Source organism: Rhodospirillaceae bacterium, from assembly GCA_028819475.1.
In the GTDB taxonomy this organism is placed as follows: Bacteria; Pseudomonadota; Alphaproteobacteria; order Bin65; family Bin65; genus Bin65.
This window is the reverse complement of record JAPPLJ010000030.1, coordinates 281,679-338,202: the sequence shown is the minus strand read 5'-3', so window position 1 is coordinate 338,202 and position 56,524 is coordinate 281,679. Positions and strand designations below refer to the sequence as shown.

Sequence of the window (56,524 nt, the reverse complement as noted above, 5' to 3'; positions counted from 1 at the left end):
CGGGCGTGCCGGTGACGATGACGTCGCCCGGTTCGAGGGTCGTGAAGCCGGAAATGTATTCGATCAGCACCGGCACGGTGAAGATCAGCAGGTCGGTCGTGGAGTTCTGCACTTCCTGGCCGTTCACCCGGGTCCGGAGATGCAGGGCCGAGGGATCGGGAATCTCGTCCGCCGTCACCAGCCACGGCCCGAAGCCGCCGGTGCCTTCGAAATTCTTGCCCGGCGTGAACTGGTGGGTGTGGCGCTGCCAGTCGCGGATCGAGCCGTCGTTGTAGCAGCTGTAGCCGGCGACATGGCCGAGCGCGTCAGCCTCGCTGACATGGCGCGCCGCCGAACCGATGACGACGGCCAGCTCGCCCTCATAGTCGAATTTGGTCGAGTTGACCGGCCGGATCATCGGCGCGCCGTGGCCGACCTGGGTGTTGGCCCAGCGGGTGAACAGCACGGGATAGTCGCTGTCGGAGCGGCCGGTTTCCTCGATGTGGGATTTGTAGTTGAGGCCGACACAGATGACCTTGTCCGGGTCGGGAATGACCGGCAGCAGATCGACATCCGCCAGCGCCGCCGAGGGCGCCTGCCCGGCCGCCCGTTGGGCCGCCGCGCCCAGCAGGCCGCCGGCCAGCGCCGCCTTGAGGGTCGGGGCGAGGCCGCCCAGGTCGATCACCGAGTCGCCGTCCACGGCGCCCCAGGTCGGCGTGTCGTTCAGGATGAAGGATGCGAGTTTCATGGGAAGTTCCTGTTTGGGGTCCTGTTCGGTGTTCTGTCGTGCGTCGGAAGGGTGACGCGCGGGGAAGCGATGCGGCGCGGAGGGACGTGAAGCAGGCCGGGCTAGCCGGCGCCGGGCGCCAGCACGAAGCGGCGGTCGCAATAGGGACACTCGACGAAATCGCCGTCGCCCATGTTGAGATAGACTTTCGGATGGCCGAGCGCCCCGCCGCCGCCGTCGCAGGACACGCTGCGCTCGCTCACCTCGATAATCTCGGGGGCGTCGGTGTCTGCCATCGGGCACGGGCCTGTCGGGTTGCGGAAGCCGGGAGCGTACCGCCGGCGAGGAAAGCGGCGACAGCGGAAGCGGGCCGGATATTACCCGACACCGGATGCCGCGCAAGCGGGCAGGAATGCCCTTTCACCCTACGCCTTGCCACTCCCCCGCCCCTTGCGGATGGCGATGACGCCGCCGGCGACGACGAGCGCGGTTCCGGCCGCCGTGAACCAGTCCACGCCCTCGCCCCAGATCAGCCAGCCGAGGGCGGCGGCGAAGAAGACCGAGGTGTAGTCGAGCGGGCTCACCCGGTCGGCCGGGGCAACCAGGCAGCCCCGGGCGAACAGGATGTGGGCGGCAGTCGAGAACAGGCCGAGCATGACGAGCGGCGGCCAGGCTTCGGCCGGCGGCAGCAGGGAAGGGTTGGTAACGAGCGCCGGCCCCGCGGTGATCGCGATGCCGATCAGCGCGAAGTAGACCGCGATGCGCACCGGGCTCTCCTCAGCCGGCATGCGCCAGACGGCGACCGCCGCCAGCCCGCCGAGGGCGCCGGAGGCGACGCCGATCAGCGCGTCGGGCCGGAAGAAATCCGTGCCCGGCTTGAGGATCAGGGCGACGCCGACGAAACCGACCGCGACGGCGAGCAGCACATTGCGGTCGAGGGCGAAGCGGAACAGCAGGAAGCCGAGCAGCGGGACGAAGATCGGCGAGCTGAAATTCAGCAGCACCGCCTCGGCGAGCGGCAGCGCCTTGACCGCGTAGTAGTAGCAGAGCAGCGAGGCCACCACCGCGACCCCGCGCAGCGCCATCAGCCCGCCATGTTCCGGGCGCAGCGACCGGGGCCAGTACCAGAGAATCCACGGTACCAGGATCGCCAGGCTCAGCACGTTGCGCCAGAACAGCACCTCGACACTGGAAAGATGCGCCCCGGCCATCTTGATCGCCATGCCGGCGAGCGCGAACATAAGCCCCGCCGCCGCGACCAGGGCCGCGCCAAGCAGCACGCGGTCCCGCCCTTTCGCGCCGTCCCCTGCACCGCCGGTGTGCATCATCGCCCGCCCGCGCCCCTGACGACATCCACGACGGCCGCTGCGTCGTCGAGGCGGTCGCCCCGCCAGGCCACCGTCTGGTCGGGGCGGATCAGGGCGTAGTCCGCTTCGTAGAGGTCGCGCAGGCCGGGTTCGTCGAGGGCGACGTGCGTGAGCGGCAGGCCGGCGTTGCGGGCCGCGTCCAGCATCGGCGCGGTGCGCGCCGGACCGCCGCCGAATTCGAGCAGGGTGAAGTCGAAGCCGAAGCGGTCGTAGAGCGAAATGCCATCGGCCAGCCAGGCGTGGGGCGGGCGGCCACCGGGGCAGGCGGTCGGGACGTATTCGTTCGGCCGGTCGGGCGGCGGGTTCGTGCCGTCCGGTACGATAACCGGCGAACCGTCGATGCGCGTGCCGAAGGTGATGCCGGGGATGTTGAACTCGCGCCGTCCGTGGTCTTCGAAATAGGCGCCGGCCTCGGCGCGCAGCCGCGCGCCCTCCCGCGATGCCTCCTCCAGCCGCGGGTCGGGCACGAAATTGCCCAGGGAATCGGCGAAGGCGCGGGCATATCCGGTGTTGCGCACCGCCGCCGGCTTGCGCTCCAGTTCGTAGGACTCGAGCAGGCTGGCGCCGCCCCAGCCGTGGATCACGGCGGCCAGCTTCCAGCCGAGGTTGACCGCGTCCTCGACCGCCGTGTTGTAGCCGAGGCCGCCCATCGGCGTGAACAGGTGGGCGGCGTCGCCGGCGAGGAACAGCCGGCCCTCCCGGAACCGCTCGGCGACCAGGGCGAAGCCGGCGGTCCAGGAGGCGCGGAACAGGATGTCGAAACCGATCTCCCTGCCCATGCACTCGGCGAACATGCGCCGGATGTCGCCGTCCGTGAGCGCCGCTTCGTCCTCGCCTGCCAGAAGCTGGGTGTGGAAGACGAACTCGGAAACGCCGTCGAGCGCGATCGTGAAGCTGCGCCGGGCGTGGTGGACGTTGACGTGCATCCAGCCGGGCGGCCCGGTCATCGCCGGCTTGACCGCGTCGCTGCGCAGATGCACGGCATGCATCCGGCCGCCGGCAAAGTTGCGCTGCACCCCGGCCTCGCCCTCGTAGCGCACGTCGAGATGCTTGCGCACGAGGCTGCCGGGGCCGTCGCAGCCGATGAGGTAGCGGGCGGAAGCCTCGAGAGTCTTGCCGTCATGCTCGACCGTCGCCGTGGCCCGTTCGCCGTCGTCATGCACGGCAATGACCTTGTGTTCGTAGTGCAGCGCGACCGGGGGCAGGGCGGCGGCGTGGCGCTGCAGCACCCGCTCGACATACATCTGCGAGACCCGGTGCGGCAGCTCGGCGGCGCTCCACGATCCGGAAAGCTGTTTCGGCAGTTCCGCGGCCTGGCGCGCGGTCGGCAGGCGGAAGCGCGCCAGTTCGTAGCCCCCATAGGTCGTGTAGTAGACGATATCGGTAGGATGGTCGGGCGGCAGGCCGAGCCGGCGGATCTCACCGGCGAAGCCGAGACGCCGGAAATGCTCCATGGTGCGCGCCTGGGTCGCGTTGGCCTGGGGGCTGAAAGAATCCGCCCGGTCGTCGTCGAACAGTGCCACGGAAACGCCGCGCCGCCCGAGCTCGATGGCCAGCATCAGCCCGGCCGGCCCGCCGCCGGCGATGATGACGTCCGTATCGGGCAGGCGCGGGGGCTGCGGCATGGGTCAGCCAGTCCGGTTCGGCCGCCGTTGCCGATTCCCGGAGATCCCGGCCAGAGCGCACCGGTGACGTCCGATACGGCGACTTGAATTCCGGTCGGGGTGAGGCGTTGGCAACCGCTTCATTTCAATACCGCCCGGATATTTCGTCAGGAAAGGCGTTGGCGGGCACACTTCTGAAAACTGCAGGACCAGTCGGGATTAATGCAAGGAACGTATTCTCTTCTGCCCCACATCCGACAATATTGTTAATTGGATTTAACGACCGGGTCGCCTGCGAGCCCGTTCCGGGGCGAACGCCGGAAGGTATTGGCCATGAAGAGCGCGACACGATTGACATCCATTTTCGTTCTCGGACCCGTGGCGGCCGCTCTCGCCGCCATCGCATCGCCGGCCGCCGGTAGCGCGACAGGCTGTGCCGGCTATGCCGATCCCTTGCATCGGGCAAAGTCCTTCTGGGCCCGCGCGGATGCCGAGCAGGTGCGCGCGTGCGTTGTGCAATTCGGCACGGGACCGGGCCGGGATCGCCGGCGCCTGACGCCCTTGCACCTGGCCGCCCTGTTCAGCGGCAACCCGGCGGCCCTCGCGCCTTTGCTGAAGAGCGGCGCCGCTCCCAACACCAGGGCCAAGGGCGGTTTCACCCCGCTCCATCTCGCCGCCCAGTCCAGCCGCAGCGCAGCAGTTGTTGCGACCCTGCTGGACGCGGGCGCCGACCCCGACGCTGCGAACGAGGAAGGCATCGTACCCCTGCACCTGGGCGCCCGGTACAATCGCACCCCGGAGGTTGTCGTCGCGCTGCTGCAGGGCGGCGCCGATCCCGACACAAGGAACAAACAGGGCGCCACACCGCTCATTCTGGCGGTACGATACGACCGCAATCCGGCAATTGTTGCAGCTCTGCTGCAAGGCGGCGCCGATCCCCATGCCAAGACCGAGAAGGGATTTTCCCCGCTGCATCTCGCAGCCCAGTACAGCCGCCAAACCGAGATTGTTGCCGCGCTTCTGAGGGGCGGCGCCGATCCCAACGGCGGGGTAAGAGGCGGGTTCACCCCGTTGCATATCGCCGCTCAGCACAACCGCAACCCGGCAATTTCTGCGGAACTCCTGAAGGGCGGCGCAAGACCCGATGCCAATACCGGGAAGGGTGCGTCGCCCTTGCATCTGGCCGCTATGTTCAGCCGCAATCCGGCCGTTGTCGCGGCACTGGTGAAGGGCGGCGCCGACCCAAACGCGAAAATCAAGGCCGGCGCCACGCCGCTGCATCTGGCGGCTTACCGGAACGGCAACCCTGCCATCGTCACGGCCCTGTTAGATGCCGGCGCCGATCCGACGATGACGTACAAGGGAAAGACGGCATTCGATCTCGGGAAGAACAACAAGAAGCTGGCCGGCAGCGCCGCCTATCGGCAACTCAAGAAAGCCCACGACGCGTCGAATGCGGACCGGCAGGCGGCGCGGCAGAAAGCGGACGCGAAATCGGAACCGACCCGCAAGGAAACGAAATTTTCAGCCGAGGGCGGGCGTTTCAAAACCGGCGCAAATTCAACGGAGATGAAATTTCGGCGCATCCGGATCGGCAACACCGAAATTCACAACATTGTTTGCAAGGTCCAGGCAACACTGAAGTGCGCCGGTACCGCAAACGGCAAGAAAGCGGCGTGCGAATCGTCGAAGCTGAGTCAATCCGAAGTCAAGAAAATGGGGCTCGCTGCGGCCCTGATGTTGCCGACCATGGGGCCGGGCCTTGTGGCGGCTTGCTTCGCCAAGTGAACCGGCAGCCACCGGGGCGCCTGCCGAACCGGGCCGAACGGCCGCGATAACGCAAGGCGAACGCGGCCGCAGTGACGGCCCGATAGTCCGGAGAGCTGCCCCTACCCCTCCGGCGCCATGCCCTTCTTCGCCAGTTCCTCGATCGCCTGGGATGTCTTCTTCAGATGTCCGAGGCCCATGCCGTTCAGGATATGGTCGGCCTTGGTGTACTGGATGTTGGTGTAGGTGGTGAGTTCGACCCGGTTGCCCCAGGGGTCGAGGAAATCGGTAAAGCGGGTGTCGAGCAGTTCGACGCCCATCTCCTTCAGCCGCTCGATGGCGAGCGGCTTGTCGTCCACGGCGATGCCGAAATGCCGGCCCTCGTCCGGCCCCTGGCGGCGGCCGGTCATGAAGTTGATGAACTGGTCGCCAAAATAGATGAAGGCCGCCTTCTCGTTCTGGAAGGTGACGTTCAGATCGAGGAAGCCGCCGTAGAAGTCCAGCGCTTCCTGGATGTTGCCGACCTCGAGCGCGATATGGTTGATGCCGACGGGCCTCGCCCTGGACATTGCGGTGTCTGTCATGCCGTTCTCCGGGTTTCGCAGCGCCGGTTGCCCGATGCCGGCAGGGTCTGGCCCGGAGATGGGGGCTGCCGGCCGCGGGACAAGGGGCGGCGGGGTCGTGCCGGCGGGGTGTGTCGGCAGGGCGGGCGCTAGACAGGCGCCGGTCGGTTCCCTATCGTCCGCCGCGGCATCTTCGGGCAGAGACCGCCATGGAATTCCTTGCCCTTATCATCGTCGGAGTCGTCGTCTATCTGGTCGTCAAGGGCCGGCGCAAACGGCCGCCTGCGGCCCGGCGCGCGCCTCCTGTCTCTGCGCGTGCCGCCCGCGAAACCGGGACGCCCGACACGCCGGGCGGCGGCGCGGACCGGACCGGCGAAAGAAAGCCCCGCACGATTGCCGGCAAAGCCTGGGTTGCGGATGGCGACGGTCTACGGGTGGCAGGAGAGGAAATCCGGCTCGCCGGGATAGACGCGCCGGAACACGAGCAGCCGGCGAAGGGGCCGGACGGCGGCTGGTTCGATCACGGAGCGCGCGTCAAATCGGCTCTCATCCGCAAGGTCGGCGGCAAGCCGGTCCGGGTCGAAGCCGTAGGCACCGACAAGTTCGGCCGCACCCTTGGCGTCGTGACCCATGACGGCCAGGACGTCAACGAATGGCTGGTCCGCTACGGCCACGCCATCGCCGCCTATGACAACCGCTACAGGGGCATCCAGCGCGAAGCCAGGGCGGCGCGGCGCGGCATGTGGGGCTGCGCCATCGCCTATGACCCGCGGGCATGGCGCCACGACGAAATCCGGCGGCTGTTCTGACTCCGCCCTTCCGCCCGGCGGCGGCCATTCCGGGAATTGCCGCCGGCGGCTGCGGCGCATAGAGTGCGCCCCGCTTCCGCCGCCGGACCTGCCGCATCCCATGACCAACCGCTCCCGCTACTGGGCCGACCACACGACCGAGGAATTCGCCGGCTTCGATCCGGCGGCGACGGTGGTTCTGCAGCCGGTCTCGGCGACGGAGCAGCACGGGCCGCACCTGCCGGTCTCGGTCGACCACGATATCTGCACAGCGCTGGTCGAGCGGCTGGTGGCGCGGCTGCCGGTGAAGGTGCCCCTGCTCGTGCTGCCGGCCCTGCCGGTCGGCGTCAGCATCGAGCACGGCGATTTTCCGGGCACACTCAGCCTGTCGGCGGAGACCATGATCGCGGTGCTGATGGAGCTGGCCGGCGGCGTCGCGGCGGCGGGCTTCCGCAAGCTGGCGCTGCTCAACTGCCACGGCGGCAATCCGGCGGTGCTCGACATCGTCGCCCACAAGCTGCGCCGCAAGCACGAATTGCTGGTCTTCCCGCTCAACGGCTACCGTTACTGGCAGGCCGAGAGCCATTTCGGCGTCCACGAGGCGGCCCACGGCATCCATGGCGGCGCGGCCGAGACCTCGATCATGCAGGCGGTCCGGCCCGGCGCGGTGCGGGAAGGCAAGGTGGCGCGCTTCGCCTCGCGCTCCGAGGAGCTGGCGCAGGCCTACGCCCATCTGCGGCCGTTCGGGCGCACCGTCGGCTTCGGCTGGCAGACCCAGGACCTGAACCCCGCCGGCGCCGTTGGCGACGCCACCCTCGCCAGCCCGGAAACCGGCGCCCGCCTGCTCGACGAAGCGACGGAGGTACTGGTCCAGGTCGTCACCGAGATCAGCAGCCTGCCGCCGGATGTGATCGACGGTTGGCGCGAGCCGGTGGGAGAGTAAATGCGGCGGGCACTCGTCTTGCGCGTTGAATTCGGCTTCAATCTGTTCGGCCTGCACTGTAGGGGAGGGTTTCAAACCCTCCCCTACGCCCTGTAGTCGGATTCGGATGGCAGACCGGAGCTGAGGCGCCGGGAGTCGGCAGCGGCATCCCGTTTGACCCTTCGACTGCCCGCAAGAGGAGCCGACGCGACATTCCCTTTGCCATCGCCCGGCAAAAGCCGCTATGCCCGCGGCCATGAGGCTGTCGACCGCGATCACCCGCCTGCTCGGCATCGACCATCCGGTCCTGCTCGCGCCGATGGGCGGGGTTTCGGGCGGCGCGCTGGCCGGGGCGGTTTCGGCGGCCGGCGGGCTCGGCCTGATCGGCGCCGGCTATGCCGATCCGTCGCTCGGCTGGGGCTCGGACGACTGGATTTCGGCCGAGTTCGACAAGGCCGGCAACCGGGCGGTCGGCATCGGCTTCATCACCTGGGCGCTCGACAAGCGGCCGGGCGCGCTCGACGCCGCGCTGGAGCGCCGGCCCGCGGCGGTCATGCTGTCCTTCGGCGACATCGCGCCCTACGCCGCGAAGGTGAAGGACACCGGCGCGGCGCTGATCTGCCAGGTTCAGACCCTGAAGGACGCAAAGGACGTCGCCGCCAAGGGTGCGGACATCGTCGTCGCCCAGGGCACGGAGGCCGGCGGCCACGGCGCGAACCGGGCGACCCTGCCGCTGGTCCCGGCGGTTGCCGACGCGGTCGCGCCCGTCCCGGTCGCGGCGGCGGGCGGCATCGCCGACGGGCGCGGGCTCGCCGCCGCCCTGATGCTGGGCGCCGAAGGCGTGCTGGTCGGCACCCGCTTCTGGGCGACGCAGGAGGCGCTGGGCCATCCGAACCAGAAGGCGTTGATCGAACGGACCGGCGGCGACGACACGCTGCGCACGAAGGCTTTCGACGCGGCGCGCGGCCTGACCTGGCCGGAGCCGTATACCGGGCGGGCCATTCGCAACGCCTTCAGCGACGCGTGGCATAACCGCGACGACGCCTTGCGTGCCGAGGGCGAGCCGATGCGCGAGCGCTTCTTCGCCGCCCAGCGCGGCGGCGACACCGACATGGCGGTTACCTTCGCCGGCGAGGGGCTGGACCTGATCGCCGACCGGCCGGCCGCCGGCGCGCTGGTCGAACGCATGGTGGCCGACGCCGTCGATGCCATCCTCGCCGCGCCGGAGCGGCATGTCCGCGTCGCCGACGAGGCGGAAAGCTGAAACCGCGCCGATGGCCGACGGTCCTGCCGGAACCCCGCCCGCCCGGACGCCGTTGCAGGAGTGGCGCGCCCGGGTCGCCGCCGGGCATCTGAGCCACGATCCGGCCCAGGCGCTGGCGGCGGAGAAACTGACCGGCCTGCACCAGGCAGTCCGCGGTTACGAGCCCGGCGGGGCCGGCTCCTGGTTGGCGCGCTTCGGGCTTGCCAGCAGGAAGGCGCCGGAGCCGCCGCGCGGTCTCTATCTCTACGGCGGTGTCGGGCGCGGCAAGTCCATGCTGATGGACCTGTTCTTCGACGCCGCGCCGGTCGCCCGCAAGCGCCGGGTCCACTTCCACGAATTCATGCTGGAAATCCAGGACCGGCTGCACAAGCGGCGCGGCGAGTCGCGAAAAGGCCGCCGGGTCGACGACCTGCTGCCCGCGGTCGCCGCCGACATCGCCGACGACGCCTGGCTGCTCTGCTTCGACGAGCTGCACGTCGTCAATATCGCCGACGCCATGATCCTCGGCCGCCTGTTCGAGGCACTGTTCGCGCGCGGCGCGATCATGGTCGCCACCTCCAACTGGCCGCCCGACCGGCTCTACGAGGGCGGCTTGCAGCGTCAGCTCTTCCTGCCCTTCATCGACCTGCTCAAGGCGAGGCTGGACGTGCTGCATCTGGAAGCGACGCGGGACTACCGGCTCGCCCGGCTGATGACCATGCAGGTCTGGCGCACGCCGCTCGGGCCGGCGGCGACCCGGGCGCTCGACAGGGATTTCGAAGCGCTGACCGACGGCGCCGAGGCCGCGCCGGCCCGGCTGACCGTCAAGGGGCGGGACGTGCCGGTGCCGCTGGCCGCCCACGGCGTCGCGCGCTTCCCGTTCGACGCGCTGTGCCGCGAGGCGCGCGCCGCCGCCGACTATATCGCCATCGCCGAGGCGTACCGGACCGTGCTGATCGACGGCATCCCGCGCTTCAGGCCCGACGAGAAGAACCCGGTCAAGCGCTTCGCCATCCTGATCGACACACTCTACGAGCGGAAGGTCAAGCTGCTGGCCTCGGCGGCCAGCGCTCCGCAGGACCTCTACCGCGGCACGCATATCGCGATGGAATTCCAGCGCACCGTCTCGCGCCTGATGGAAATGCAGTCGAAGGACTATCTCGAAGCGCGCCAGGATGCGGAGTGAGCGCGGGAAATGATGGCGGGGCCAGAGCGGGGACGGGTCGGGTGAGAGTGCTGATCTGCGGCGGCGGCGTGATCGGCGCCTGCATCGCGTATTTCCTCAGCCTGCGCGGTATCGAGGCGGTCGTGGTCGAGCGCGCGGGCGTCGCCAACGCCGCCTCGGGCAAATCCGGCGGCTTCCTGGCGCGCGACTGGTGCGACGGCACGCCCGCCGCGGCGCTCGCCCGCCGCGGATTCGACCTGCACGCCGAACTGGCGCGAAACGCCTGGCGCGATTGGGGCTACCGGCGCGTCGAAGCGCTGGGCGTCGTCGCCCGCGAAGGGCGGGACGTACGCCGGTTCGGCCGCCTGCCTTCGCCGGACTGGCTCGGCGCGGACAGCGCGGTCCACGGCCGGCTCAGCACCGCCGCGACGACGGCGCAGATCCATCCCGCGGCCTTCACTGAAGCGATGATGGCGGGCGCGGCCGAACGCGGCGCGCGGCTGGTCGAGGGCTGCGTCCAGGGCCTTGCCCTGTCGCCCGACGGCAGGCGGGTGACGGGCGCTATCGTCGACGATGCGGAACTGGCGGCGGACGCGGTGGTCGTCGCCCTGGGGCCCTGGTCGCTGCTGGCCTGCCGCTGGTTGCCGCTGCCCGCCGTCTTCGGCGTCAAGGCGCACAGCCTGATCTTCGACTACGAACCGTCGCCGGAATCGCTGTTCGCCGATGTCGAAACGGAAGGCGGGGATGACGCGCATCCCGAATTCTATCCGCGGCCGGACGGCACGACCTATGTCTGCGGCTCGTCCGGGGACGAAGGCCTGCCCGTCGACCCGGCCGATGTCGCGCCCGAGCCCCACGCGGTTGCGCAGTTGCGCCGCCTGACCGCCTGCGTCTCGCCGGACCTGGCGGGGTCGAAGGTCTTGGCGGAACAGGCCTGCTTCCGGCCGGTCACGGCGGACGGGCTGCCGCTGATCGGGCCGGTGCCGGGCGTCGCCGGCCCGTATGTGGCCACGGGCCACAGCGTCTGGGGCATGCTCAACGGCCCCTCTACCGGCGAGGCGATGGCGGAACTGATCGCGGACGGCGCGGCCACGACGGTCGACCTGCGGCCCTTCGATCCGGCCCGGCTGGAACCGTTCGATCCCGAAGCCCTGCGCGCCTGAACGGCCGCTCAATCCGGCCGCGGCATGGTCCAGACGTCGTCCACGGTGACATAGTCGAGATAGCCGAGCCGGCCGATCGGGCGGACCTTGTCCATGTCGACGAAGCCGCCGGTCAGCACCGCATCGTCGATATGGATGCCCACGACTTCGCCGAATATCACCACGTTCGGACCGTAGCCCTCCCACGCATTGAGCGGCACGCTCCGGAGAAAGCGGCATTCCAGGTGGATCGGCGATTCGGCGACCCGCGGCGGCGCGACGGTCTCGGACGGCGTCTTGGTCAGCCCGGCATGCTCGAACTCGTCGACGCCGGGCGGCACATGCTCGGCGGTGAGGTTCATGGCGTCGCGCAGGTCCCAGGTCGCCATGTTGCAGACGAACTCGCCGGTTGCCTCGGGGTTGGTCCGGGAATCCTTGGGATCGTAGGGCTCGCCCTTGCGGTGCGGCCGCGGGCCGGCGGAAAACATCACCTGCGGCGGCGAATAGCTGACCGCGTTGAAGAAGGAATAGGGCGCGAGGTTGGCCGTGCCGTCGGGCGCCAGGCTGGAGATCCAGCCGATCGGCCGCGGCACGACCAGCGCGTTGAACGGGTTGCGGGGCAGGCCGTGACGCTCGTGGCCGGGCCGGTAGAACATGGCGCCTCCGGGATATGCGTTGGATGCTCGGGCAGGGGTTCGCCGCTGTCCTACAGGAGCGTCGGCGCCTGTGCAAAGCCGGCGCGTCCGTCGGTCGGCCGGGGTGACAACCGACCAAGGAAGCGGCATGTTCTTCCCTCCCGCATGACGCGCCCGAACGGGGAAGGAAACCGCCATGAACGTCGCCACGCTGCCGGCCGGCCGGTCGGACCATCGCCCCGACGCCATCTCCGCCGAAGAGTGGGACGTGCGGGTCCAGCTCGCGGCCTGCTACCGGCTGATCGATCATTTCGGCATGACCGACCTGATCTACAACCACATCACCGCGCGGGTGCCGGGGCCGGAGCACCATTTCCTGATCAACCCGTTCGGCCCGCACTATTCCGAGATCACGGCGTCCAGCCTGGTCAAGGTCGATCTGGACGGCCGGCCGGTCGACGATCCCGCCGCGCGGATCAACCCGGCGGGCTACGTCATCCATGCCTGCATCCACCGGGCGCGGCCGGACCTCAACGCGGTGATCCACACCCACACCCGCGCCGGCATTGCGATCTCCTGCCTGGCGGACGGGCTGATCCCGATGGAGCAGAACGGCTTCCAGTTCCTCGACCGCATCGCCTACCACGACTATGAGGGCATCGCGCTCGACGCGGCCGAGCAGGACCGGCTGATCGCCGACCTGGGCGCGTGCAGCGTGATGATCCTGCGCAACCACGGCCTGCTCGCCTGCGGGGCGAATATCAGCCAAGCCTTCCGGCGCATCTACTATCTGGAGATGGCCTGCAAGATTCAACTCGACGTCATGGCCGGCGGCGCCCCAAATCTGCCCGCCCGGGCGGTGCAGGAACACACCGCCGCCCAGTGGGACAGCGGCGTCGCCGGCAACGGCGGCGCGGCCGACGAGACGCTGGAATGGCCCGCGCTCATGCGCCTGATGGACAGGAAGGATGCAGGGTATCGGACGTGACGAGCCGGTCTCCGGCCGAAGGTCCAGTCGGAGCTGAACGGAGATAACCCCATGACCGACCTCATCATCCGCGCCGCCGTACCGGGGGACCGGGCGGGGTGGGAGCCGCTGTTTCTTGGGTATGGCGACTTCTACAAGGTGCCCATGACCGCCGAGACCCTGGAGACGGTGTGGGGCTGGATCCACGATCCGGGCCATATCGTCGAGGCGCTGGTCGCGGAGCGGGGCGGCGCGCTGGTCGGCCTCGCCCATTACCGCGCCATGCCGAGCCCGCTGCGCGGCATCGAGATCGGCTTCCTCGACGACCTGTTCGTCGATCCGGCGGCGCGCGGCGCGAAGGTCGGCGAGGCGCTGCTGGCGCGGCTGAACGAAATCGCCGCCGCGCGCGGCTGGAGCCGCATCCGCTGGATCACCGGCGACGACAACTACCGCGCCCGCACCCTCTACGACCGAGTCGCCGTCAAGACCGCCTGGAACCTGTACGAGATGACGCCGTAGCGGCGCCCCACCGACCCATACAGCCGGCGGCGGCCCGCGCATTGTGCGCGGTTGCCTTGCTCGGCGCGTCGCGCTAATCCGGCCCGCGTCATCCGACGGCAGGGCGCTTTCAATTCCGGACGCCCGCCGGTCCATACAGCCCATTCGCACCGGGGGGAGTCCCATGGCCCGAAACAAGATCGCCCTGATCGGCGCCGGCCAGATCGGCGGCACGCTGGCCCTGCTCGCCGGCCTCAAGGAACTCGGCGACGTCGTGCTGTTCGACATCGTCGACGGCGTACCGCAGGGCAAGGCGCTGGACCTTGTTCAGGCCTCGCCGGTCGAAGGCTTCGACGCGAACTATTCCGGCGCGTCCGACTATGCGCCGATCGCCGGCGCCGATGTTGTCATCGTGACGGCCGGCGTGCCGCGCAAGCCGGGCATGAGCCGCGACGACCTGATCGGCACCAACGCCGGGGTCATGAAGGCGGTCGGCGCCGGCATCCGCGAGCATTGCCCCGACGCCTTCGTGATCTGCATCACCAACCCGCTCGACGCCATGGTCTGGGCCCTGCGCGAGCATTGCGGCCTGCCCCACAACCGGGTGGTCGGCATGGCCGGCGTGCTGGACAGCGCCCGCTTCCGCTATTTCCTCGCCGAGGCGATGAACGTCTCGGTCGAGGACGTGACGGCCTTCGTGCTCGGCGGCCACGGCGACACCATGGTGCCGCTGGCGCGCTACTCCACGGTCGCCGGCGTGCCGCTGCCCGACCTGGTGAAAGCAGGCTGGATCAGCCAGGCGCAGGTCGACGCAATCATCCAGCGCACCCGCGACGGCGGCGCCGAGATCGTCGGCCTGCTCAAGACGAGTTCGGCCTTCTACGCGCCGGCATCTTCGGCGATCTCGATGGCCGAGAGCTACCTCCGGGACAAGAAGCGGGTGCTGCCCTGCGCCGCCTGGCTTGATGGCGAATACGGCCATTCCGGCCTCTATGTCGGCGTGCCGGTGGTGATCGGCGCCGGCGGCGTCGAGCGCATCCTGGAGATCGAGCTCGACGACGGGGAAAGGGCCATGTTCGAAAAATCGGTCAGCGCCGTGAAGGCCCTGATCGAAGCGACCCGGCCCTTGATGTAACGGCGGCCCCGGCTCGGAACCGCGCACATTTCCCTGCAGGGGGAGCCAGCATGAACATCCACGAGTATCAGGCCAAGGAGCTGATGCGCCGCTACGGCATCGCGGTGCCGGACGGCGGCGTCGCCTGGACGCCGGACGAGGCGGCCAAGCAGGCCGAGAAGACCGGCGGCCCGGTCTGGGTCGTCAAATCCCAGATCCATGCCGGCGGCCGGGGCGCCGGCCGCTTCCGGAACGATCCCGACGGCAAGGGCGGCGTGCGGGTCGTGAAATCGGTCGAGGATGTGCGCGCGAATGCCGACGCCATGCTCGGCCAGGTGCTGGTCACCAAGCAGACCGGCCCGGAAGGCAAGGAGGTCAAGCGCCTCTACATCGAGGACGGTTGCGACATCGCCCGGGAGCTTTACCTCTCCGTCCTGCTCGACCGCGCGACCAGCCGGGTCACCGTCATGGCCTCGACCGAGGGCGGCATGGACATCGAGCAGGTCGCCGAGGAGACGCCGGAGAAGATCATCCGCGTCGCCATCGACCCGGCGACCGGCATTCAGGCGCACCATTGCCGTACCGTCGCCTTCGGCCTCGGCCTGGAGGGCAACCAGGTGAAATCGGCGACCCGGTTCCTCACGGCGATGTACAAGGCCTTCACCGAACTCGACGCCAGCCTGGTCGAGATCAACCCGCTGGTCGTAACCGGGGACGGCGAGGTGCTCGCCCTCGACGCCAAGATGAACTTCGATGACAACGCGCTCTACCGCCATCCCGACGTCGCCGAGCTGCGCGACGAGGACGAGGAGGACCCGGCGGAACTGGAGGCCGCGCGGCACGATCTCAACTATGTCAAGCTGGACGGCACCATCGGCTGCATGGTCAACGGCGCCGGCCTCGCCATGGGCACGATGGACATCATCAAGCTCTATGGCGCCGAGCCGGCCAATTTCCTCGATGTCGGCGGCGGCGCGACCCGTGAGCGGGTCACCACCGCCTTCAAGATCATCCTCAGCGATCCCAACGTCGAAGGCATCCTGGTCAACATTTTCGGCGGCATCATGCGCTGCGACGTGATCGCCGAGGGCGTGGTGGCGGCGGCGCGGGAGGTCAGCCTGCACGTTCCGCTGGTCGTGCGCCTGGCCGGCACGAATGTCGACCTGGGCAAGAAGATCCTCGCCGACTCCGGCCTGCCGATCACCTCGGCCGACGACCTGGCCGACGCGGCGGAGAAGGTCGTGACAGCCGTGAAGGAGGCGGCGTAGCCATGGCGGTACTGGTCGACGAGAACACCAGGGTGATCTGCCAGGGCTTCACCGGCAGCCAGGGCACCTTCCATTCCGAGCAGGCGATCGCCTACGGCACGCGGATGGTCGGCGGCGTCACGCCCGGCAAGGGCGGCGCCACCCATCTCGACCTGCCGGTCTTCGATACGGTCGGCGAGGCGGTGGCGCAGACCGGCGCGAACGCCAGCGCGATCTACGTCCCGCCGCCCTTTGCGGCCGACGCGATCCTGGAGGCGATCGACGCAGGCGTCGCGCTGGTCGTGTGCATTACCGAGGGCATCCCGGTGCTCGACATGGTGCGGGTCAAGCGCGCGCTGCAGAACTCCGGGACCCGGCTGATCGGGCCGAACTGCCCCGGCGTCATCACGCCGGACGCCTGCAAGATCGGCATCATGCCCGGCCATATCCACAAGCGCGGCCGGATCGGCGTCGTGTCGCGCTCCGGCACGCTGACCTACGAGGCGGTCGCCCAGACTACGGCCGCGGGCCTGGGCCAATCGACCTGCATCGGCATCGGCGGCGATCCGGTCAACGGCACCGATTTCATCGACTGCCTGGAGATATTCCTGGCCGACGACGAGACAGAGGGCATCGTCATGATCGGCGAGATCGGCGGCACGGCGGAGGAAGAGGCGGCAGACTTCTACAGGGCGTCGGGCACCGCCAAGCCGATCACCGGCTTCATCGCCGGCCTCACCGCGCCGCCCGGCCGGCGCATGGGCCACGCCGGTGCGATCATCGCCGGCGGCAAGGGCACCGCGGGCGACAAGATCGAGGCGATGAAAGGCGCCGGCTTCCACGTCGCGGATTCGCCGGCGGCGATCGGCGACACCATGCTCGCCGCGATGAAAGGTTGAGCGCGCAATTCCGCGTTCCGTCGCGCAACGGTGATGGCGCTTCCCGGTGACAAGAGCGACCGGGATACCTAGTGTTTAAGGGTGCCCGGCGCGGTGCCGGGCGGTAGAGACCGCAACAGCAGGCAAGCCGGACCCATGGCACAGACGGCGCGGGACTTCGAGGCGTCTTCCTACCTCACCGGGGCCAACGCGCCCTTCATCGTCGACCTGTACGAGCGTTATGTCGCCGATCCGCGCTCGGTCGCCGACGACTGGCGGGATTTTTTCGACGATCTTGATGACGGCGCCCAAGCGGCGCTCGCCGACCTGTCCGGGCCGGACTGGGCGCCCCGGGCGACCCGGGTCGTCGGCAACGGCGAGGCGGCGACGGCCCGGGCAGATGTCGGGCAGGCCGGTGTACCGGCGGCGCCCGCATCCGACGCCGAGATCCGCGAGGCGACCCGGGATTCGATCCGTGCGCTCATCCTGATCCGCAGCTACCGGGTGCGCGGCCATCTCCTGGCCCAGCTCGATCCGCTCGGCATCGAGGTGCGCGAGGACCATCCGGAACTGGACTACGAGACCTACGGCTTCACGCCGCGCGACCTCGACCGGCGCATCTTCATCAACAACTATCTCGGCCTCGGCGACACCGCGACGCTGCGCGAGATCATCGCCCGCTGCAAGGCGACCTATGCCGGCACCATCGGCGTGGAATTCATGCACATCCAGGATCCGGACCAGAAAGCCTGGATCCAGTCGCGGATCGAGGCGATCGAAAACCGCACCGAATTCACCACCAAGGGCAAGAAGGCGATCCTGGGCAGCCTGATCCAGGCCGAAATTTTCGAAAAGTTCCTCGACAAGAAACATACGGGCACCAAGCGCTTCGGCCTCGACGGCGGCGAATCGACCATTCCCGCGCTGGAACAGATCATCAAGCGCGGCGGCCAGCTCGGCGTCGAGGAAATCGTCATCGGCATGCCGCACCGCGGCCGGCTCAATGTGCTCGCCAACATGATGGGCAAGCCCTATCAGGCGATCTTCTCGGAATTCCAGGGCGCGTCCGCCAACCCGGAGGACGTGCAGGGCTCCGGCGACGTCAAATACCATCTCGGCACCTCGTCCGACCGGGACTTCGACGACAACATCGTCCATCTGTCGCTCACCGCCAATCCGTCCCACCTGGAGGCGGTCAATCCGGTCGTCGCCGGCAAGGTCCGCGCCAAGCAGACCCAGCGCACCGCCAGGGGCGCGCGGATTCGCAGCGCCCGGCGCCAGGTGATGGGCCTCTTGCTGCACGGCGACGCCGCCTTCTCCGGCCAGGGCGTGGTGGCGGAGACCCTGGACCTCGCCGAATTGAACGGCTATCGCACCGGCGGCACGATCCATTTCATCGTCAACAACCAGATCGGCTTTACGACCAATCCGGTGCACAGCCGCTCCGGCCCCTACTGCACGGAGTTCGCCAAGATCGTGCAGGCGCCGATCTTCCATGTGAACGGCGACGACCCCGAGGCGGTCGTCCATGTCGCGCGCATCGCCACGGAGTTCCGCGACGCATTCCAGACCGATGTCGTGATCGACATGTTCTGCTACCGGCGGCACGGCCACAACGAGGGCGACGAGCCGGCCTTCACCCAGCCGCTGATGTACCGCACAATCGCGCGCCACGAGACGGTGCGCGAGGTCTACAGCCGCAAGCTGGTCGACGAGGGGATCCTGACCAACCGGGACGCCGAAGCGATGGTCGGCGAATTCGAGCAGCGGCTGGAGGCGGATTTCGAGGCCGCCGGCGGCTACAAGCCGAACAAGGCGGACTGGCTCGAAGGCGCCTGGACCGGGCTGGAGCCGACGCGCGGCGACTATATCCGCGGCGATACCGCCGTCGATGCCGGGCAGCTGCGCCGGATCGGGCGCAAGCTCAGCGACGTGCCGGTGGAATTCAACCTGAACCGCAAGATCGCCCGGCAGCTCGATGCCCGGAAGAAGGCGGTCGACAAGGGCGAAGGCATCGACTGGGCGCTCGCCGAATCGCTGGCCTTCGGCTCGCTGCTGGCCGAAGGCACGCCGGTGCGCCTGTCGGGCCAGGACAGCGGCCGCGGCACCTTCTCCCACCGCCACGCCGTGCTGGTCGACCAGGAGACCGAGGCCAAATTCCTGCCGTTGCAGAACCTGTCGCCGGACCAGGCGCTGTTCGAGGTCATCGATTCGCCGCTCGCCGAAATGTCGGTGCTCGGCTTCGAATACGGCTATGCGCTCGCCGAGCCCAACGCGCTGATCCTGTGGGAGGCCCAGTTCGGCGATTTCGCCAACGGCGCCCAGATCATCATCGACCAGTTCATCGCCTCGGGCGAATCGAAATGGCTGCGCCTGTGCGGCCTGGTCATGCTGCTGCCCCACGGCTATGAGGGTCAGGGGCCGGAGCATTCCTCGGCCCGGCTGGAGCGCTACCTGCAACTGTGCGCCGAAGAGAATATGCAGGTGGCAAACTGCACCAGCCCGGCGAACTATTTCCATGTCCTGCGTCGCCAGGTCCGGCGCAAGACCCGCAAGCCGCTCATCGTGATGTCGCCGAAATCCCTGCTCCGGCACAAGGCGGCGGTCTCGAAGCTGGCCGATTTCGCGACCGGCAGCTCCTTCCACCGGATCCTGTGGGACGATTCGGCCCTCGGCCCGGACGCGGGGATCGAGCGCGTCATCCTCTGTTCCGGCAAGGTCTATTTCGACCTGGCCGCCGAGCGCGACGAGCGCGGCCTGAACGACCGGGTCTGCATCCTGCGCATGGAGCAGCTCTATCCCTTCCCGGCGAAGCCGCTGACGGAGGAACTGTCGCGCTTCAAAGAGGCCGAAGTCGTCTGGTGCCAGGAGGAGCCGGAGAATGCCGGCGCCTGGAGCTTCGTCGACCGGCGGATCGAGGCGGTGATGCGCGAGATCGGCATGACTCCCGGCCGGCCCCGCTATGCCGGCCGGCCCGAATCGGCATCGCCCGCGACCGGCCTCAACGCGCGCCACGTCGCCGAGCAGAAACGGCTGGTCGACGAGGCGCTGAAATTCGACGACTGAACGAACTGAAATTTCCTTTCGGGTCCAGGACATGACCGTAGACATCAAAGTGCCGGCGCTCGGCGAATCGGTGACGGAAGCCGAGGTCGCCAAGTGGTACAAGCAGGTCGGCGACGCCGTCGGAGCCGACGAACCCCTGGTCGAACTGGAAACCGACAAGGTCACGCTGGAGGTCAACGCCCCGGCGGCCGGCGTATTGGCGGAAATCCTCGCCGGCGAGGGCGCGGAGGTGGAAGTCGGCGCGGTGCTCGGCCGGATCGACGAGACCGGGGCCGGCGTGGCGGCAGCGCCCCCCCGGCCTGTGCCTGAACCGGGGCGGGAACCCGAGCCGGAACCCGAACCGGAACCGGCTGCCCCGCCGCTCAGCCCGCCGCTCAGTCCGCCCCTCAGCCCGGCAGTGCGCAAGCTGGTCGCCGAGCACGATCTCGATCCGTCGGCGATCGAGGGCACCGGCAAGGACGGCCGCCTGCTCAAGGCCGATGTCGAGGCGCACCTGGCGGCGCAGGCCGCCGCCGCGGAGGAAGCCGCCGCGCCCGCCGCCGAACCGGACCCAACGCCGGAGCCCGAACCTGTTGCGCCGGCTCCGGCCGCATCGAGACCCGCGCCCGAGCCGCCTAGGCCCGACGCCGGCGAGCGCGAAGTCCGGGTGCGCATGTCCCGCCTGCGCCGGCGCATCGCCGAACGCCTCAAGGAAGCCCAGAACACGGCGGCGATGCTGACGACCTTCAACGACGCCGACATGGGCGCGATCCTCGACCTGCGCAAACGCTATCGGGACAGCTTCGAGAAGCGCCACGGCGTGCGCCTCGGTTTCATGTCCTTCTTCGTCAAGGCCTGCATCGAGGCGCTGAAGGAGATCCCGGCGGTCAACGCCGAGATCGACGGCGACGACATCGTCTACAAGAATTACTACGACATCGGCGTGGCGGTCGGCACGGAACAGGGCCTGGTCGTGCCGGTCCTGCGCGATGCCGACGGCCTGTCCTTCGTCGATATCGAGCGGACGATCGCCGAGCTCGGCGCCAGGGCGCGCGACGGCGCCCTCTCGATGGCCGAGCTGACCGGCGGCACCTTCACCATCTCGAACGGCGGCGTCTACGGCTCGATGCTCTCGACGCCGATCCTCAACCCGCCGCAGTCCGGCATCCTCGGCATGCACCGGATCGAGCAGCGCCCGGTCGCCCGCGACGGCCAGGTCGTCATCCGCCCGATGATGTATCTCGCGCTGAGCTACGACCACCGAATCGTCGACGGCCGCGAAGCCGTGACCTTCCTGGTGAAAGTCAAGGAAGGCCTGGAGGATCCGGAGAGGTTGCTGATCGGGGTGTAGGGGGCGTCCTACCCCGCCGCCGTCTCCAGCCCGCGCAGGACGGCGTCGCCCATTTCGGCGGTCGAGACGCGGGTCGTGTTCGCTTGGGCCAGGTCGGCGGTGCGCAGGCCGTCGGCGAGCACGCCGGCGACCGCGGCTTCCAGCATGTCGGCCTCGTCGCCCAGGTCGAAGGAATAGCGCAGCGCCATCGCGAAGCTGAGGATGCTGGCGAGCGGGTTGGCGACGCCCTGCCCGGCGATGTCCGGCGCCGAGCCGTGCACCGGCTCGTAGAGCGCGTGGCGCTTGCCGGTCGCCGGGTCTTCCGCGCCGAGCGAGGCCGAGGGCAGCATGCCGAGCGAGCCGGTCAGCATGGCGGCGACGTCGGACAGCATGTCGCCGAACAGGTTGTCGGTCACGATCACGTCGAACTGCTTGGGCGCGCGGACGAGTTGCATGGCGCAGTTGTCCGCCAGGATGTGGCGCAGTTCGACATCGCCGTATTCGGCCTCGTGGATCGCCGTCACCTCCTCGCGCCACAGCACGCCACTATGCATGACGTTCGACTTCTCCGACGAATGCACTAGGTTGCGCCGCTTGCGCGCCAGCTCGAAGGCGACGCGGGCGATGCGGTGGATCTCCGGCGTGGTGTAGAGCTGGGTATCGACGCCCTTGCGGCTGCCGTCGGCCAGAGTCTCGATTCCGCGCGGCTCGCCGAAATAGACCCCGCCCGTCAGCTCCCGCACGATCACGATGTCGAGGCCGGAGACGAGGTCCGCCTTGAGCGAGGAGGCTTCGGCCAGCGCCTCGAAGCAGAGCGCCGGGCGCAGGTTGGCGAACAGGTCGAGTTCCTTGCGCAGGCGCAGCAGGCCCTGTTCCGGCTTGAGGTGGAAGGGGTTGGCGTCCCATTTCGGGCCGCCGACCGCGCCGAACATCACGGCGTCGCTGGCTTTCGCCTTCGCCATGACCGCGTCGGGCAGCGCCGTGCCTTCGGCGTCCAGCGCCGCGCCGCCGCAGATACCGTCGTCCAGATCGAACTTCACCGCCCGTTCCCGGCCGAACCAGTCGGCGACCCGGACGACCTGGTCCATGACTTCGGGGCCGATGCCGTCGCCCGGCAGGATGAGGAGGGACTTGTTGGTGCTCATGGTAACTCTTTCGCGCTGCCGCCGGGCAGCCGATAGCCCCTGCCGGGCAGGGTTTCAAGGCGCGAATGGCGCCGGAATCGGAGGATGTTCGCGAAGGAAGTCTGGAGCGGGAGACGAGATTTGAACTCGCGACCCTCACGTTGGCAACGTGATGCTCTACCTCTGAGCTACTCCCGCGCAGACTGCCGCGGCGCGTTCCGGTTCGGCTCGGCCCGCCCGTGAAGCCGCGGACTATACGCCGGCTCCCGGAATTGACAAGGATGAAGCGCAAGGGCTGGTGTCGCGGCTGCGTCACAGTTAGATAGGCCCCTCCGGATTTCAAGCCGGATGCCCGCCCGCCCGCACCCGCCCCGCCGTTACCGACGACCCGAAGCGCTCCGATGCCCGCTACCGAACAGGACCTTTACGCCCGGCTCGACGCCCTGGGCCTCGGCTGGACGACGACCGAACATCCGCCGCTCCATACGGTGGCGGAGAGCAAAGCGCTGCGCGGCGAACTGGAAGGCGGCCATGTCAGGAACCTGTTCCTGCGCGACAAGAACAGGAAAATCTGGCTGATCGTCGCCGAGGAGGATCGGCCGGTCGATCTCAAGACCTTCCGCAAGCGCATCGGCGCGCGGGGCTCGCTGTCCTTCGGCAGCCCGGAACTGCTGATGGAGGTGCTGGGGGTCGCGCCCGGCGCGGTCTCCCCGTTCGGCCTGATCAACGATGCGGATTGCCGGGCGGCGGTGATCCTCGACGAGGGGCTGATGGAACACCGGCTGGTCAACGTCCACCCGCTGCGCAACGACGCGACGACGACCATCGCCGGTGCCGACCTGGTGACGTTCATTCGCGATTGCGGCCACGATCCGCAGATCATGGATCTGGAAGCGGTGGCGGAGTGAGGCGGCGCGCCGAACCGGGCCGGCCCCCGCGCGCTTCCACCCCCTTGTCCGCTGCGGCGCGCTCCGCCATGTAAGGCGCGACGCGACGGCGTGCGGGTGCAGGGGCGAGGATGCGGGGATTTTCATGGATACGCTGATCGGCGGCGCCGGCGCGGCAGGCGCCGACGTCATCAAGGACTCAGACACCGCCAACTTCGCGGCAGACGTGATCGAGGCGTCGCAGGAAACGCCGGTGATCGTCGATTTCTGGGCGACCTGGTGCGGCCCGTGCAAGCAGCTCGGCCCGGCCCTCGAAAAGGTGGTCAGGGAGCAGAACGGCAAGGTCCGGCTGGTCAAGGTCGACGTCGACAAGAACCAGGCGCTGGCCGGCCAGCTGCGCGTGCAGTCGATCCCGGCCGTCTTCGCTTTCGCCGGCGGCCGGCCGGTCGACGGCTTCGTCGGCGCCCAGCCGGAAAGCCAGATCCGCCAGTTCGTCGAGCGGCTCGCCGCTGCCGCGCCCGGCGGCGCACCGCCGGTCGATCCGGTCGTCGACCAGATGCTCGCCGAGGCCCGCGCCGCGCTCGAGCAGGGCGACGCCGGCAGCGCGGCCGGGATGTATTCCCGCATCCTCGAACTTGACGGCGCCAACGCCACGGCGCTGGTCGGCCTGGCGCGCGCGGCGATCGCGCTGGGCCAGCCGGACCAGGCGCGCCAGATGCTCGGCCAGTTGCCCGAGGAGATGGCGAAAGATCCCGACGTCGTGGCCGCCCGGGCGGCGCTCGCCCTGATCGACGAGTTGGGCGAGACCGGCGATCCGGATGCGCTGCGCGCCCGGGTCGAGGCCGATGCCGCCGATCTCCAGGCGCACTACGACCTGGCCTGCGCCCTCTACGCCCGCGGCCGGACGGGGGACGCGATGGACGCGCTGCTCGCCAGCATCCGGCGCGACCGGGAATGGGAGGATGCCAAGGCGCGCAAGCTGCTGCTGAAATTCTTCGACGCCCTAGGGCCCGGCCATCCGCTCACCCAGAAAGGCCGCCGCGGCCTGTCCTCGGTGCTGTTTTCGTAGGCGTCCGCGAGACGCAAATGAACGCCGATATCCTGCCCTCCGAAAATCCCGCGCCCGACGGCAGCGGCAACGCGAAGATCGTCTATTTCCTCTATCTCGGCGCCATCATTTTCGGCGTGCTCGCCATCGCCGGCGTCATCATCGCCTATGTCAGCCGGAACGGCGCCGCCGAGTGGGCCGCCGACCACTACCGCTTCCAGATCCGCACTTTCTGGATCGGCCTGCTCTACAGCGCCGTCGGCGTGGCGACCGTGTTCGTTTTCGTCGGCTGGCTGATCCTGCTGGCGGCCCTGATCTGGTGGATCGTGCGCACCGTCAAGGGCCTGCAATATCTCGGCCAGGGCGCGCCGTATCCGAAGGTCGAGACCTGGCTGTGGTGAGGCGGGCGGCTTCGCCTCCGGCAATTACACACCTTCGGCCCGGACGACACGTTCCCTGAACCACTGCGCCAGCGCCTCGTAGTCGATATCCCCCGCGGCGACCGCAATGATAGTATCGGCGACGGCCACGTCGTCCTCGACCAGACGATAACCGCTCCGACGCAACAGCAGTTCGACGAGATAGAGCGCCGTACGTTTGTTTCCGTCGACAAAACCGTGGCTGGAAACAATCCCGTGAACGAGGGCAGCCGCCTTTTCGTGAATGAAATGGTGATAGCCGTGGTAAGGCCGCGCGAGCGCTGATCGGATATTATGTTCGTTCAGAATCCCGGGCGCCGCACCGCCGCGTACCGCCTTGTCGTGGCCGCGGATGGCGTCGACCCAGGCGACCCTGTAATGGCTGCTAGCGATCAGCCAGTATCTCCAGGGCGACCCTGCGCTCGACCGAGATTTCCTCGATGATGCGCTCGGATACCGGCCTGCGGCGGGGTTTCCGGCTCTCGGACGGTTTCTCGCTCGCGTCTCCTGACGTCGGTGCAGCGTCGTCTCTCGATTTTCCCTTCGACAGGCTGGTACCGTCGTTCGGCATATTCGATAGTCCCTTGATCTTCTGCTATGCCCTGATTGGCGGACCGGCAACAGCGGAATGACGGATGCGGCCGGGATGGCCTAGGCAGTCGTACTTCCGGCGGAAATAGGGGCGCTCCTGCACGGTGTAAAGGGCGCTCGAAATCCGCCAGCGCGACCCAACCCCGCTACAACAGCTTCCTCAACGCATCGAGCGTCTCATCGGGGCGTTCGATCATCATCATGTGGCCGCAGCCGGCGATGATCTCGACCGCCGCGCCGTCGATCGCCTCGATCAGCGGCCGGGCGTTACGCGGCGGGGTCATGCGGTCCCGGTCGCCGAGCACGAACAGCGCCGGGCACCGGACCTTCGCCGCCGCCGCTGCCGCGCCCCTGTAGGCGTTCGATGCGGCGAGGTCGGTGCCGACCACGGCGTCCCGGCCGCGCTCCAGCAGCCGCCTCGCGCCGCCGGTCATCCAGGTGCCGGGCGCCTTGTGGCCGCCGATATGGGCCTTGCGGTCGAAGCCCCAGGAGGTGATGAGGTCGTAGGCGTGGCGGTCGCCCTCCAGGCCCGCCGCCAACAACTCCGGATGGACCGGCATGGCCTCGGCGACGCCGCACAGCGCGATGGCGCTCACCCGGTCCGGATACGCCGCCGCAGTCTCCAGCGCCAGCGCCGCGCCCATGGAATGGCCGACCAGCGCCGCCTGCGCCACGCCGGCGGCGTCCATCAGGGCGATCACCCATTTGGCCTGGACCTCGATGCTGTCGAGCGCCGGGCCTTCCGACTTGCCGTGGCCCGGCAGGTCGACCGCCAGCACGCTGCGCCCGTGCCAGGCGAAATAGCGGGTTTGCAGCTGCCAGACGGTGCGGTCCATGCCGCTGCCGTGCAGGAAAATGACGGGATCCTGCGTCGGGTCGAATTCGCGGCCGCCGGTCGAGCCGTAGACGCGCCTGCCGTTGACGGTGAGTTCCACGATCCGCCCTCCTAAGCCGCCCGGCTTTTCTGCGACGCCCGCAGCGCCGACGCCAGGTCGTCGATCAGGTCGTCGGCGTCCTCCAGGCCGACCGACAGGCGCACCAGGTCCTCCCCGACACCGGCAGCCTCGAGCGCCGCGGTGTCCATCTGCTGGTGGGTCGTGCTCGCCGGGTGGATGACCAGGGACTTGGCGTCGCCGACATTGGCGAGATGGGAGAACAGGCCGAGGCGCTCGATGAAGCGGCGGCCGGCCTCGCGCCCGCCCTTGATGCCGAAGCTGAAGATCGCGCCGCAGCCCTTCGGCAGCAGGCGCTTGGCCAGTTCGTGGTCGGGATGGGACGGCAGTTCGGGATAGCTGACCCAATCGACGTCCGGGCTCTCATCGAGGAAGGCGACGATCCTGCGCGTGTTTTCGACATGGCGTGCCATGCGCACCGGCAGCGATTCGACGCCCTGAAGCAGGTAAAAGGCGTTGGCCGGCGCCATGGCGGCGCCGAAGTCGCGCAGGCCCTCGGCCCGGGCGCGCATGATGAAGGCGGTGGGGCCGAACTCATCGGCGAAATCGAGGCCGTGATAGCCGGCATAGGGCTCGGTCATGGTCGGGAAGCGGCCGGAGGCCTCCCAGTCGAAGGTGCCGCCGTCGACAATGGCGCCGCCGATCGCCACGCCGTGCCCGCCGAGGAACTTGGTCACCGAATGCATGACGATGTCCACACCGTGCTCGAACGGCCGGAACAGCCAGGGCGTCGCGAATGTGCTGTCGATCATCACCGGGATGCCGTGGCGGTGTGCTATCTCGGAAATGACGGGCAGGTCCATGACCTCCAGCCCCGGATTGCCCAGGGTCTCGCCGAAGACCAGCCGGGTCTCCGGCCGGATCGCCGCCTCGAAGGCCGCCGGATCGCGCGGATCGACGAAGGTCGTCTCGATGCCGAAGCGCGGCAGCGTGTGGGTGAACAGGTTGTGGGTGCCGCCGTAGATCGAGCCGGACGATACGATATGCCCGCCCTGACCCATCAAGGTCGCCACGGCAAGGTGGATCGCCGCCATGCCGCTGGCGGTGCAGATCGAACCGACGCCGCCTTCCAGCGCCGCCAGCCGCTCCTCCAGCACGGCGACGGTCGGGTTGGAAATGCGCGAATAGATGTGGCCGGCCCGCTCGAGATTGAACAGCGAGGCGGCGTGTTCGACGTCCGGGAACATGTAGGAGGTCGTCTGGTAGATCGGCACCGCCCGGGCGCCGGTCGCCGGGTCCGGATGCTGGCCGGCGTGCAGGCTGAGCGTATCGAATTTGAGGAACTTGGGATCGAGCATGGCAAGGCTCCACGATCGGGACGCGCTGGCTTCCCACGGGCCGCAGGGCCGGTCAAGCGTGCGACGCCGGCCAAGCCCCGGCGGGCGAGGGTCCCGGCCCATTGTAGAGGGTTCAAAGAAGTTTTTTCCGTCACTATGCGTTTGCGGTTCCCTGCTGTTCGGATAGCCGATACCGCCAACCACCCCTCAATGTCTCCCCGGACGGAGCGCAGCGAGGATCCGGGGCCAGAGTCGCCTGGCACCGACTCGGCTTACGACTCTGGGCCCCGGATTAAATCCGGGGCGGCATCATTGTTTTTTAGGCATCAATGGAAGAGCGGCGCCCGTTCTGTTGTCGGCCTCCGCCTGCACCGAAGTCCAGGGAGGCCATCGCTCGTGGGGCGCGCGACGGGTGCGGGCCTGCGACACCTTGTTGCGAATCGCTCGCAATTTCAGCCTTGCGCCGCCGACTGCCCCTCGATAGTTTGCGAATGATTATCAATCGCATGATTGCCCGGGAACCCAAGCCGATGCCCAGAATGCTCCCGATTCTCGCCGGCGCTCTTGCGCTCGCCGCGACTGGCGCGGCGGCCGCGGCCGCGAATGACGTCAACATCTATTCGTACCGCCAGGCGGTGCTGATGAAGCCTTTGCTCGACGGGTTCGAGCAGAAGACGGGCGTCAAGGCGCATGTCATCTACCTCAAGAAGGGGATGATGGCCCGGCTCAAGGCCGAAGGCGCGGCCAGCCCGGCGGACGTGATCCTGACGACGGACGCCGCCCGGCTGATCCAGCTCGACCGGTTGGGCGCGTTCCAGCCGCTGAATTCGGCCACGCTCAACGCAGCTGTCCCGGCGAACCTGCGCCATCCGAAGGGCCACTGGTTCGGCCTCACGGTGCGCGGCCGGCCGATCTTCTACAACCCGGCAAAGGTCAAGCCTTCCGACCTCTCGACCTACGAGGCGCTGGCCGACGGCAGGTGGAAGGGCCGCATCTGCGTCCGCTCCTCCTCGAACGTCTATAACCAGTCGCTGATCGCTTCGATGATTGCCGCGATCGGCGCTGAGAAGGCGCAGGCCTGGGCCGACGGCTTCGTGAAAAACTTCGCCCGCAAGCCGGCCGGCGGCGACCGCGACCAAATCCGCGCCGTCGCGGCCGGCGAATGCGACATCGCGATCGCCAACACCTACTACTTCGCCGGCCTCGCCAAATCGAAGAAGGAGCGTGACCGCAAGGCCGCCGCCGCCGTCCGCCTGTTCTGGCCGAATCAGCAGGGTCGCGGCGCCCACGTCAACATCTCCGGCACCGGCGTGGCGAAGCATTCGAAGAACCGGGCCAACGCGGTCAGGCTGATCGAGTTCCTGGCGAGCCGCGAAGCCCAGGAAATCTACGCCCGGACCGTCAACGAATACCCGGTGCGCAAGGACGTCCAGCCGGGCCGGATCGTCGCCGATTTCGGCGAGTTCAAGGCCGATTCTTTGGCGCTTTCCGAACTGGCGAAATACCAGAAGGAAGCGGTCCGCATCGCAGACCGCGCCGGCTGGCGCTAGCGGCCGACGACAGGATTCGGGGCCGTCACAGGTATCGGGCGCGGTTCACGGCAGATAACCGCGCCGGGCAAGACGGTCACCCCGAGGCCGCGGCGGCGGCGATGCCCCCAAAGATGACCCGCCGCGGCGGCCGCGTTTTCCGAAGTCCCTCCTAGGGCAATTCCACAGCCGGCCGCAGTCCGAACACCTCGATCGGCGCGGCAAGCCCCTTGACCGGATGGACGCCCAGGGACCGGAACGTTTCACCGGATTGTTCGGCCACCGCCGATGTGACCAGCACCGGCTCGCCGAGCGGCTTGCAAAGGTCCTGCACGCGGCTTGCGACATTGACGGTGGGCGAGATCGCGGTGAAATCGAGCCGGTCCGGGCTGCCGATGTTGCCGAAAATGACGGCGCCGAGGTGAATGCCGATGCCGGCCGCCAACGGCTCCAGCCCGTCGCCCCGGCGCCGGACGTTGAGGGCGCGGAGCGCATCCGTCGCGTCGGCCGCCGCTTTGAGCGCATCCCGGCACCGGTTCGAATGAGGGTCGCCGCCATCGACGGGAAACAGGGCAAGAACGCCGTCGCCGATGAACTTCAGGACGTCCCCGCCATGGGCATGGACGGACTGCACGACGGCTTCGAAATAGCCGTCTAGGGCGCGCAGCAGCGCCGTGTCGCTCCAAGTCTCCGACTTGGCGGTAAAGTCGCGTAGATCGGAAAACATGACGACGGCATCGAGTGCCAAGTGCTCGCCGCGCCGGATCGTCCCCTCGATCACCGCCTTTGCCGGACCCTCGCCGAGATAGGTCCGCAGCAGGCTTTCGGACGAACGCCGCATGGCCACCGGCTCGAAAGCCGCGGCCAGGGCGTGGCGGGTATCGGCGATCAGGTCGATATGCGCCGGCGCAAACCCGCCGGAGTCGGCGGTCACGAAACTGCAGCCCTGCGCCGAGCCGTCGCCATATTCCAGCGCCATGGCGAAAAAGTCCGTCCCGCCGGCCGCGGCAAGCTCGTGGTAGGTGATGTGGTCCCTGTCCGGGTCCAGCCCGATCAGGCTCTTGTGCAGCATCGAGCGGTCAGTCACGACCTGCTGGAACGGGCTGCCGAGCCAGGCTCCCGTTTCCAGGATTTCCCGCGCGACGGTGTATTCGGTGGTTTCCTCCGGTGTCCAGATGATGCCCCAGGCGGAGAGCAGCGGATTGGCCAGGCGCTGGGCGAAGCGCGCGCGGGACAGCGGCACCCCGGCTGCGGTTAGGCGCTGTGCATAGCCTTCCGCGATCGCGACTCCGTCGCCGGAGAGGCGGCCGGGGCCGATCAGCCAGTCTTTCAGCTCGTCGTCTGCGGACATTTGCTCGATCCGGGGTTTCGAGGGTTGCCGCCCCGCCGACCGCCCCGGCCGTCGGGGTGCGGGCGGGCGCCGGCCGCCGAACCGCCGGCTATTTCGCCCCCGGCACGGCGATCCCGAACCGGCGCAGGGTGCCTTCCAGCGTCGGCTTGCCGAGGCGGATGCGGTCGTCGTTCAGCAGGTAGGAGAAGGAGAAGCCGAGCCCGAGGATCAGGACTCCGACCAGGAAGCAGTAGATCACGGCGCGGTCGGGATACTGGTCCTTGATATAGCCGACATAGACCGGGCCGAAGATGCCGGCCGCCGCCCAGGCCGTGAGCATCGCGCCGTAGATCACCGACATGCGCTTCGTGCCGAACACGTCGAGGACGAAGGACGGCATGGTCGCGAAGCCGCCGCCGAAACACAGCAGCACGTAGCAGACCAGGGCGGAGAAGATCCACGGATTGCTCTCGGTCATCAGGATGCCGAAGACGATCATCTGGCTGCCGAGCAGAATCCGGAACACGCGGACCCGGCCGATCCGGTCGGACAGCAGGCCCCAGAGCAGCCGCCCCGCGCCGTTGCACAGCGAACTGACCGCGATCAGGGTCGCGCCGTACTGCGCCAGGACTTCCGGCTCGACGGTCGGGTCGGCCAGGCCCCAGACGTCCTGAAGCAGGGACGACTGGAAGCTGATAACGGAGATTCCCGCCGCGATGTTGAAGAAGAAGACCAGCCACATGATGGCGAATTCGCGCGAGAGGAGGCATTGCCGGACCGAGCCCGATTCCTCTTCCTCCAGCACCGTCGACTGCACGCCGGCGGCCGTCACCCGGTAGCCGGGCGGCGGGTCGCGCAGCAGGAAGCTGGACGGCAGCAGAATGACGGCGAAAAGGATTCCAAGCCCGATGAAGACGGTCGGCAGGTCGCCTTCCGTGGCCAAAATGAGGATGGGCGCCAGCACCTTGCTCAACAGGAACGCACCGACGCCGAAACCCATCACGACAATGCCGGTCGCCAGCCCCTTGCGGTCGGGATACCACTTCGCGGCCGTCGCGACCGGGGTCACATAGCCGAGGCCGATGCCCGCGCCGCCGATCACGCCGTAGCCGATATAGAACAGCGGCAGATAGTCGAACTGCAGGGCGATGCCGCCGAGGACATAGCCGCTGCAGAACAGCAGGCTGCCGATGATCGCCAGCCGCCGCGGGCCCAGCCTGGGCAGCATCGCGCCGGCCCACGCCGCCGAACAGCCGAGCGAGAAAATGGTGACGCTGAAGGCGATCGCGGTTTCGGTGTAGGACCAGTCGTGCTGCCGCACGAGCAGCGTCTGGAAGAAGCTCCAGGCATAGACCGTGCCTAGGCAGATCTGCAGCACGGTGCAGAGCAGGACCGTCAGGCCGCGGGGAATCGACATGAAAGGCTGTGCGTCGGCTGCCGGGCGTCGGATCGCGCCGGATCAGGCCGGCGGCGCCGGAGACGGCCGCGCCGGCGCCGGCAAATCCCCGGTTCCGGAAAAATACTGGAACAGGCGGGCGAGCTGTCCGACCTCGTCGTCCCGGACAAGAACGCCGTTGTCCGCCTCTTCCGATGGTTCGCGCGCCAGTTCCACGGCGTAGGCGAGCAGGTTCGCGACCGGCCTTGCCGCGAGGTTCACCAGCCAGATCGCCGCGATGATGCCGATCACGAAGATGCTCGAGAACAGGTAGACCTGCTGGCCGATCGCGCGCTGAATCTTCAGGGCGACCAGTCCGGTATCCATGCCGATGTAAACCCTGCCGGCCACCCCGGCGAGAATCGGGCTGCTGACCTCGACGAAATCGCCCATGCCCGGCAGGCTGCGCCGGACCGATTCGGCGCCGTGCCCCTCGCCGCGCAGGATTTCCTCGGGAATGCCGGGCACGAAAGTGTGGGCGAGATACTCGCCGCTATCGTTGATGATGTAGATGTAGCTGATGCCCTGGATCTCGACGAACTGGTCGATCAGGGACTGAAGCGCAGACAGGTCGCGGTTCAGGATGATGTCGACGCTGGAATCGGCGATGGTCTTGGCGACCCCCTTGGCGTTGGACTCGTATTCCTCCGTCAACTGGGAATCGACAGTGTAGATGGCCAGCATCGAGGTCGAGATGCCGATCAGGCCGAACAGCATGAAGATGCCGAACAGCGTCTTCTGGAAAAGCTTTTGAACCTTCATATCGCTAGAACCTGCCTTTCCAGTCGTCCAGGGGCACGAAGCGGCCGCCGTCGACCACGGTATAGTAGACCCGGTCCAGGCCCTGCCGGCGATCGGTGGAGAAGGTGACCGGCACGCCGACGCCGAGATCGAAGTCCTTGACCGAGAACACGGCATTCTCGAGCTTGCCGCGTTCCGGGCTGTCGCCCATGCGCCGCAGAATCTCGACCATCAGCTTCGCGTCGAGAAAGCCCTCGAGGCTGACGAAGCTGTGGGCGAACGGCGTGTAGGCTTCCTTGAGCAGTTCCTTGGGCGGCTGCGGATTGTAGCGCTGCATCAGTTCGCGATACTCGCGGACCGCCGGAATCGAAGCGTCCTCGTAGCTCGGCACGACCTGGGAGTTGACCAGCAGCTCGGTGTAGCGCCGGGGCTCGTCCTGCGATTCGGCGATCAGCTTGAGCAGGTTCTCGCTGCCGACGAAGGAAAGATTGGCGATCGGCACGCGCAGGCCGTTGTCCACGGCGTCGCGCAGGAAGGCGGCGCAGGCCGCGTAGGCGCCGATGCAGATCACGGCATCGGCCCTCGCGTTCTTGAGGATCTGGGCCTGCCGGCGCATCACGCTGGTGAATTTCTGGCCGCGCCGGTAGGTCGCCTCGCCGACGATTTTCAGGTCGTATTTCCTGAGCGCGCGCCGGACGCCGGCCCAGCCGCTGCGGCCGTAGGCGTCGGCCTGGTAGAACATGCCGATGCGCTTCCGCCCGACCGAGACGAAATTATCGACCAGACCCTCGGTCTCCTGGCGGTAGGAGGCGCGCAGGTTGAATGCGAATTCCCCGTAGGGCGGCTGGCGTTGCGGCTGGGCGCCGGTGAAGGGAAAGAAGAGGAACGTCTTCTCGTTCTGGAACTTCTTCAGCAGCGGCAGGACCCGGGTCACGGTCGGCGTGCCGACATAGCCGAACAGGGCGAACACCCGGTCCTTCAGGATCAGCTTGACGGTATTCTCCACCGAAGGATTCGGCTGATAACCGTCGTCGTAGGTCCTGAGGACGATCTTGCGGCCGCTGATGCCGCCGGCCCGGTTGACATGGTTGAAATAGGCGTAGGCGCCGCGATAGAGCTCGATGCCGAGGCCGCGCGACGGGCCGGAGAACGCCGCCGACATGCCGAGGATGATTTCCGTATCGGTAAAGCCCGCGGCATTGCCGGATGCGGCGCGGCTCACGGACCACGGCAGGAAGAGGGAGGCGCCGGCGCCGAGCACCGTTCTCCTCGTCATCCGTTTCATGGGGCAGCCTTGCATATCGCCGCGGTCATCGGTTGCCGATCCGGCCCCGGCTCCCGCCGAACTGACCGGGGCCGGATAATTCCAATTTCAAACCATCGAAACGTCTGCGCGTGCCGTACATAACAGATTCTCGCGCCGATGTTGAGCGGTCGCTTGCGCATTCGCCCCGCCGGGATTCTTACCGCCGGCATTCTCACCGGCGCGTAGATTTCCGGGCACGCGCGGTGCACCGGTCTCGATCGGCCGGATGCGCCCGGTCACGACGGCCTGTTGTCCGCGGGCGGCGCGCCGGCCGGTACAAGAATGTCCCGCGCGACGCGGCGCGCTTCATCCAGCGTGCCGACGATCCGGTCCTGCGGCACGTCCCGCAGGGTATCGAAGGTCTCCAGCGTGGCCGCGGCATCGCCCGCCAGACCCATCGCGATGCAGGCCGTTCCCGATCCGGCCGCGACATCCAACAGCTGCTCGATCACCATGGCGGCGCTGTCGTCGATATAGGCGGTGCCCGAGAAGTCGAAGATGACGACCTCGTGCTCTCTTATGTCCGGGCCGATCACGCTGACGAGCTTGTGGGACGAGGCGACGGTCAGACTGCCCCTCAGCGCGACCATGCCGACCTGGGCGGCAAGCGGATCGGCGTTCGCCACCGCCGTATCTTCGGGAAAGAAGGTCGTGTCGAGAATCGGCACCGATACCACGCTGTCCAGCTCCAGCCGCTCCAGCCGCCGGGCATGGACCATTCCGCCGGCGATCAGGCCGATCGCCACCGCCGTGATCAGGTCGATGAATACCGTCAGGCAAAGCGTCGTCAGCATGATGAAGAGGTGCTCGCGCCGCAGGCGATGAACCCGCCGCAGCAGGCGCCAGTCGATAATGTCCCAGCCGACCTTCATCAGCACGCCGGCCAGCGCGGCGAGGGGAATCGGCTCGACGAAACCGCCCAGACCGAGCACCAGCGCGAACAGCAGCAGGGCGCGCAACACGCCCGAAACCGGCGTCGAACCGCCGGAGCGGATATTCGTGACCGTGCCCATGGTCGCCCCGGCGCCCGGCAGCGCCCCGAACAGCCCGGCGACCATGTTGCCGATGCCCTGGCCGACCAGCTCCCTGTCCGGGTTGTGGCGGTTCCCGGTCAGCGAATCGGCCACGAGCGACGTCAGCAGGCTGTCCACCGAGCCGAGCAGGGCAAGGATGATCGCCGGCTCCAGCGCCTGCAGGAGGAAGCCGGCCGACGGCAGCCCGATCTGCAACGCCGGCAGGCCGGTCGGGATGGCGCCGATCACCGGCGCGTCGGTCAACCAGAAAATGCCCAGCGCCGTTCCTGCGACCAGCGCCACCAGCGGGCCGGGCGCAAAGCGCGAAAACCGCCGGGGCCAGAGGAATCCGACGGCGAGCGAAACCGCACCGATGGCGAAGGCGCCGGTGTCGATGCTTTCCACCGCTTCCGGCAGCGCCCGGGCGGCGCCCATGGGCCCGCCCGTCGCGCCGGACGCGCCGAGCAGCGGCAGCGCCTGCATCAGCATGATGATGATGCCGATGCCGGACATGAAGCCGGACACGACCATGTTGGGCGTGTAGGCCACGAAGCGGCCGACTTTCGACAGGCCCAGAAGCACCTGTAGCAGGCCGGCCAGAACGACGACCGTGAGGGCTTCGGCAAGGCTGCCCGCATAGCTGGTGAGGACGACCGCCATGGCGACGGTCATGGGGGCGGTCGGGCCGGAAATCTGCGACCGCGTGCCGCCGAACACGGAGGCGAAGAAACCGACGGCGATCGCCCCGTACAGGCCCGCGGCTGCACCCATGCCCGAGGCGATGCCGAAGCCGAGCGCGACCGGCAACGCGACCACCATGGAGGTGACGCCGCCGAATATGTCGCCGCGGAGCGTGGCAAGATCGTATTTCATATCGGGATGCCGGATATTTTTTAATTTGATGTATCGATTTCCCTGGACGTTGAGAAGATACGATCTGCGCTCGGGTCCCTTGCAATAACATCGATCCGCCGGTTACAGGACTGTCCCGCGATCGGCGCGAACAGAGCCGAACGCAATCCTTCCCGCGCCTGACCCGCGCCTGACGTGGAACAACGGATGACGACCCAGCCGATTTCGCCCGCCCTCTTCGATTTCCTGCGCGCGCTCAGGGCCAACAACGAGCGGCCCTGGTTCGAGGCCAACAAGGCGCGCTACCGCGAAGAGGTACGCGATCCGATGCTCGATTTCATCGCCGCCTTCGCCCGTCCGCTGGCCGAGATCAGCCCGCATTTCCGCGCCGATCCGCGGCCCAACGGCGGCTCGCTGTTCCGCATCTACCGCGACACCCGCTTCGCCAAGGACAAAACGCCCTACAAGACCAATGTCGGCGCCCATTTCCGCCACGAGGCCGGCCGGGACGCCCATGCGCCGGGCTTCTACCTCCACCTGGAGCCGGATGGCTGCTTCGCCGGCTGCGGCGTCTGGCATCCCGACGGCCCGGCGCTGGCCGGTATCCGCGACGCCATCGTCGCACGGCCGGACGAATGGCGGCGACTCACGGCCGCCGCGGACTTCCTCGGCACGTTCGAAATGTGGGGCCAGTCGCTCAAGCGTCCGCCGCGCGGCTACGATCCCGACCATCCACTGATCGACGACCTCAAGCGCAAGGATTTCGTCGCCGTCACCCGCTTCTCGGAAGCCGAGGCCTGCGCGCCCGATTTCCCCGAACGCTTCGCCGCCATCGCCCGGACCGGCGCCGGCTTCACGGCCTTCCTCGCCGCCGCCGTCGGGGTGGCGTTTTAGATAGGATTCCTCTGCGAAATGCTGTGAGCGTCCGCAGAGTTATACCTTCCCCTCTTCAGAGGGGGAGGCCAGATGGGGGTGTGTCAGCGCCCGGCCCGGCTTTTCTGCCGTTCACTGAATTTTGAAATAGAGTACTCTAAAATACAGAGTAAAAATCGGCTATATCGAAACGCATCGCACATCCGGACCAGCGGGGGACGCCATGACCGTGACCAGGGACGCCGCCGCCTCGGCGCTGCACGCAATCGACAGGGCGGAACGGCACAGCCTCACGCTGTTCGGGTATTCGGCGGGCAGCCCCTACCTGCTGCTCTGGGGCCCGCTGTGGATCGTCGCCGGCGCAGTCGGGGCGCTCTCGCCGGAGAATGCCGGCATCGGCTGGGCCGCCGTCGACGCGATCGGCCTCGCCGGCACGGCCGGCCTCGTGATCGCCCAGAGCCGCCGTTTCGGAAAGAGCGGCGATCGGATTGCAACGTATCGCTTTTTCGGCGCCATCGTCGTCCTGGCGGCGTTCATCTCGATGACTCTCGCAGTCTTCGCGCCGGTTTCCGGCGTCCAGGTCCAGACCTTCATCGTCCTGCTGGTCGCGGCGGCCTACGCGCTCGTCGGGTGCTGGCTCGGCCTGCGGTTCGCGGCCGTCGGGGCGACACTCGCCGGCTTCGCGGTCGGCGCTTTCTACCATGCGCCGGCCCACGCGGCTTACATCGTGCCGCTGCTTGGCGGCGGCGCGCTGATTCTCGGCGGCCTCTGGCTGCGGCGCGCGCGATGAGCGGGCCCGACGAGATCGTCCACCAGACGACGCGCCTCAGGGTCCTGTCGGCGCTGAACGCCCTGCCGCGCCGGGAAAGGCTCGAATTCGTCCGGCTCAAGGCGATCACCGGCGCGACCGACGGCAATCTCGGCGCCCATCTGACGACCCTGGAGAAGGCCGGCTATATCGAGATCGTCAAGGATTTCGCCGGCCGCAAGCCGCGGACCCGCGCCGGCCTCACAAGCGCGGGACGGCGAGCCTTCCGGGACCATGTCGCCTATCTGCGCGACATTCTGGACGGCGAAGGCGGCGCCTGAACCATCCCTCGCAGGGAGGAGGAACCATGACCGCCAGCCGCAGTCTGTTCGCCGGCGCCCTCGCCCTGTTGTGCCTGGCCGGCCCTGCCGCACCGGCCGGAGCGGAATCGCCGGTCGTGCCCCTGGTGAGCTACCACCAGTATTGGGACCACCACTGGTTCGTCTGGCTGCCGCGCCACCCGGTGTACGAGAGCGCGGAGATCATGTCGATCGACCGGGCCGGCAGCCCCTATCGCGCGGTCTGGGTGTTCTTCACCGAGCGAAAGGGCGCCAAGCGCCAGCTTCACTTTTTCGACGACAGGCGGATCGTCGAGAATTTTCCGGGCAGCCACTACCGGCCGATCGTCTACCGGCGGTCCGGCGCTGCAGGACGGGCGCAAAGCGTCCGGGCGGCATTGAACGGCCCGGACGGCGCGCCAACCGAGATTGCCATCAACCTCGCCGACCGGCCGCTCGCCCCTGTCCGGACCGGCCTGACCGACCAGTCGGGACATTCCGCCGACCGGCATTTTCTTCTGTTCCACCGCGATCGCAATGCCCTGACGCGGCGCAACGAGGTGCGGATCGGCGGTCGCGACTACTCATTCGGCCCGGGCGACGACCCGGCGGGCAAGCATGGTTTTGTGGCGGCCTACAGCGCCGGCATCCAGATCGCCGTCATCCCGTTCGGCCGCTGGTCGTTCGTGCGGCGCAGTACGCAACTGAACTCCGGGCCGGCCGGCTTTCCCTTCGCGGTCGGGTCGTCCGAAAGCGGCACGCGCCTGACCGCACCCATGCCGGGCTACCGCAACCGGATTACCGTCGCTCTGGGCGGCGCCGGCGCGCTCGCCGGATACCGGCACGCCGCGGCGACGCACCGGCTTACACTCAATCTGGACGGCGCGCTGCCGCTCACGCCGGGTGCGCCCCGGACTGCGCGCGGGTTCGTCATCCACATGAATCCGAAAAACCCGGTGGCGCGCGGCGAAGTGGTCTCCGCGCCGATGGCGGGCGGCCGCCGCCTGACCTGGCGCTTTGACTCGCCGCGCTGGGCGGCGAACTATCCGTTCGAGTCGGTCATCCGGGCGAACGGCAGCGGCCACACCCTGACGATCCGCTCGCTGCGCCGGTAGCTGCCGCGTACCGATGGCCGCTCAGGAGTACCGTTCCAGCACCCGGTCGCGGATGCCGGCCGGCACGAGGATGCGGAACAGGCGCGCCACCCAGGTCGCGCGGGTCACATAGTAGCGCGCCTTCGGCCTCGGGCTTTCGAGGGCGTGGATCAGCTTCGCGGTCACCGCCTCCGGGCCGAGTTCGCCCGGATCCCGGCGCGTCTCCGGATCGTAGAGGCGCGGTTCGAGCACCGTGTCGTAGAAGTCCCGCCACGCGCTGTTCTCCCTGTCGATCCATTTTTCGTAGTGCGGGCGCGATTTCACGCGGATTGAGGTGGTGATCGGGCCGGGCAGGATGAGCGAAACCTTTATCGGCGTGCCGCGCAGCTCCAGCCGGAGCGTATCGGTCAGCCCTTCCATGGCGTGCTTGGTCGCCGTGTAGGCGCCGCGAAAGCGAATGTAGGCGAAGCCCAGGACCGAGGAGCAGTTGACGATCCGGCCCCGGCCGCGCTGCCGCATGGCGCGGATCGCCTGGCGCGCCAGCTCGTGCGGCCCGAACAGGTTGGCCCGGAAGATCGCCTCCAGCGCCTCGTAGCTGAAATCCTCCGCCGCGCCGGGCATGGCGTAGGCGCCGTTGTTGAAAAGCGCGTCGAGCGCGCCGTCGCAGCGGTCCAGCGCCTCCGCCATCGCCGCGTCGATCGAGGCCGGATCGCTATAGTCGAGGCGGAAGCTCTCCAGTCCCTCGTCGCGCAGCGCGGCGCAATCTGCCTCCTGCCGGCAGGTCGCCAAGACCCGCCAGCCGCGGCGCTGCAGCGTCCGCGCGGCGTCCAGCCCGATGCCGGAAGAACAGCCGGTGATGAGCACCGTCTTCATGCCGCCGATCGGAAACCGGGGCGGCGGGCGCGGTCAACCGGAAAATGCTGCGCCCCGGCCATCCCCGGCCACCCACGGCGGGCGGAAGCAACGCTCTGCCGCATTGGCTGCGGGTCGGGCGATGGGGCAGTATCCGCCCGCCGGTCGGCGCGGCGCGGCAGGGATTGCACGCGCGCCGGGCGGCCGGGTTTCTCCCGTTCCCCGCGCCCGTTCACCGCATCAAGGCCGCCCCCGATGAGCGCTTCCGACAACACCGGCAGTTTCAGCACCCTTCTCACGAATTTCGCCGCCGCCGTCGCAGCGGGCGACGGGACGGCGTTGGCCGCGCTGTTCACCGAGGACGGCGTCTATGACGACATTTTCTACGGCGAGTTCCACGGCCGCGACGCCATCCGCGACATGCTGGAAAAAATCTTCTGGCGCGACGGCAGGGACTTCGACTGGGAGTTCCGCCACCCGGTGTCGACGGCGGAGGTCGGCTACGCCTCGTGGCTGTTCAGCTACACCAGCACGACGAAGCATAACAGGGGCAGGCGCTGCGGCTTCGAGGGCGTCGGCGTGTTCCACCTGCGCGACGGGCTGATCGCGCGCTACGAGGACCGGTGCAACGCCGTGGCGCCGCTGCACGACATGGGCGTGCCGTTCGAGGTCATCGACCGCCTGGCCGGCAAGTGGCATTCGGCCTTCCTCGCCCGCGCCGGGGCCGACCGGCACATGAAGCGCCGTGCCTGACGGCCGCGCGCCCACAAGCGTAACCGCAACGGACGCCGCCGCCATGGCCGCACCGAAACCGCCGCAGAGATCGCGCGGAAGAGCCCCGCGGAAACCTGCGCAAAAACCCCGGCAAACATCCGGGCGAAAATCCGGCATCGTGCAGATCGGCCCGCCCGATTTCGCCGCCCTCGGCGCGGACCGGCTGGAGGCCCTGCTCGACGCCGGCGAGGAGGTCGTGCGCTGCCGGCGTGTCCTGGCGCGCAGCGGCGAGAACCCGATCAGCGAACTGCTGGGCGCGCGCAGTTTCTACGAGTGGGACCATCACCCGCGGGGCGACGTGTGCGATCCCGAGACCCTCGCCCAGTATTTCTACCACGCCCATCCCGGCCCGACCGCCGGCGGCGAGCACGGCCATTTCCACACCTTCCTGCGCGGTCCCGGCATGCCGGAATCCTGCCGGCCGCTCGCCGGGCCCGACGGCGCGCCGCCGGCCGACCGCGAGGACGCCGTCGCCCATCTGGTCGCGATCGGCATGGACGAGTTCGGCCGGCCGGTCAGCCTGTTCACAGTCAACCGCTGGGTGACCGACGAGACCTGGTTCGCCGCGCCCGACGTGATCGCCATGCTCGACCGCTTCGTGGTCGATCTCGCCCGGCCGTCTTGGCCGGTCAACCGCTGGATCACGGCGATGGTCGACCTGTTCCGGCCGCAGATCGAGGCGCTGATCGAGGCGCGCGACCGGGTCGTCGACGAGCGCGCCCGCCGCCTCGGCCGCGATGTCTACGAAGACCGCGATCTCGAGGTCACCGCCCTCTGCCCGGTCGACGTCGACGCCCAGATCGACGCCATCGCCGAAGCCCTCGGCGCGGTGTGAGTCCCCGGAGGCGGGCGTCTCGGAAGACATCGGCCACGGCTAGCTTCTCCTGCGACAAGGGTTTCGACAGAATCCCCCTCCCCTTGGGGGAGGGGCCAGGGGAGGGGTCGGCTGCTGCCGCACGGACGCCCGGTTCCGGCGAGTCTTCGGCCGCCGCATACCCCTCCCCCTAACCCCCTCCCCCAAGGGGAGGGGGGACGCCCTGCTTGCCTTTCGGTTCCCAATCGCGCCCGTTTCCCGGTGGAACCAGAAGGGCCCTATTCCTCGTAGCGGATCAGGGTTTCGAGGGGGATGTCGAGGCCGGCGCGGCCGTTCAGGAAGGTCAGCTCGATCAGGCAGGCCGCGGCGGCGACGGTGCCGCCGACCTTGCGGATCAGCTCGATCGAGGCCCGGAGCGTGCCGCCGGTGGCGATCAGGTCGTCGAGCAGCACGACCCGCTGGCCCGGCATCACGGCATCGGCCTGGATTTCCACCCGGTCCGAGCCGTATTCGAGATCGTAGCTGTGGCCGGCGGTTTCGCCGGGCAGCTTGCCCTGCTTGCGCACCATGACGAAGCCGCAGCCCAGCCGCAGCGCGAGCGGCGCGGCGACCAGGAAACCGCGGGCTTCGATGCCGGCCAGCACCTCCGGCCGGTAGGGCGCGACCGCATCGGCCAGCCGCCCGACCGCCTCCTGCCACGCCGCCGGATGGGCCAGCAGGGTGGAGATGTCGTAGAACAGGATGCCCGGTTTCGGAAAATCCGGGATGCCGCGGATATGGTCCTTCAGATCCATCGCGCGCCGCCCCTCCCTCGGTGACCGCTCCGGCGCAGCATAGCCGCCGATCCGGGAGCGCGGAACCGGGTTCGCCGATCCGCTCGGGGGCAACGCGCGACTCCCGCGCCGTGCCGGAATCGGCTAGGCTCGCGATAAATTCCAGCTTCGGACCCCGATACGAGACCCGGATACGAGATAGGGCCATGAACGAGCTCGCCCCCGCCCACCGGCCGGCAACCGCGGCCGGCAGCCCTGCCCCCACGGCGGCCGGCACGATGACCGGCTTCGGCAACGAACACGCGACGGAAGCCCTGCCCGGCGCTCTGCCCGAGGGCCGCAACTCGCCCCAGCGGCCGGCCTACGGCCTCTATGCCGAGCAGATCAGCGGCACCGCCTTCACCGCGCCGCGGGCGCAGAACCGGCGGACCTGGTTCTACCGCATCGCGCCCTCGGTCCTCGCCCAGGGCGAGTGGCGCCGCATCGACCTGCCGCTCTGGCTGACCGCGCCGTCGGCGGACGGAACCTACCCGCATGCCCAGTGCCGCTGGTCGCCGCAGCCGGCGCCCGAAGCGCCGGCCGACTTCCTCGACGGCATGGCGAGCTATGTCTGGAACGGCGACATGGGCGCCGGGGCCGGCCTGGCGGTCCACCTGTATCGAGCCAACGCCTCGATGGAGCGGCGCTATTTCAAAAACGCCGACGCCGAGATGGTGCTGCTGCCGGAGACCGGGAACGTGCGCCTGCGCACCGAATGCGGCGCGCTCGATCTCACGCCCGGCGACTTCGCGGTGATCCCGCGCGGCATCAAGATCGCCGTCGATCTGCCGGACGGCCCGTCGCGCGGCTATCTGTGCGAGAATTACGGCGCGCCCTTCGAGCTGCCGGACCTCGGCCCGATCGGGTCCAACGGCCTCGCCAACCCGCGCGATTTCCACTATCCGCAGGCGGCCTACGAGGACATGGCGGGCGCGTTCGAGCTGGTGCAGAAGGCCGGCGGCGCCTTCCACGCCTGCGCGCTCGCCCGTTCGCCGCTCGACGTCGTCGCCTGGCACGGCAGCCACGCGCCCTGCAAATACGACCTGCGCGATTTCAACGTGCTCGGCTCGATCAGCTTCGACCATCCGGACCCGTCGATCTTCACCGTGCTGACCTCGCGCTCCGACACGCCGGGCGTCGCCAACGCCGATCTCGTCGTTTTCGCGCCGCGCTGGCTGGTCGGCCAGGACACCTTCCGGCCGCCCTGGTATCACCTCAACACGATGAGCGAGTTCATGGGGCTGCTCTACGGCGTCTATGACGCCAGGCCGAAGGGCTTCCTGCCCGGCGGCGCCAGCCTGCACAACTGCATGATCCCGCACGGTCCGTCGCCGGAGAGCTTCGAGGCGGCGAGCGCCCACGACCTGTCGCCCCAGCATATCGACAGCGGCATCAGCTTCATGTTCGAGAGCCGCCATCCCTACCGCGTCACCGACCACGCCATGAACGGCGGCGCCCTCCAGACCGACTACCCGGCCGACTGGCAAGGGCTGAAGCGGCAGTTTACGGGGTAGGGGACGGGGGCGGGGCTGTGCCGTTGGCCCTTCGATACGCGGCCCTTCGGCAAGCTCAGGACAGGCTTTTCGGCCGCTACTCAGGATGAGGGACAACGGTGAAAGGCAAAAGTTTTCCCTCATCCCGAGTAGGCGCGGAGCGCCGTATCGAGGGGCGCGCCGCCCCCTTCACCCCACCGCCCGGTCCAGCACGGCCTTGAGCAGCACCTCGGCGCCGGCGGCGCAGTCCTCCCGCGTGGCGTTCTCGATCTCGTTGTGGCTGATGCCGTCTTCGCACGGGATGAAGATCATGCCGGTCGGGGCGATGCGGGCGATATAGACCGCATCGTGGCCGGCGCCGGAGACGATGTCGCGCCAGGCGTGGCCGCCCTGCTCGGCGGCGCTGCGCACGGCGGAAACGCAGGCTTCGTCGAAGGGCTGGGCCGGGAATTCCCAAAAATCGACGATCTCGACGGTGCAGCCCGCGGCCCCGGCGATCTCGGCGAACTCGGCGCGCAGCCGGTCGTTCATCGCGGCGAGGGTGGCGTCGTCCGGGTGGCGCAGGTCGACGGTGAAGAAGACCTTGCCGGGGATCGTGTTGCGCGAGTTCGGGCTGGCGTCGACGAAGCCGACGGTGGCGCAGGCGTAGGGCGGGAAGGCGTGGCCGAGCCGGTTGATCGCGTCGATCATGCGGGCGGCGGCGACCAGCGCGTCCTTGCGCAGGGGCATCGGCGTCGGGCCGGCATGGGCCTCCTGCCCGGTCACGGTGATCTCGTACCAGTGCTGGCCCTGGGCGCCGGTCACGACGCCGATGGTCTTCGCCTCGTTCTCCAGGATCGGGCCCTGCTCGATATGGGCCTCGAAGTAGGCGCCGACCGCGCGCCCGCCGACCGCCTCCGGGCCGTCGTAGCCGATGCGCTTCAGCTCGTCGCCGAGCAGGTCGCCGGTCACATTGTCCGGCCGGGCCAGCACCTCCTCCTCCGGGAACACGCCGGCGAAGGCGCCGGAGCCCATCATCGGCGGCGAGAAGCGGCTGCCCTCCTCGTTGGTCCAGGCGACGACCTCGACCGGCGCGTCGGTCTCGATCTCCAGGTCGTTGAGGGTGCGGACGACCTCCAGCCCGGCGAGCACGCCGTAGGCGCCGTCGAACTTGCCGCCGGTCGGCTGGGAATCGAGGTGGCTGCCGGTCATCACCGGCGGGCGGCTTTCGTCCTTGCCCGGCCGGCGGGCGAAGATGTTGCCGACCCGGTCGACGCGCACCGTGCAGCCGGCGGCCTCGCACCAGCGGATGAACAGGTCGCGGCCCTCCCGGTCGAGGTCGGTGAGCGCGAGCCGGCACACGCCGCCCTTCTCGGTCGCGCCGATCTGCGCCAGCTCCATCAGCGAGTCCCACAGCCGGTCGCCGTCGATCGTCAGGTTCCGCATGGCCGAATTCCCCGCAATGCCGTTGCGCTCCGCCGTTGCAATAGCGCCCGCGCCCGCCCGCCCGCAACCGGCATCTTGCGCCCGTCTTGCCATCCGCCGCGCGGGGCGGATAGTAACGGGCGCCATGAACCTCGCCGCCTTTCTTCACCGCCCCGCCCTGCTGAACCCGGATGCGACCGCGCTGGGCCTGGGCCATGCGCAGGTCGCGACCTACCGCGACTTCGCCCGGCAGGCCGCGGTGCTGGCCGGTCGGTTGACCGGGCGGCTCGGGCTCATGCCCGGCGACCGGGCGGCGCTCGTCATGGCGAACGTGCCCGATTACATGGTCGTCAAATACGCCTGCTGGCATGCCGGGATCTGCGCCGTGCCGGTCAACGCCAAGCTGCATCGCAAGGAATTCGCCTTCATCCTGGAGAATTGCGGCGCCCGGGTCTGCTTCACCGACCCGGAGAAGGCCGCGGCGGTCGCCGGGCTCGACGACGAGATCGGGACGCTTGAACGGATCGTCCCGACCGGCGGCGCGGAATGGGCCGCCCTGACGGACGGGGAGCCCGCCCCGATGGCAGAGGTCGATCCGGACGATCCGGCCTGGCTGTTCTACACCTCGGGCACCACCGGGCGGCCCAAGGGCGCGATCCTCAGCCACCGCAACCTGGTCAGCCAGACCATGAACTATTTCGCCGACGTCGGCGATATCGCGCCCGGCGACTGCATCGTCCATTGCGCGCCGGCGTCCCACGGCTCGGGCTGCTACGGCATCCCCCATGTCGCGCGCGGCGCGGCCCAGGTGTTTCCGGAGTCCGGCGGATTCGACCCGGCGGAGATGCTCGATCTGCTGCACAGCTGGCCGGGCGCGACCTTCTTCTTCGCGCCGACCATGGTGGTCCGCCTGCTCAACCATCCGGGCCTGGCGGAGGCGGACACGTCCAACCTCAAGCTCATCGTCTATGGCGGCGGGCCGATGTATGTCGAGGACCTGCTGCGCGGCATCGAAATCCTCGGCCCGAAATTCGTCCAGATCTACGGCCAGGGCGAGGCGCCGATGACGATCACCGGCCTGACCCGGGCGATGCACGAAGACAGCGGTCATCCGCGCTACCGGGAACGGCTCGGTTCGACCGGCGTGGCGCGCACCGATGTCGAGGTCCGGGTCGTCGATGCCGACGACAACCCCCTGCCGGCGGGCGAGATCGGCGAGGTCGTGTGCCGCGGCGACGTCATCATGCGCGGCTACTGGAACAATCCGGAGGCGACGGCCGCGACGCTGAAGGGCGGCTGGCTGCACACCGGCGACATGGGCGCGTTCGACGAGGACGGGTTTCTCACTCTCAAGGACCGCTCGAAGGACATGATCATCTCCGGCGGCACCAACATCTATCCGCGCGAGATCGAGGAGGTGCTGCTGAAGCATCCGGGCGTGCGCGAGGCCTCGGTGGTCGGCCGGCCGCACGAGGACTGGGGCGAGGAGGTCGTCGCCTTTATCGTTCCGGGCGATGGCGCGGGCGAAAGCGGCGATCCGACGGTCGAGGCGCTCGACCGGCTGTGCCTCGACAATATCGCCCGCTTCAAGCGCCCGAAGGACTATCGCTTCGTCGACGGCCTGCCGAAGAACAATTACGGCAAGGTGCTGAAGACCGAACTGCGTGCAATCCTGGAAGCGGAGGCCCGCTGAACGCGGCGCCGAACGCGCAGCGGTTAGATATCGATCTCGACGAAGCGCATGGCCTGGCGGGCCGTGCGGCGCACCATCTTGCGGCGCAGCGGCGATTGCAGCAGGCGGTTGAGCGCGGCGAGCGCCAGTTCGCCGGACCGGCCGCATTCCCCCGAGACCAGCAGGCTGCGCACCGACAACGCCGTCTTCAGCAGGTGGACGGAGACGATGTAGCGGTCCTGGCCGTGGTCGAACAGCGTTCGCTCGACTCCGGCGAAGAAGGCGTCCGGGTCGGCGACCGTCCACTCGTCCGGGTCTACGGTGTCGTCCTGGTGCCCGATGTTGCGGCCGGAAAAGCAGGCCATCTGCAACAGCCCGGCCGGCCACAGTTCCGGAAATTTCGAACACAGGCCAAGCACGGCGTCGGCGAAGGTGAGCGCGTGGGTCAGGTCGAGCCAGCCGAAATCGCCGCCATAGGGTTTGTCGAGATCGCCGAGGTGGCGGAGGTCGAACCGCACCATGTTGAGGGCGTTGGCCCCGAGCAGGCTGCGGAACAGCTCGAGCGGCGGCGCGGCGCCGTGCCCGGCGGTGAAGGCGAGCGCCTTGTTGGCGGGCAGCCCGGCATAGTCCGCCGCAGCGGGCGCCGAACCGTTGGGCGCCGATCCGAAATTCTCCAGGGCGTCGGCATAGGCTCGGAACTCGGGAATCAGGTCCTCGCGGAAGGCCGTCACCAGCCCGCGCACCAGCGACAGCAGGACCGGCTCCGCAACCTCCGCGCCCAGCCGGCGGATCAGCGCGCCGGCCTTGGTCACATAGATCGCGGCATGGCCGAAATCGGCGTAGTGGGCGAGCGCGGCGCGGGCCAGGCCGCGTTCCATGAGGCCCCAGGCGTCGCCGGCGGCGAGCGCCCCGCGGGTCAGGCGGATGGCGCGGGGCTCGTCTTCCTCCTCGACGGCCCGGACGAAAGCGTCCTCGTCCCAGTCCTCGGCGCCGTCGACATAGGGGTAGCGCGGTTCGCGCAGCGTGTCCTCGGCCATGTGGCCGACCGCCTCCAGCAGGCAGATGAGCCGGCTTTCCGGTTCGCCCTCGTATTCGTCGTAGAGCGCAAGCCAGTCCGCCGCGCCGGCATAGGCATGGGTCCAGCCGAATTCCAGCCGGTCGTGGGACCAGCGGATTGCTTCCCTGACGGCGATCGCGGGATCGACGCCGAGCCGCGCGATCCGGGCGATCTCGCGGGCGAGCCGGTCGTAGCCGTGGCGGTCGAAACCCTGTTTCAGATCCTTGAGAGACTTCGACAGCTGCTCGTCGACCGGCGGGTCGACGATCTCGATCCAGACGTCCGCGCCCCGGATTTCGACCGGATAGATGCGCAGCCGGTCGCCCTCGCGCTGGTTCTCGCCGGTTTCCAGGTCGAACTTCCAGTTATGCCAGTTGCAGGTCAGCAGGCAGTTGCCGTCGAGCGTACCCTCGCGCAGCGGATAGCCCTCGTGCGGGCAGCGGTTGTTGCAGGCGCGGATGCCCTTCGCGGTATCGAAGAGCGCGATCTGGCGGCCGTCGAGGCGGAAGACCGTGCGGCCCTTCCGGCGCAGTTCGTCGACGCTGACAGCCTTGATCCAGCCCTGTTTCATCGTTGCGCCTCGCCTGTCGCCCGCCGGGCGGCCGGACTCAATCTAGGCCATTCCGCAAATTCGGACAGGCCGGTTCACAACCCCAGATAGGCCCGCTGGACCCCGGCGTTGCCGAGCAGGTCGCGGCCCGAACCGGCAAGTGCGATTGAGCCGTTTTCGAGCACATAGGCCCGCTCGGCGAGTTCGAGCGAGAGGCCGACATTCTGCTCCGAGAGCAGGATCGTCATGCCGGCTCCGGCGAGGTCGCCGATGGCGTCGAAGATCAGGTCGACCATCACCGGCGCCAGCCCCAGGCTCGGTTCGTCGAGCAGCAGCAACCGCGGGCGGGACATCAGGCCGCGGCCCAGCGCCAGCATCTGCTGTTCGCCGCCGGAGAGCGTGCCCGCGGCCTGACGGCGGCGCTCCGCCAGCCGGGGGAATTGGGCATAGACCCCTTCCAGTTCTTCCCCCGCATGGGGCCGCGCCTGCCGGTTGATCGCGCCGAGCCGGAGGTTTTCCTCCACCGTCATGTCGGGAAAGACCAGCCGGCCTTCGGGCACCAGGACGAGGCCGGCGGCGACCCGCTGCGCCGCGCTCCAGCCTTCGACCGCGTCGCCCTTGTAGCGGATCGTGCCTGCCGACGGCGCGAGCAGGCCCGCCAGCATGGCCATGGTCGTCGTCTTGCCGGCGCCGTTGCCGCCGACCAGCGCCGTGATCCGCCCCGCCGGCACCGCGAAATCGATGCCGTGCAGCACCCGGAGCGGGCCGTAGCCGCCCGTCAGGCCTTCGACTTCGAGCAGCGCGCCGCCCGTCAATGCCGCCGCCCCAGATAGGCGGACCGGACCGCCGGATCGTCGGCGACCTGCGCCGGCAGCCCTGAGGCGATCAGTTCGCCGTGGTCCAGCACGACGACGTGGTCCGACAGCGCCATCAGCGCGCCCATGACATGCTCGATGATCATCACGGTAACGCCCATATCGTCCCGGATGCGGCGGACCATGGCGATCGTGTCCTGCACTTCGGCGGGCGTGAGGCCGGCCATCACTTCGTCCAGCATCAGAAGTTGCGGGCCGGTCGCCAGCGCCCGCGCCACCTCCAGCCGCTTCTGCTGCGCCAGGGTCAGGGCGCCCGCGGGACGGCCGGCCGCGCCCTCGAGTCCGGTCAGGCCGAGGATGGCGGCGGCGTCCGCCGGCGCGGCGGCGGGACGGTCCCGCGCCCCGAAGCGCAGGGCGGTTTCGACATTCTCCTGTACCGACAGGCTGCGGAACGGCCGCACGATCTGGAAGGTGCGCGCCACGCCGGCCGCGGCGACCCGGTGCGGCGGCAGGCCGGTGAGCCGCAGGTCGCGGAGCCGGACCGCGCCGGCGCTCGGCGTCAGGTTGCCCGCGATGATCGCGAACAGGGTGGTCTTGCCCGCGCCGTTGGCGCCCATGATGCCGAAGATGCTGCGCTCCGGCACCGCGAAGGAAACGTCCTGCAACGCCCGGACGCCGCCGAAGGACTTGCCGATCCGCTCGACGCTCAGCATGGCGCTAGCCGCTCGCCGTTGCAGCGTCCGGCGCCCGGCGGCGTTCGAACAGGCCGGAGACGCCGTTGGGCGCGAACAGGACGAAACCGACCAGCAAGGTGCCGAGGACGATCATGTAGACCTGCGGGAAGTTCGACCACAACAGTTCGGACAGCGCGACGAGGAACAGGGCGCCGAAGACCGGCCCGCGGGCATCCGCGCTGCCGCCGACGATCGCCATGGTGACGATGGTGAAGGAGACCACCGGATCGAACGCCTGTGCCGGCTCGAAATAGCCGGTGCGCAGGACGAACAGGGCGCCGACGAAGCCCGGCAGCAGGGCCGACAGCGCGAAGGCGAACAGCTTGAAGCGCACGGTCGGAACGCCGATCGTGCCCGCGGCCAGTTCGTCCTCGCGGATCGCCACCAGGCCGGCGCCGAGGCGCCGGCGGCGGATCGCGACCACCGCCAGGGTTCCGGCCAGCGCAAGCGCCGCCATCGCCCAGTAGAGGGTTTCCAGCGGCGGCCCGCCGAGGATCAGACGGCCGAACCTGCCGAGCGCGTTCTCGATATTGATGACGACATATTTGGCGAACTCGGCGAGGCCGAAGGTCAGGATCACGAAATAGGGCCCGCGCACCCGGAGCACCGGCAGGCCGACCAGCAGGGCGAACAGGCCGGCCGCCAGGGCGCCGAGCAAGGCGCCGGCCCAGACCGGCACCGCGCCCCAGGTCAGGACGAAGACATAGCCGCCGATGCCGGCGAACACGACATGGCCGAGCGAGATATAGCCGGCCAGGCCGGAGACGATTGTCCAGCTCTGCGCCAGGGCGATCCAGCCGAACAGGGCGAAGCCGACGCCGAGATAGTAGTCGCTGCCGAGCAGCGGCAGGACCAGGGCGATCGCCGCGACCAGCAGCAGCGGCACGGCCTCGCTCGGCGCAAGCAGCCTCATGTCAGGCGCCGCCGCTGCAGCAGGCCTTCCGGCCGCAGCACCAGGACCAGGATGAAGACGCCGTAGATCAGCACCGAACGCAGGTTTGCCGAGGTCAGCGCGACGCCGTAGGTCTCGATCAGGCCGAGCACCATGCCGGCCGCGATGCCGCCGGCCAGGTTGCCCAGCCCGCCCAGGACGATCACGACGAAGGCGACGATGGTGAAGGGGAAGCCCATGAACGGCGAAATCTGCTCGGTCACGCCGATCAGCGTCCCAGCCAGTCCGGCGAGCGCGAAGCCGAGCACGAAGGCGAACGCCTGCACCCGGTCGACATCGATACCGACGATCCGGCTTGCGGTGCGGTGCTGGATCAGGGCGCGGATCGACAGGCCGAGGGCGCTGAAGCGCAGGAACAGGACGATGGCGGCGGACAGGCCGAGGCAGACCGCCAGGGCGACGAGGCGGCTTTGGGTGATGCTGACCTCGCCGATGCGGACCAGGGTATCGAGGGCCTGATAGGTCCGCGGGCTGGCGGTAAAGGCGAGCGCCGTGAGGTTCTGGATGACGATCGAGATGCCGAAGAAGATCAGCAGCGAATTGGCCTCGATCCGCTCGATCGGCTGGCTGCCGGCGAGCTGGCGCCGGAACAGGCCGAAATAGAGCGCCGCGCCGGTGAGGCCGGCAAGCGCCCCGGCGGCGAGCATCGCCAGCACCGGCGAGACCGCCGCCAGCGTAAACAGCCAGTAGCCGGTGTAGGCGCCGATCATGACCAGGTCGCCATGGGCAATGTTCAGCAGCCGCATGGTGCCGTAGATCAGGTTCAGGCCAAGCGCCACCAGCCCGTAGATCGAGCCGATTATCAGGGCCGCCACCAGGAGCTGCCCCGACAGGAGAATCTCCACGTTCCGCTATCCGGTCCGGTTCGCAGAAAGAGGGAGCGGCACGAAGGCCGCTCCGTCACAACGCAGTCTGAAGCGAAACCGCCTTATTTCCAACCGGTCTTCGGCGCGAGCGGCGCGGTCTGGCGGTCTTTCGGCCAGACGATGTGCAGCTCGCCCTTCTGGATCTGCAGGAAGCCGGTCGGCGTCACGGCGTTCTGCACGCCGTCGAACCGGACCTTGCCGATGATGGTGTCGAAGGTGCCGGTCGAGATCGCCTGGCGCAGCTTGTTCTTGTCGAGGCCGGCCTTCGCAACCGCCTGCTCGAGAATTTCGACCGAGACCCAGGCCTCGACCGAATCGAGATAGTCCGGCTCCTGTTTGAATTTCTTCTTGTAGGCGGCGTAGAACGCCTTCGACCGGGCGTTGTCGCCGTGCGGCGACCAGTGGCCGAGGGTGACGATGCCGTCGGCCGCGCCCTTGAACATGCCGCGGAAGAAGCCGATGGCCGGCCCGACCAGCAGATACTGGAACTTCGCGGCGATGCCGACTTCGCGCGCCTTGTTGATGTAGAGGATGGAGTCGCCCGGATAGGCCAGCCCGATCACGCCGTCCGGGTTCGCCGCTTTCACCTTCACGAGGATGGCCGTCATGTCCTTGATGTTCGGCGGATAATCGGCATCGACGAGGACCTTTATCCCGGCGGCCTTCAGGGCCGGCATGAGGAATTTCTTGTTTTCCTGGCCGAAGGGAAGCTGGTTGGTCAGGACCGCCACGGACTTGACGCCGGCCGAATTGAGCAGCCCGACCATCGCGGTCGCCAGCTTGTCGGCCACCGCCGCGGTCGTGAACCAGATGTTGCCCGGCTTCATGTTGCGCAGCTGGACCGAGGAGGCCGTGCTGCCGATCATCGGGAACTTGTGCCGTTCGAGCACCGACGCGATGGCGAAGTGGTGCGGCGTGCCCCAGGGCGAGAGCAGCAGGTCCACCTTGTCCTGGGTGATCAGCTTCTCGTAGATCTTCACCGCGTTGCCGGGGTTCGACTGGTCGTCGTACTGGATCAGCGTGACCTTGCGCCTTTCCTTGCCGCCGATGTCCAGGCCGCCGCGGGCGTTCACCTGCTCCGCCCAAAGGTTGTAGGCGTTGATCTGCGACGGCGCGGCCGGCGCGAACAGGCCGGTCTTGGCGATCGAATAGCCGATCCTGACCTCGGCTGCCGCCGCCGGCGCCGCCCAGGCCGCAGCCGCAAGGGCCGAAACCGCCAAAGCTCCAACGAATTTCCTCATATGCGCAATCCTCCCGTTTCTGGTCCGGCCGCCGGGGGATCGGCGGCCGAAGAGCGCTCCGTTCGCACTTCACCGGGTTCTGCGCCCGCGGTCAATACCGAACAGCGTTCTTTTATTGAATTCACCCGGCGCCGGCAGCCATGATACACCGGCCTGGCGCCCGGAAACGGGCCAGGAAACGGGCCGGGAAACGGGCCGGGGGGAGAAAGCCGTGGGAATCGGGGTTGCCGTTATCGGGCTGGGCTGGTGGGGCCGCGAACTGGCGCGCGCGGCCGGCCATGTCCCCGGCCTCGATCTCGTCGCCGGCGTCTCGCCCGATGCCGAAGAGCGGAGGTCCTTCGCGCAGGACTTTGGCTGCCCTGCCGGGCCGGTTTTCGCCGACGCGCTGGCCGATCCTGCGGTCGACGCCGTGCTGATCGCCACGCCGCATTCGCTGCACGCCGAACAGGTCGCGGCCGCGGGCCGTGCCGGCAGGCATGTCTTCGTCGAGAAACCGTTCACGCTTACCGCGGCGAGCGGCCGGGCGGCGGCCGCGGCCTGCCGCGAAGCCGGCGCCGTGCTCGCCGTCGGGCACAACCGGCGGCTGAGCGGCGCGGCAACACGGTTGCGCGGCCTGCTGGAGGAGGGGGCTTTCGGAACGGTGCTCCATCTCGAAGGCCATTTCTCCAGCCCGAGCGCTCTCGCCTACCGCCCGGACATGTGGCGGGCGCAGCGCGCGGAAGCGCCGGGCGGCGGGATGGCCTCCATGGGGCTGCACATCGTCGATACGATGCAGTGGCTGTTCGGCCCGGTCGCCCGGGTCAGCTGCCTGGCACGCCGGGCCGCCGCGCCGGTGGATATCGACGATGCCACGACCGCGCTGCTCGAATTCGACTCGGGCCTGACCGCGACTCTCACCAGCCTGTTCGCGACGTCGCTCGACGCCTGGCTGCGGGTCTGCACCACGAACGGGATCTTCACCGCAAGCGACGACTTCGCACGCCTGACCCGCCTTCGCATCGACGGGACGATCGAAGCGCTGCCCGTCGAACCGGTCGATACGGTGGCAGAACAACTCGCCCGTTTTGCGGCGGCGATTCGCGGCGAAGGCAAGGTCGCCGTGACGCCGGAGGAGGCAATTTCCAACGTCGCCGTCATGGAAGCGCTGGCCGCCTCGGCCGCCGCGAACGGCGCATGGCGCGAAGCGCGGCATTCGTGAATATCGACAAGAATCAGATAATTTCCTTCCCCCTCTTCAGAGGATTCCTCTGCGAAAGGGTGCGCCGGACGGGCTGGAGGCCGGAAAACGGCCTGATTTTGAATAAATGTTCAAAATCAGTTTCCCTAAGTCTTTGAAATTGCTCTGTTTTTGGTATTAGACAGACCGTTCTAAATAATATGTTTTTTTGCACCCGGCAGCCCTAACCCTTTGGAATCGTTGGAAACACGCCCTTCGGGAATGCGCAAAATCAATCCGGATAGGAAATTTTCCAGCCTCCCGGCCGAGCGGCAGCGCCGGTCGACACCAGAGCGGCACCGCCAGGCAGGATCAGGGGCCAGGATCGGGGCCAGCATGGCCCGGCGGAATCGGAGGGTCGAACCGGACGGGGTCCGGCCGTCAAGCCCAATGGCGCTTGGGGCGGCGCACAGGATGGCCGGCTGGCGGCGGCGGGCCGGAAAGCGGGAAGAGCGGAACGGTCCCGCACGGTCCTCCGCCGGTTTCTTCGTTTGCTTCTTTTCGGGAGGGGCGTCGGCCGGCCGCGGCAGGCGCACTTCGGGCGTTGACGGGGCCGATATAGGGCGCGGGATGACCCGTGTCAAGGAAAATTATCGAAAAAAAGGAAATATTTTTGGAAACCGACCCGGCTCACGGCTTTTCGCAGGGGAATACTCTATCAGAGGGGGAGGAATTGGGGGATTTCGCGCCACCCTCTAAAGCCGGTCTCGATAGTCCCGGCTCTACCCCTGCTCCGCCATCCAGGCCGCGGCGCGTTCGGGCCACAGGCCGGCCGGGTTGCCGGTTTCGAGGCTGGCCTCCAGGTGGTCGCAGCCGTCGAGGATCATGGTTTCGACGCTGCCGCCGGCCGCTTCGAGGGCGTCGGCCATCGCCTGCCCCTGGGTGCGCAAATGCGGGAAATCCGCGCTGCCCCAGGCCAGCAGGAAAGGCGGGGTGCGTTCGATATTGGCGACCGGGCTGGCCGGCGTCTCGGCGCCGGACTCCTCCGGGCCGAGGAAACGCGGGCGCGCCGACATGCCGTTGCCGGGCCGGAAGTCGAACACGCCGGAGACCGGCAGGCAGCCGCGCACGGCATCCGGCGGCAACCCGCGCGCCGCCTGCCATCCGTCCGTCACCGCCATCAGCGCACTGTAGTGGCCGCCCGCCGAGTGGCCGCCGACGAACATCCGGCCGGGATCGCCGCCGACACCGCCGATCCGGCCGCGCAGCGCGGCAAAGCCGTCGAGCACATCGTGGAAGCCGTCTGGGAACAGGGTGCCCGGCGCCAGCCGGTAGCCGATCGAGGCGAAGGTCACGCCGCGTGCGGTCAGCGCCGGCGCCATGAAGGCCATCCATTCCTTGTAGCCGTTGGTCCAGCCGCCGCCGTGGATGAAGGCGAGCACGTCGCCGGTCGGCGCCGCGGCCCGAGCCACCAGCACGCTCTGATAGGCGTTGCCGCCATAGCGGAATTCTTCGTAGGCAACGCCCCCGGCGCGGCGCAGCACCTCTTCGTGATAGGGCCGGGCGAAATCCGAGAGCGGCTCCTGCGCGGGATAGTCGTCAATCCTCATCGCCGCCCTCCAGCATCCCGTCCAGCACCCGCTCCGGCGTCAGCGGCAGCCGGCGCAGCCGCGTGCCGATCGCCGCCGCCACCGCATTGGCGATCGCCGCCGGCACCGGCACCAGCCCGATCTCGCCGATCCCCTTGGCGCCGAACGGCCCGCCGGGTTCCGCGGCCTCGACGATGATGGAATGGATATCGAACGGCGCATCGAGCGATGTCGGCGCCTTGTAGTCCATCATCGACGGGTTCGCGAGGCGCGGCCCGTCGAACACCATCTCCTCGGTCAGCGCGAAGCCCATGCCCTGGACGAAGCCGCCCTCGATCTGCCCCTCGACCGAGCCGGGATTGATCGCCTTGCCGACATCCATCGCCGACCAGACCTCGGCGACTTCGGCCTTGCCGGTCGTCTCGTCGATTTCGATCGCCGCGATCATGCAGCCGAAGCTGTAGACCCCGATCTGGGGAAACGGCAGGCCCCTGGCGACGGCCCGTTTCGGATCGACGCTCGGCTGGTTGTAGACCCAGGTATCGGTGCCGACGATGGGGCCGCCGGCGGCCCAGTGCGCCCGGCCGGAGACTTCGAAGAAGCTCAGCTCCTTGTCCGGCACGCCCTTGATGCCGACCCGGCCGCCGTCGCGCAGTTCCAGGTCCTCGACGGCGCATTCGAAAATCTCCGAGGCGTGGCGCTTGATCTGCTCCGCCACCTTGTCCGCCGCCGCGACGACCGAGCGCCCGGTCGTGTAGGTGATGCGGCTCGCCGTCGTGCCCCAGTTGTAGGGCGAACCGTCGGTATCCGGGCTGGCGATCGCCACCCGGTCGACCGGAACCTTCAGCGCCGAGGCGCACATCTGGGTCAGCACTGTGTCGGAGCCCTGGCCGATATCCACCGCGCCGGTGTTGAGCACGACCGAGCCGTCCTCGAGCAGACGGACGATGGCGCCGGTCGCCAGCAGGCCGCTGATATGGGCGCAGGCCGCAACGCCCAGCGCGCGCCGCTTGCCCGGCGGCGCCGGCGGCTCCCGGCCCCGCGCCCAGCCCGCCGCCGCCTTCGCCTTCTCGATACATTCCGCCAGTCCGTTGGAGGCGACCTCGCCGCCGCCGAACCAGCGGTCGCCGGGCTGCATCCTGTTCTTCATGCGCAGGTCGAGCGGGTCCATGCCGAGCCGGCCGGCGATCTCGTCGATCTGGCT

General features: G+C 68.6%; 53 protein-coding genes and 1 tRNA gene (2 of these 54 only partly in view). 26 read left to right on the top strand and 28 right to left on the bottom strand.

The window, feature by feature from the left end; genetic code table 11:
* The 4 genes from OXM58_09180 to OXM58_09165 all read right to left on the bottom strand — a co-directional run.
* Positions 1-727 carry the 5' portion of a fumarylacetoacetate hydrolase family protein gene (locus OXM58_09180; protein MDE0148534.1) on the bottom strand. Its footprint begins 110 nt before the window's first position, so only the first 727 of its 837 coding nucleotides appear in the window; its start codon is at positions 725-727; its stop codon lies beyond the left edge, outside the window.
* 101 nt (positions 728-828) lie between these two features.
* On the bottom strand, positions 829-1,002 hold the full coding sequence (locus OXM58_09175) for a zinc-finger domain-containing protein (GenBank protein MDE0148533.1): 174 nt from the start codon (positions 1,000-1,002) through the stop codon (positions 829-831).
* Between the two features lie 129 nt (positions 1,003-1,131).
* Positions 1,132-2,034, bottom strand: a complete 903-nt coding sequence (locus OXM58_09170) for a DMT family transporter (protein ID MDE0148532.1) — start codon at positions 2,032-2,034, stop codon at positions 1,132-1,134.
* A complete protein-coding gene (locus OXM58_09165) occupies positions 2,031-3,698 on the bottom strand; it encodes an FAD-dependent oxidoreductase (GenBank protein MDE0148531.1) in 1,668 nt (555 codons plus the stop codon). The genes OXM58_09170 and OXM58_09165 overlap by 4 nt, the downstream gene beginning before the upstream one ends.
* Before the next feature lie 312 nt (positions 3,699-4,010).
* On the opposite strand from OXM58_09165, the gene OXM58_09160 reads away from it, so the two are divergent.
* Complete coding sequence (locus OXM58_09160; GenBank protein MDE0148530.1) at positions 4,011-5,465, top strand: ankyrin repeat domain-containing protein; 1,455 nt, start codon at positions 4,011-4,013, stop codon at positions 5,463-5,465.
* A gap of 101 nt (positions 5,466-5,566) precedes the next feature.
* On the opposite strand, the gene OXM58_09155 is transcribed toward OXM58_09160, so the two are convergent.
* Positions 5,567-6,028, bottom strand: a complete 462-nt coding sequence (locus tag OXM58_09155) for a VOC family protein (protein MDE0148529.1) — start codon at positions 6,026-6,028, stop codon at positions 5,567-5,569.
* A 188-nt stretch (positions 6,029-6,216) separates the two neighbouring features.
* On the opposite strand from OXM58_09155, the gene OXM58_09150 reads away from it, so the two are divergent.
* The 5 genes from OXM58_09150 (at position 6,217) to OXM58_09130 (ending at position 11,288) form a co-directional block, all read left to right on the top strand.
* A complete protein-coding gene (locus OXM58_09150; GenBank protein ID MDE0148528.1) occupies positions 6,217-6,816 on the top strand; it encodes a thermonuclease family protein in 600 nt (199 codons plus the stop codon).
* A gap of 100 nt (positions 6,817-6,916) precedes the next feature.
* Entirely contained in the window at positions 6,917-7,738 is an 822-nt protein-coding gene (locus OXM58_09145) for a creatininase family protein (protein ID MDE0148527.1), read from the top strand.
* A gap of 235 nt (positions 7,739-7,973) precedes the next feature.
* Positions 7,974-8,981: a nitronate monooxygenase gene (locus tag OXM58_09140; GenBank protein MDE0148526.1), complete on the top strand. Its 1,008-nt coding sequence runs from the start codon at positions 7,974-7,976 to the stop codon at positions 8,979-8,981.
* Positions 8,982-8,991: 10 nt separating this feature from the next.
* Complete coding sequence (gene zapE, locus OXM58_09135; protein ID MDE0148525.1) at positions 8,992-10,146, top strand: cell division protein ZapE; 1,155 nt, start codon at positions 8,992-8,994, stop codon at positions 10,144-10,146.
* Positions 10,147-10,187: 41 nt separating this feature from the next.
* Positions 10,188-11,288, top strand: coding sequence for an FAD-dependent oxidoreductase (locus tag OXM58_09130; GenBank protein MDE0148524.1), 1,101 nt, complete (start codon positions 10,188-10,190; stop codon positions 11,286-11,288).
* 8 nt (positions 11,289-11,296) lie between these two features.
* On the opposite strand, the gene OXM58_09125 is transcribed toward OXM58_09130, so the two are convergent.
* Complete coding sequence (locus OXM58_09125) at positions 11,297-11,923, bottom strand: flavin reductase family protein (protein ID MDE0148523.1); 627 nt, start codon at positions 11,921-11,923, stop codon at positions 11,297-11,299.
* 175 nt (positions 11,924-12,098) lie between these two features.
* On the opposite strand from OXM58_09125, the gene OXM58_09120 reads away from it, so the two are divergent.
* From OXM58_09120 to odhB, 7 genes are all read left to right on the top strand, one after another.
* Positions 12,099-12,890, top strand: coding sequence for a class II aldolase/adducin family protein (locus OXM58_09120; protein ID MDE0148522.1), 792 nt, complete (start codon positions 12,099-12,101; stop codon positions 12,888-12,890).
* Positions 12,891-12,941: 51 nt separating this feature from the next.
* A complete protein-coding gene (locus OXM58_09115) occupies positions 12,942-13,388 on the top strand; it encodes a GNAT family N-acetyltransferase (GenBank protein ID MDE0148521.1) in 447 nt (148 codons plus the stop codon).
* Between the two features lie 163 nt (positions 13,389-13,551).
* Positions 13,552-14,502 (top strand): malate dehydrogenase, encoded by a 951-nt coding sequence (mdh, locus tag OXM58_09110; GenBank protein ID MDE0148520.1) that lies wholly within the window; start codon positions 13,552-13,554, stop codon positions 14,500-14,502.
* A gap of 50 nt (positions 14,503-14,552) precedes the next feature.
* Complete coding sequence (gene sucC, locus OXM58_09105) at positions 14,553-15,749, top strand: ADP-forming succinate--CoA ligase subunit beta (GenBank protein ID MDE0148519.1); 1,197 nt, start codon at positions 14,553-14,555, stop codon at positions 15,747-15,749.
* Between the two features lie 2 nt (positions 15,750-15,751).
* Positions 15,752-16,627 (top strand): succinate--CoA ligase subunit alpha, encoded by an 876-nt coding sequence (gene sucD / locus OXM58_09100; protein ID MDE0148518.1) that lies wholly within the window; start codon positions 15,752-15,754, stop codon positions 16,625-16,627.
* Between the two features lie 135 nt (positions 16,628-16,762).
* On the top strand, positions 16,763-19,672 hold the full coding sequence (locus tag OXM58_09095; GenBank protein MDE0148517.1) for a 2-oxoglutarate dehydrogenase E1 component: 2,910 nt from the start codon (positions 16,763-16,765) through the stop codon (positions 19,670-19,672).
* A 31-nt stretch (positions 19,673-19,703) separates the two neighbouring features.
* Positions 19,704-21,002 carry a 2-oxoglutarate dehydrogenase complex dihydrolipoyllysine-residue succinyltransferase gene (gene odhB / locus OXM58_09090; protein ID MDE0148516.1) on the top strand — a complete coding sequence of 433 codons (1,299 nt, stop codon included), beginning with the start codon at positions 19,704-19,706 and terminating at the stop codon, positions 21,000-21,002.
* 8 nt (positions 21,003-21,010) lie between these two features.
* On the opposite strand, the gene leuB is transcribed toward odhB, so the two are convergent.
* Both leuB and OXM58_09080 read right to left on the bottom strand, forming a co-directional pair.
* Positions 21,011-22,126: a 3-isopropylmalate dehydrogenase gene (gene leuB, locus OXM58_09085; GenBank protein MDE0148515.1), complete on the bottom strand. Its 1,116-nt coding sequence runs from the start codon at positions 22,124-22,126 to the stop codon at positions 21,011-21,013.
* A gap of 102 nt (positions 22,127-22,228) precedes the next feature.
* Positions 22,229-22,303: transfer RNA gene (locus OXM58_09080), tRNA-Gly, on the bottom strand.
* 203 nt (positions 22,304-22,506) lie between these two features.
* Here OXM58_09080 and OXM58_09075 point away from each other — a divergent pair.
* The 3 genes from OXM58_09075 to OXM58_09065 all read left to right on the top strand — a co-directional run bounded on the left by OXM58_09075 (position 22,507) and on the right by OXM58_09065 (position 24,441).
* Positions 22,507-23,013, top strand: a complete 507-nt coding sequence (locus OXM58_09075; protein MDE0148514.1) for a prolyl-tRNA synthetase associated domain-containing protein — start codon at positions 22,507-22,509, stop codon at positions 23,011-23,013.
* 124 nt (positions 23,014-23,137) lie between these two features.
* Positions 23,138-24,061 (top strand): thioredoxin, encoded by a 924-nt coding sequence (gene trxA / locus OXM58_09070; protein MDE0148513.1) that lies wholly within the window; start codon positions 23,138-23,140, stop codon positions 24,059-24,061.
* 17 nt (positions 24,062-24,078) lie between these two features.
* The gene (locus OXM58_09065; GenBank protein ID MDE0148512.1) at positions 24,079-24,441 is read left to right on the top strand and encodes a hypothetical protein; all 363 of its coding nucleotides are present in this window, start codon (positions 24,079-24,081) and stop codon (positions 24,439-24,441) included.
* 24 nt (positions 24,442-24,465) lie between these two features.
* On the opposite strand, the gene OXM58_09060 is transcribed toward OXM58_09065, so the two are convergent.
* From OXM58_09060 to OXM58_09045, 4 genes are all read right to left on the bottom strand, one after another.
* Positions 24,466-24,765 (bottom strand): type II toxin-antitoxin system death-on-curing family toxin, encoded by a 300-nt coding sequence (locus OXM58_09060; protein ID MDE0148511.1) that lies wholly within the window; start codon positions 24,763-24,765, stop codon positions 24,466-24,468.
* 79 nt (positions 24,766-24,844) lie between these two features.
* Positions 24,845-25,030 carry a hypothetical protein gene (locus OXM58_09055; protein MDE0148510.1) on the bottom strand — a complete coding sequence of 62 codons (186 nt, stop codon included), beginning with the start codon at positions 25,028-25,030 and terminating at the stop codon, positions 24,845-24,847.
* A 166-nt stretch (positions 25,031-25,196) separates the two neighbouring features.
* On the bottom strand, positions 25,197-25,985 hold the full coding sequence (locus OXM58_09050; GenBank protein MDE0148509.1) for an alpha/beta hydrolase: 789 nt from the start codon (positions 25,983-25,985) through the stop codon (positions 25,197-25,199).
* 11 nt (positions 25,986-25,996) lie between these two features.
* Positions 25,997-27,301 (bottom strand): O-acetylhomoserine aminocarboxypropyltransferase, encoded by a 1,305-nt coding sequence (locus OXM58_09045; protein ID MDE0148508.1) that lies wholly within the window; start codon positions 27,299-27,301, stop codon positions 25,997-25,999.
* Between the two features lie 509 nt (positions 27,302-27,810).
* Between OXM58_09045 and OXM58_09040 the strand changes: the two genes are divergently transcribed.
* Positions 27,811-28,830 (top strand): Fe(3+) ABC transporter substrate-binding protein, encoded by a 1,020-nt coding sequence (locus OXM58_09040; GenBank protein MDE0148507.1) that lies wholly within the window; start codon positions 27,811-27,813, stop codon positions 28,828-28,830.
* 151 nt (positions 28,831-28,981) lie between these two features.
* On the opposite strand, the gene OXM58_09035 is transcribed toward OXM58_09040, so the two are convergent.
* The 5 genes from OXM58_09035 to OXM58_09015 form a co-directional block, all read right to left on the bottom strand.
* Positions 28,982-30,160, bottom strand: a complete 1,179-nt coding sequence (locus tag OXM58_09035) for an adenylate/guanylate cyclase domain-containing protein (protein ID MDE0148506.1) — start codon at positions 30,158-30,160, stop codon at positions 28,982-28,984.
* An 88-nt stretch (positions 30,161-30,248) separates the two neighbouring features.
* On the bottom strand, positions 30,249-31,556 hold the full coding sequence (locus OXM58_09030; GenBank protein MDE0148505.1) for an OFA family MFS transporter: 1,308 nt from the start codon (positions 31,554-31,556) through the stop codon (positions 30,249-30,251).
* Positions 31,557-31,598: 42 nt separating this feature from the next.
* Positions 31,599-32,336 (bottom strand): hypothetical protein, encoded by a 738-nt coding sequence (locus OXM58_09025; GenBank protein ID MDE0148504.1) that lies wholly within the window; start codon positions 32,334-32,336, stop codon positions 31,599-31,601.
* 4 nt (positions 32,337-32,340) lie between these two features.
* Positions 32,341-33,600 (bottom strand): ABC transporter substrate-binding protein, encoded by a 1,260-nt coding sequence (locus OXM58_09020; GenBank protein MDE0148503.1) that lies wholly within the window; start codon positions 33,598-33,600, stop codon positions 32,341-32,343.
* Between the two features lie 257 nt (positions 33,601-33,857).
* Entirely contained in the window at positions 33,858-35,507 is a 1,650-nt protein-coding gene (locus OXM58_09015) for a SulP family inorganic anion transporter (GenBank protein ID MDE0148502.1), read from the bottom strand.
* Between the two features lie 186 nt (positions 35,508-35,693).
* Between OXM58_09015 and OXM58_09010 the strand changes: the two genes are divergently transcribed.
* The 4 genes from OXM58_09010 to OXM58_08995 all read left to right on the top strand — a co-directional run bounded on the left by OXM58_09010 (position 35,694) and on the right by OXM58_08995 (position 38,560).
* Positions 35,694-36,380 carry a DUF2461 domain-containing protein gene (locus OXM58_09010; GenBank protein ID MDE0148501.1) on the top strand — a complete coding sequence of 229 codons (687 nt, stop codon included), beginning with the start codon at positions 35,694-35,696 and terminating at the stop codon, positions 36,378-36,380.
* A 202-nt stretch (positions 36,381-36,582) separates the two neighbouring features.
* A complete protein-coding gene (locus OXM58_09005) occupies positions 36,583-37,149 on the top strand; it encodes a hypothetical protein (GenBank protein MDE0148500.1) in 567 nt (188 codons plus the stop codon).
* A complete protein-coding gene (locus OXM58_09000; protein MDE0148499.1) occupies positions 37,146-37,448 on the top strand; it encodes a transcriptional regulator in 303 nt (100 codons plus the stop codon). Before OXM58_09005 ends, OXM58_09000 begins: the two co-directional genes overlap by 4 nt.
* A gap of 26 nt (positions 37,449-37,474) precedes the next feature.
* Positions 37,475-38,560, top strand: a complete 1,086-nt coding sequence (locus OXM58_08995) for a hypothetical protein (protein MDE0148498.1) — start codon at positions 37,475-37,477, stop codon at positions 38,558-38,560.
* A gap of 21 nt (positions 38,561-38,581) precedes the next feature.
* Here OXM58_08995 and OXM58_08990 read toward each other — a convergent pair whose 3' ends face one another.
* Complete coding sequence (locus OXM58_08990; GenBank protein MDE0148497.1) at positions 38,582-39,412, bottom strand: SDR family NAD(P)-dependent oxidoreductase; 831 nt, start codon at positions 39,410-39,412, stop codon at positions 38,582-38,584.
* A 234-nt stretch (positions 39,413-39,646) separates the two neighbouring features.
* Between OXM58_08990 and OXM58_08985 the strand changes: the two genes are divergently transcribed.
* Together OXM58_08985 and OXM58_08980 are read left to right on the top strand one after the other, a co-directional pair.
* The gene (locus OXM58_08985) at positions 39,647-40,144 is read left to right on the top strand and encodes a nuclear transport factor 2 family protein (GenBank protein MDE0148496.1); all 498 of its coding nucleotides are present in this window, start codon (positions 39,647-39,649) and stop codon (positions 40,142-40,144) included.
* 139 nt (positions 40,145-40,283) lie between these two features.
* Positions 40,284-41,000 (top strand): hypothetical protein, encoded by a 717-nt coding sequence (locus OXM58_08980; protein ID MDE0148495.1) that lies wholly within the window; start codon positions 40,284-40,286, stop codon positions 40,998-41,000.
* 257 nt (positions 41,001-41,257) lie between these two features.
* On the opposite strand, the gene OXM58_08975 is transcribed toward OXM58_08980, so the two are convergent.
* Complete coding sequence (locus OXM58_08975) at positions 41,258-41,773, bottom strand: adenine phosphoribosyltransferase (GenBank protein ID MDE0148494.1); 516 nt, start codon at positions 41,771-41,773, stop codon at positions 41,258-41,260.
* Positions 41,774-41,958: 185 nt separating this feature from the next.
* Here OXM58_08975 and hmgA point away from each other — a divergent pair, with 185 nt between their 5' ends.
* Positions 41,959-43,305, top strand: a complete 1,347-nt coding sequence (hmgA, locus tag OXM58_08970; GenBank protein ID MDE0148493.1) for a homogentisate 1,2-dioxygenase — start codon at positions 41,959-41,961, stop codon at positions 43,303-43,305.
* A gap of 168 nt (positions 43,306-43,473) precedes the next feature.
* Here the strand turns inward: hmgA and OXM58_08965 are convergent, their stop codons facing one another.
* The gene (locus OXM58_08965) at positions 43,474-44,709 is read right to left on the bottom strand and encodes a Zn-dependent hydrolase (protein MDE0148492.1); all 1,236 of its coding nucleotides are present in this window, start codon (positions 44,707-44,709) and stop codon (positions 43,474-43,476) included.
* A gap of 124 nt (positions 44,710-44,833) precedes the next feature.
* Between OXM58_08965 and OXM58_08960 the strand changes: the two genes are divergently transcribed.
* Complete coding sequence (locus tag OXM58_08960; protein ID MDE0148491.1) at positions 44,834-46,381, top strand: AMP-binding protein; 1,548 nt, start codon at positions 44,834-44,836, stop codon at positions 46,379-46,381.
* 23 nt (positions 46,382-46,404) lie between these two features.
* On the opposite strand, the gene OXM58_08955 is transcribed toward OXM58_08960, so the two are convergent.
* The 6 genes from OXM58_08955 to OXM58_08930 form a co-directional block, all read right to left on the bottom strand.
* Positions 46,405-47,988, bottom strand: a complete 1,584-nt coding sequence (locus OXM58_08955; GenBank protein ID MDE0148490.1) for a Rieske 2Fe-2S domain-containing protein — start codon at positions 47,986-47,988, stop codon at positions 46,405-46,407.
* Between the two features lie 74 nt (positions 47,989-48,062).
* Positions 48,063-48,782, bottom strand: a complete 720-nt coding sequence (locus OXM58_08950) for an ABC transporter ATP-binding protein (GenBank protein MDE0148489.1) — start codon at positions 48,780-48,782, stop codon at positions 48,063-48,065.
* Positions 48,779-49,495, bottom strand: coding sequence for an ABC transporter ATP-binding protein (locus OXM58_08945; GenBank protein MDE0148488.1), 717 nt, complete (start codon positions 49,493-49,495; stop codon positions 48,779-48,781). The genes OXM58_08950 and OXM58_08945 overlap by 4 nt, the downstream gene beginning before the upstream one ends.
* A 4-nt stretch (positions 49,496-49,499) precedes the next feature.
* Positions 49,500-50,429 carry a branched-chain amino acid ABC transporter permease gene (locus OXM58_08940; GenBank protein ID MDE0148487.1) on the bottom strand — a complete coding sequence of 310 codons (930 nt, stop codon included), beginning with the start codon at positions 50,427-50,429 and terminating at the stop codon, positions 49,500-49,502.
* On the bottom strand, positions 50,426-51,313 hold the full coding sequence (locus OXM58_08935; protein MDE0148486.1) for a branched-chain amino acid ABC transporter permease: 888 nt from the start codon (positions 51,311-51,313) through the stop codon (positions 50,426-50,428). The genes OXM58_08940 and OXM58_08935 overlap by 4 nt, the downstream gene beginning before the upstream one ends.
* 83 nt (positions 51,314-51,396) lie before the next feature.
* On the bottom strand, positions 51,397-52,575 hold the full coding sequence (locus OXM58_08930; protein ID MDE0148485.1) for an amino acid ABC transporter substrate-binding protein: 1,179 nt from the start codon (positions 52,573-52,575) through the stop codon (positions 51,397-51,399).
* A 211-nt stretch (positions 52,576-52,786) separates the two neighbouring features.
* On the opposite strand from OXM58_08930, the gene OXM58_08925 reads away from it, so the two are divergent.
* A complete protein-coding gene (locus OXM58_08925) occupies positions 52,787-53,773 on the top strand; it encodes a Gfo/Idh/MocA family oxidoreductase (protein MDE0148484.1) in 987 nt (328 codons plus the stop codon).
* A gap of 740 nt (positions 53,774-54,513) precedes the next feature.
* On the opposite strand, the gene OXM58_08920 is transcribed toward OXM58_08925, so the two are convergent.
* Together OXM58_08920 and OXM58_08915 are read right to left on the bottom strand one after the other, a co-directional pair.
* Positions 54,514-55,341, bottom strand: a complete 828-nt coding sequence (locus tag OXM58_08920) for an alpha/beta hydrolase (GenBank protein MDE0148483.1) — start codon at positions 55,339-55,341, stop codon at positions 54,514-54,516.
* Positions 55,331-56,524 carry the 3' portion of a xanthine dehydrogenase family protein molybdopterin-binding subunit gene (locus tag OXM58_08915; GenBank protein MDE0148482.1) on the bottom strand. It continues 1,134 nt past the right edge of the window, so the window shows 1,194 of its 2,328 coding nt (coding positions 1,135-2,328); its start codon lies beyond the right edge, outside the window — the gene reads right to left on this strand; it ends in the stop codon at positions 55,331-55,333. Before OXM58_08915 ends, OXM58_08920 begins: the two co-directional genes overlap by 11 nt.

Bases quoted from the DNA above. Each gene is read 5' to 3' on its own strand.
- OXM58_09065 (MDE0148512.1), top strand. From the start codon at position 24,079: ATGAACGCCGATATCCTGCCCTCCGAAAATCCCGCGCCCGACGGCAGC.
- sucC (MDE0148519.1), top strand. From the start codon at position 14,553: ATGAACATCCACGAGTATCAGGCCAAGGAGCTGATGCGCCGCTACGGC.
- OXM58_09015 (MDE0148502.1), bottom strand. From the start codon at position 35,507: ATGAAATACGATCTTGCCACGCTCCGCGGCGACATATTCGGCGGCGTC.
- OXM58_08955 (MDE0148490.1), bottom strand. From the start codon at position 47,988: ATGAAACAGGGCTGGATCAAGGCTGTCAGCGTCGACGAACTGCGCCGG.
- OXM58_09125 (MDE0148523.1), bottom strand. From the start codon at position 11,923: ATGTTCTACCGGCCCGGCCACGAGCGTCACGGCCTGCCCCGCAACCCG.
- OXM58_09165 (MDE0148531.1), bottom strand. From the start codon at position 3,698: ATGCCGCAGCCCCCGCGCCTGCCCGATACGGACGTCATCATCGCCGGC.
- leuB (MDE0148515.1), bottom strand. From the start codon at position 22,126: ATGAGCACCAACAAGTCCCTCCTCATCCTGCCGGGCGACGGCATCGGC.
- OXM58_08975 (MDE0148494.1), bottom strand. From the start codon at position 41,773: ATGGATCTGAAGGACCATATCCGCGGCATCCCGGATTTTCCGAAACCG.
- OXM58_09170 (MDE0148532.1), bottom strand. From the start codon at position 2,034: ATGATGCACACCGGCGGTGCAGGGGACGGCGCGAAAGGGCGGGACCGC.
- OXM58_09020 (MDE0148503.1), bottom strand. From the start codon at position 33,600: ATGAAACGGATGACGAGGAGAACGGTGCTCGGCGCCGGCGCCTCCCTC.
- OXM58_08930 (MDE0148485.1), bottom strand. From the start codon at position 52,575: ATGAGGAAATTCGTTGGAGCTTTGGCGGTTTCGGCCCTTGCGGCTGCG.
- OXM58_09155 (MDE0148529.1), bottom strand. From the start codon at position 6,028: ATGACAGACACCGCAATGTCCAGGGCGAGGCCCGTCGGCATCAACCAT.
- OXM58_09055 (MDE0148510.1), bottom strand. From the start codon at position 25,030: ATGCCGAACGACGGTACCAGCCTGTCGAAGGGAAAATCGAGAGACGAC.
- zapE (MDE0148525.1), top strand. From the start codon at position 8,992: ATGGCCGACGGTCCTGCCGGAACCCCGCCCGCCCGGACGCCGTTGCAG.
- OXM58_09040 (MDE0148507.1), top strand. From the start codon at position 27,811: ATGCCCAGAATGCTCCCGATTCTCGCCGGCGCTCTTGCGCTCGCCGCG.
- OXM58_08990 (MDE0148497.1), bottom strand. From the start codon at position 39,412: ATGAAGACGGTGCTCATCACCGGCTGTTCTTCCGGCATCGGGCTGGAC.
- OXM58_09150 (MDE0148528.1), top strand. From the start codon at position 6,217: ATGGAATTCCTTGCCCTTATCATCGTCGGAGTCGTCGTCTATCTGGTC.
- OXM58_08920 (MDE0148483.1), bottom strand. From the start codon at position 55,341: ATGAGGATTGACGACTATCCCGCGCAGGAGCCGCTCTCGGATTTCGCC.
- OXM58_09045 (MDE0148508.1), bottom strand. From the start codon at position 27,301: ATGCTCGATCCCAAGTTCCTCAAATTCGATACGCTCAGCCTGCACGCC.
- OXM58_09115 (MDE0148521.1), top strand. From the start codon at position 12,942: ATGACCGACCTCATCATCCGCGCCGCCGTACCGGGGGACCGGGCGGGG.
- OXM58_08985 (MDE0148496.1), top strand. From the start codon at position 39,647: ATGAGCGCTTCCGACAACACCGGCAGTTTCAGCACCCTTCTCACGAAT.
- sucD (MDE0148518.1), top strand. From the start codon at position 15,752: ATGGCGGTACTGGTCGACGAGAACACCAGGGTGATCTGCCAGGGCTTC.
- OXM58_09160 (MDE0148530.1), top strand. From the start codon at position 4,011: ATGAAGAGCGCGACACGATTGACATCCATTTTCGTTCTCGGACCCGTG.
- odhB (MDE0148516.1), top strand. From the start codon at position 19,704: ATGACCGTAGACATCAAAGTGCCGGCGCTCGGCGAATCGGTGACGGAA.
- OXM58_08965 (MDE0148492.1), bottom strand. From the start codon at position 44,709: ATGCGGAACCTGACGATCGACGGCGACCGGCTGTGGGACTCGCTGATG.
- OXM58_09145 (MDE0148527.1), top strand. From the start codon at position 6,917: ATGACCAACCGCTCCCGCTACTGGGCCGACCACACGACCGAGGAATTC.
- OXM58_09175 (MDE0148533.1), bottom strand. From the start codon at position 1,002: ATGGCAGACACCGACGCCCCCGAGATTATCGAGGTGAGCGAGCGCAGC.
- trxA (MDE0148513.1), top strand. From the start codon at position 23,138: ATGGATACGCTGATCGGCGGCGCCGGCGCGGCAGGCGCCGACGTCATC.
- OXM58_08960 (MDE0148491.1), top strand. From the start codon at position 44,834: ATGAACCTCGCCGCCTTTCTTCACCGCCCCGCCCTGCTGAACCCGGAT.
- OXM58_09010 (MDE0148501.1), top strand. From the start codon at position 35,694: ATGACGACCCAGCCGATTTCGCCCGCCCTCTTCGATTTCCTGCGCGCG.
- OXM58_08945 (MDE0148488.1), bottom strand. From the start codon at position 49,495: ATGCTGAGCGTCGAGCGGATCGGCAAGTCCTTCGGCGGCGTCCGGGCG.
- OXM58_09120 (MDE0148522.1), top strand. From the start codon at position 12,099: ATGAACGTCGCCACGCTGCCGGCCGGCCGGTCGGACCATCGCCCCGAC.
- OXM58_08940 (MDE0148487.1), bottom strand. From the start codon at position 50,429: ATGAGGCTGCTTGCGCCGAGCGAGGCCGTGCCGCTGCTGCTGGTCGCG.
- OXM58_09095 (MDE0148517.1), top strand. From the start codon at position 16,763: ATGGCACAGACGGCGCGGGACTTCGAGGCGTCTTCCTACCTCACCGGG.
- OXM58_09035 (MDE0148506.1), bottom strand. From the start codon at position 30,160: ATGTCCGCAGACGACGAGCTGAAAGACTGGCTGATCGGCCCCGGCCGC.
- OXM58_09005 (MDE0148500.1), top strand. From the start codon at position 36,583: ATGACCGTGACCAGGGACGCCGCCGCCTCGGCGCTGCACGCAATCGAC.
- OXM58_09000 (MDE0148499.1), top strand. From the start codon at position 37,146: ATGAGCGGGCCCGACGAGATCGTCCACCAGACGACGCGCCTCAGGGTC.
- OXM58_09025 (MDE0148504.1), bottom strand. From the start codon at position 32,336: ATGAAGGTTCAAAAGCTTTTCCAGAAGACGCTGTTCGGCATCTTCATG.
- hmgA (MDE0148493.1), top strand. From the start codon at position 41,959: ATGAACGAGCTCGCCCCCGCCCACCGGCCGGCAACCGCGGCCGGCAGC.
- OXM58_09075 (MDE0148514.1), top strand. From the start codon at position 22,507: ATGCCCGCTACCGAACAGGACCTTTACGCCCGGCTCGACGCCCTGGGC.
- OXM58_08995 (MDE0148498.1), top strand. From the start codon at position 37,475: ATGACCGCCAGCCGCAGTCTGTTCGCCGGCGCCCTCGCCCTGTTGTGC.
- mdh (MDE0148520.1), top strand. From the start codon at position 13,552: ATGGCCCGAAACAAGATCGCCCTGATCGGCGCCGGCCAGATCGGCGGC.
- OXM58_09030 (MDE0148505.1), bottom strand. From the start codon at position 31,556: ATGTCGATTCCCCGCGGCCTGACGGTCCTGCTCTGCACCGTGCTGCAG.
- OXM58_09140 (MDE0148526.1), top strand. From the start codon at position 7,974: ATGAGGCTGTCGACCGCGATCACCCGCCTGCTCGGCATCGACCATCCG.